This is a genomic window from Vibrio sp. HDW18, assembly GCF_011306175.1.
Taxonomy (GTDB): Bacteria; Pseudomonadota; Gammaproteobacteria; order Enterobacterales; family Vibrionaceae; genus Vibrio; species Vibrio chanodichtyis.
In genome coordinates this window covers 921,773-979,443 of the sequence record NZ_CP049913.1, presented here as the reverse complement: position 1 = coordinate 979,443, position 57,671 = coordinate 921,773, and the positions used below count along the sequence as shown (strand labels likewise).

The following is a 57,671-nucleotide window of genomic DNA, read 5'->3' as shown; positions in this document are numbered from 1 at the left end:
ATTTCTGACCGAAATGGGGACGTTCACCTATGACTCACTCATGCAGGCTATCAGTTGCTCCGATGCTTGATTGGACCGACCGCCACTGCCGTTATTTCCATCGTTTGCTCTCTGCGCAAACCTTGCTGTACACCGAAATGGTGACGACGGGGGCGATCATTCATGGCCGTGGCGATTTTTTGGTGTATAACCAAGAAGAACATCCGGTAGCGTTGCAGTTTGGTGGCTCGAATCCACAAGATTTGGCGCAGTGTGCCAAGCTTGCTCAACAGCGTGGTTATGATGAAATTAACCTTAATGTCGGTTGTCCGTCTGATCGAGTGCAAAATGGTCGCTTTGGTGCCTGTTTGATGGCTGATCCGGATTTAGTTGCGGAATGTGTCGCTGCGATGCGTGCGGTGGTGGATATTCCAGTCACCGTCAAAACTCGAATCGGCATTGATGAGCAAGACTCGTATGAGTTTTTAACCCAATTTATTGCGACGGTGGCTGAAAAAGGTGGCTGTGAGCAGTTTACCATTCACGCGCGCAAAGCGTGGTTAAGTGGTTTAAGCCCTAAAGAGAACCGCGAAATTCCACCATTGGATTATTCGAGAGCGTATCAAATCAAACGTGATTTCCCACATTTGACGATTGCGGTCAATGGTGGAGTAAAAACCTTAGCGGAAGCACAGCAGCATCTGCAGTATTTAGATGGCGTTATGATCGGCCGTGAGGCGTATCAAAATCCGTATATTTTAGCGGAAGTGGATCAGCAGATTTTTGGCCTGGATACGCCAGTCAAAAAACGCTCACAAGTGATCCATGAAATGATGCCTTATATTGAGCAACAATTATCCCAAGGTACTCATCTTGGCCATATGACGCGTCATATGTTAGGGCTGTTTCAAAATATGCCGGGTGCTCGTCAGTGGCGACGTCATATCAGTGAGAATGCTCATAAGCCCGGGGCTGGATTAGAGGTCGTTGAGCAAGCGTTGGCGAAAATCCCATACCAAGAATTGGGCGTATAAAACCGATTGATGGCAAACGATGTTGTTTTTTCGGCAGCTCTTTGGTTTGTGTTACCATCGCCAACCTTAACGATCTTTTAGCTTGATTATCTTTAACTGAAACATAACGGAGCATCGCTCATGAACCACACTGCATCGGTAGCGCTTGTCACTGGATTGATGATTGCGCCCATTTCGGCCTTTGCTGCTGAGTCCTTCTATAAGACTTCAGTAGGCGCAGAGATGTGGCTAACCAGTACAAAAATTGATGATATTCGCCGTGATGATGCGAACGCGCCAAGTCTGCAGATTGCGTTTGAGCATGGTTTTCCTTACTGGCCGAATGTCAGTTTACGTTATACCAACTTGGAGGCTGATTTCGTTGCTTTCGATAAGTTGGATTACACATTTTACTATCGAGTGTTAAATCGCGAGCAGATGAAGTTTGATGCGGGTATTGCGCTCAGCCAATATATCAACAGCGATTATCGCGCGCAGGATGATCATCGTTACGATTTCGATCAAGTAAGCTTTAATTGGTACGCTAATGCGCAAATCGCGATTCCGCGCACGCCACTCGCGGTGATTGGTCAATTTGATTTTGGTAATAATAGTGATCTTAAATCCGCTGATGTGATGGCTGGATTACAGTACCAAGTGCCGATTGCGGCTGGCGATTTAGCCTTCAAAGCCGGCTATCGTGTGGTTGACCTTGAGTTTGCTGAATTAGCCAAATCATCGGCCAATATGTCACAATCGTTGGTGTTTGTTGATGGTTGGTTCCTCGGTGCGCAATTCAGTTTCTAATCAACACTAGAATGATTTGCCCGCCAATCTATAGTAAATGAGCCTTTCAACGGCTCATTTTTGCTGTTTACTCTTCTTTATTTTCAACCCTTACTGCGATTTTTTAAGCCAAAAAGTTATAAAGCATTCATATCGATTCTTTCTTGTTATTAAAAACAGTGATTACTCTGTTGTCATATAATCAACAAGGAAGTGGTGACAATGACAATGTCGGTAGCTAATCTCTCTCCATACCTTAAAGGGCTCGCGAGTCCGTTAAATGATTCACAACTCAATCAACTCCAACAAAGCGTGACCCAACTGAACTCTCAGCAATTAGCGTGGGTAAGCGGTTATTTGTGGGGATTGAGCCAATCCAATCCGCTTGATACGCGACCAATTTCTGCTGCGCCGACGACTCCGGTTGCAGTAGCGGCTAAGCTGACGATCATCTTTGCTTCGCAGACGGGGAACGCAAAAGGCGTTGCTCAAGCGCTGTTGAAACAGGCGCAAGCTGCAGGTATCCAAGCTGAGTTATTTGACGCGGACGATTACAAAGGCAAAGACTTAGCCAAGGAAACCCATGTGATTGTTGTCGCCTCAACCAATGGGGAAGGCGAAGCGCCGGATAATGCACTAGCATTGCATGAGTTTCTCAAATCGAAAAAAGCGCCCAAGCTGGCTAATCTTAAATACGCTGTATTAGGACTGGGTGATTCGAGTTATCAGTTTTTTTGCCAAACCGGTAAAGATTTTGATCAGTTTTTAGCAAAACTGGGTGCACAACGTTTGGTTGCGCGCTTGGATGCGGATGTGGATTATCAGGCCGTGGCGACACAGTGGTGTACTCAAGTTCTTGCTGTTTTGCAGCAAGAAGGCGCTGCTGTGCCCGCCGAGCGATCTGGTGCTGCCACGAGCCAAGTAACCACGCATGATTACACCAAACAACATCCTTATCCGGCCAGTTTGTTGATCAGCCAAAAAATTACTGGCCGTGACTCAGGCAAAGATGTTCGCCACATCGAAATTGATTTGGCCGATTCTGGCATCACTTATCAACCGGGAGATGCGTTAGGCGTGTGGTATGAGAACCGCCCCCAACTGGTGCATGCACTGCTTGATAGCGTAGGGTTGTCTGGCCATGAACCCGTACAAGTGGACGGCGAAACGATGTCACTCCACTTAGCATTGACTCAGCATTATGAAATTACCGCTGCCAATCCGCAGTTGGTGGCGCAATATGCCGAGTTGGCGCAGAGTCCAAAGCTTCAATCTTTAACTCAAAATAAAGAGGCGCTGCGTGAATACGCGACTCGCACACAAGTGATTGATGTGTTGCGCGAAGAAAAAGTCACACTTTCTGCTACTCAGCTTCTCTCACTGCTGCGTCGTTTAACCCCACGGCTTTATTCGATTGCCTCTAGCCAAAGTGAAGTGGGTGAAGAAGTGCATCTCACCGTTGGGGTGGTTGAGTATGAGCATGGGGGAGAGCAACGCTTGGGTGGTGCATCCAGCTTCTTGGCTCATCAATTAGAAGAGGGCGCTCCGGTTAAAGTCTTTGTTGAGCACAATACCAACTTCAAATTGCCGAGTGATGATAATGCGCCGCTGATCATGGTTGGCCCAGGAACCGGAATTGCCCCTTTCCGTAGCTTCATCCAAGAGCGCGAAAACCGTGGCGCAGCAGGGAAAAACTGGTTGCTGTTTGGTGACCGCACCTTTACCCAAGATTTCCTCTACCAAGTCGAGTGGCAAAAGTACCTGAAGTCTGGCGTGTTAAATCGCTTAGATGTGGCTTTTAGTCGCGACCAGCACGAAAAGGTGTATGTGCAGCATCGCTTATTAGAACAAGCCGAGCTGGTATGGCAATGGTTACAAGAAGGCGCTTACTTCTACGTGTGTGGTGATGCATCACGCATGGCGAAAGATGTCCACCAAACGCTGATCATTATTGTTGAGCAACAAGGTGGCTTGAATCGTGAGCAAGCGGAAGAGTATGTGAGTGAACTGCGTAAAGCAAAACGTTATCAAAGGGATGTCTACTAATGAGCGCAAATCAAAACCCATCAGTACAAGAGGTGCTTGGCGAAGTGCTCGGCCCATGGTCGGATAATGAACGTCTAAAACGAGAAAGTCATTTCCTACGCGGGACGATCGAGCAAGATCTGCAAGATCGCATTACGGGCGGCTTTAGCGCGGACAACTTCCAGCTCATCCGCTTTCATGGCATGTATCAGCAAGATGATCGTGATATCCGTGCTGAGCGCAGCAAGCAAAAACTTGAGCCTTTGCACAATGTCATGCTCCGTGCGCGTATGCCGGGGGGATTATCACTCCTCACCAGTGGCTCGCGATCGATAAGTTTGCAACTGAACATACTCTGTACGGCAGTATTCGTTTAACCACACGACAAACGTTTCAGTTTCACGGTGTGCTTAAGCCGAATATCAAACTGATGCATCAAACCTTAAACCGCATTGGTATCGATTCGATTGCGACCGCAGGGGATGTCAATCGTAACGTGTTGTGTACCTCTAACCCCGTGGAATCTGAACTGCATCTGCAGGCCTACGAGTGGGCAAAAAAGATCAGTGAACACCTACTACCGAAAACACGCGCTTATGCCGAAATTTGGTTGGATGGCGAAAAAGTTGAAGGGCCGGATGAGGAGCCGATCTTAGGTGCAAATTATCTACCGCGTAAGTTTAAAACCACTGTTGTGATACCACCACACAATGATGTGGATGTGCACGCCAATGACCTGAATTTTGTGGCGATTGGTGAACAGGGTCAGTTGGTGGGCTTTAACGTGTTGGTGGGTGGTGGCCTTGCCATGACGCACGGCGATACTTCAACCTATCCTCGTCGTGCCGATGACTTTGGTTTTATTCCTCTGGAGAAAACTTTGGAGGTTGCGGCAGCGGTGGTGAGTACGCAACGCGATTGGGGTAACCGTTCTAACCGTAAGAATGCCAAAACTAAGTACACCTTAGATCGTGTTGGGGTTGAGGTATTTAAAGCCGAAGTTGAAAAACGCGCGGGAATTGCGTTTGCGCCAAGCCGGGCTTATGAGTTTACCAGCCGTGGCGATCGGATTGGTTGGGTTGAAGGCATCGATGGCAAACATCATTTAACCCTGTTTATTGAAAATGGTCGCTTATTGGATTTTCCGGGTAAGCCACTGAAAACGGGTGTCGCTGAAATTGCTAAGGTGCATCAAGGCGATTTCCGGATGACGGCTAACCAAAACCTGATTGTGGCTGGTGTGCCAGCGGATCAGAAAAAGCACATTGAGCAGCTAGCCCGATCTCATGGCTTGATTGATGATGGGGTAAGTGAGCAGCGCATCAACTCAATGGCGTGTGTGGCCTTCCCAACCTGCCCACTCGCGATGGCGGAAGCCGAGCGTTTTCTCCCTTCTTTTGTCACCGAAGTGGAAGGGATTTTGGCAAAACATGCGTTACCCAAAGAAGAGAACATCATTTTGCGTGTCACGGGCTGTTCGAATGGCTGTGGTCGTGCCATGTTGGCGGAAATTGGCCTAGTCGGTAAAGCGCCGGGTCGCTACAACCTGCATTTAGGCGGCAATCGAAATGGAACGCGCATTCCTAAGATGTATAAAGAGAACATTACCGACACGCAAATCCTTCAAGAAATTGATGAGTTGGTGGGACGCTGGGCTAGCGAGCGTCTGGAAGGAGAAGGATTTGGTGATTTCACCATCCGAGCAGGCATTATTGAAGAGGTAATCATCTCGAAGAGGGATTTCTATGCCTAACCATACCGTTCCAACACTAGAAGAGTTACTAACGTTAAATAAGGTGCAGCAAACGCTGCGCCTAACGCAAATCAATCAGCATCTCGAATCCCTCACTGCGCAACAGCGAGTCGTGTGGGCTCTAGAAAATCTGCAAGGCAATCATGCACTGTCATCGAGCTTTGGTATCCAAGCCGCAGTGATGCTTCATCTAGTGACTTCAGTGAAAAGTGACATTCCCGCTGTTTTAACCGATACCGGTTATCTGTTCCCCGAAACCTATCAGTTTATTGATGAGCTGACTGAGCGCCTCAATCTGAACCTAAAAGTTTACTCCGCGCCTGTATCAGCAGCTTGGCAAGAAGCTCGCTACGGAAAACTGTGGGAAAAAGGTGTTGAAGGAATCGAGCGCTACAACCAAATCAATAAAGTAGAGCCGATGCGTAGAGCGTTGGATGAACTGAACATCGGCACGTGGTTCTCAGGTTTACGCCGTGAGCAGTCACAATCACGAGCAAGCTTACCGATTTTATCGGTGCAAAATGGCGTGTTTAAATTCTTGCCGGTGATCGATTGGAGCAACAAAGAGGTGCACTATTATCTCAAGGATAACGATCTGCCTTACCATCCACTTTGGGAACAAGGCTATCTTTCGGTTGGCGATATACACACTACACAGAAATGGCAACCGGGGATGAGTGAAGAGCAAACTCGCTTCTTTGGTTTAAAGCGTGAATGTGGCTTACATGAAGACAGCCACGATTCAAACCTACAATAAGAGATCAGATTAAGGTCGCTAATCAATTCAGAAAGACAGCGGGGAGGTAAATCTACATTTTATCTCTCAGAAAAGCCCATGTTTGTGGATAACCTGTGTTTAATCTATGAGTAAAGTGGGATAAATAAGCCTTTGCGCGTAAGTTAAGCGCTTGAGCGTTATTTTTGTATTTTTTCTCAAAAAACACTTGCCAGTGTGAAGTTGATCTCTATAATGCGACCTCACTGACACGGCAGACGCCGCAAGGCTTTCGGGCCAGTCAGTTAGGCAAAACGCTTCGATGCAAAAAGATGAAAAAAGTGTTTGACACTGACCATTATCTCGCTAGAATGCACAGCCTCTTCGGTAAGAAAGCCGAAGCAAAACGCTCTTTAACAATATAAACCAATCAATCTGTGTGGGCACTCGTTGATGATAATCTCAAAAAGATTAATCAATGAACTGAGTGACCAAATCAAGTTGGTCAGCAGCCTTGAGCTGTTTTGTTTCACTTTTTTAAAAGTGAAAGCCAACAAGAGCACAGTCAATTCATTATCGTTCTGTTGGAACGATAATAGCTTTGAATTACTAAGGTAATTTAAAGTCAGTATTCATTGAGCCGAAGCGAAAGCTTCAAAAAACTTTTAATTGAAGAGTTTGATCATGGCTCAGATTGAACGCTGGCGGCAGGCCTAACACATGCAAGTCGAGCGGCAGCACAGAGGAACTTGTTCCTTGGGTGGCGAGCGGCGGACGGGTGAGTAATGCCTGGGAAATTGCCCTGATGTGGGGGATAACCATTGGAAACGATGGCTAATACCGCATGATGTTGTTTTCTATAAACGAAGATAACCAAAGAGGGGGACCGTAAGGCCTCTCGCGTCAGGATATGCCCAGGTGGGATTAGCTAGTTGGTGAGGTAATGGCTCACCAAGGCGACGATCCCTAGCTGGTCTGAGAGGATGATCAGCCACACTGGAACTGAGACACGGTCCAGACTCCTACGGGAGGCAGCAGTGGGGAATATTGCACAATGGGCGCAAGCCTGATGCAGCCATGCCGCGTGTATGAAGAAGGCCTTCGGGTTGTAAAGTACTTTCAGTCGTGAGGAAGGTTGTAGCGTTAATAGCGTTATGATTTGACGTTAGCGACAGAAGAAGCACCGGCTAACTCCGTGCCAGCAGCCGCGGTAATACGGAGGGTGCGAGCGTTAATCGGAATTACTGGGCGTAAAGCGCATGCAGGTGGTTTGTTAAGTCAGATGTGAAAGCCCTGGGCTCAACCTAGGAGTTGCATTTGAAACTGACAAGCTAGAGTACTGTAGAGGGGGGTAGAATTTCAGGTGTAGCGGTGAAATGCGTAGAGATCTGAAGGAATACCGGTGGCGAAGGCGGCCCCCTGGACAGATACTGACACTCAGATGCGAAAGCGTGGGGAGCAAACAGGATTAGATACCCTGGTAGTCCACGCCGTAAACGATGTCTACTTGGAGGTTGTGGCCTTGAGCCGTGGCTTTCGGAGCTAACGCGTTAAGTAGACCGCCTGGGGAGTACGGTCGCAAGATTAAAACTCAAATGAATTGACGGGGGCCCGCACAAGCGGTGGAGCATGTGGTTTAATTCGATGCAACGCGAAGAACCTTACCTACTCTTGACATCCAGAGAATCTAGCGGAGACGCTGGAGTGCCTTCGGGAACTCTGAGACAGGTGCTGCATGGCTGTCGTCAGCTCGTGTTGTGAAATGTTGGGTTAAGTCCCGCAACGAGCGCAACCCTTATCCTTGTTTGCCAGCACGTAATGGTGGGAACTCCAGGGAGACTGCCGGTGATAAACCGGAGGAAGGTGGGGACGACGTCAAGTCATCATGGCCCTTACGAGTAGGGCTACACACGTGCTACAATGGCGTATACAGAGGGCAGCGATACCGCGAGGTGGAGCGAATCTCAGAAAGTACGTCGTAGTCCGGATTGGAGTCTGCAACTCGACTCCATGAAGTCGGAATCGCTAGTAATCGCAAATCAGAATGTTGCGGTGAATACGTTCCCGGGCCTTGTACACACCGCCCGTCACACCATGGGAGTGGGCTGCAAAAGAAGCAGGTAGTTTAACCTTCGGGAGGACGCTTGCCACTTTGTGGTTCATGACTGGGGTGAAGTCGTAACAAGGTAGCGCTAGGGGAACCTGGCGCTGGATCACCTCCTTACACGATGATTATCGTGATGAGTGTCCACACAGATTGATATGGTTTAGATTTGAGCATTAAGTGGGGCTATAGCTCAGCTGGGAGAGCGCTTGCATGGCATGCAAGAGGTCTGCGGTTCGATCCCGCATAGCTCCACCATCTTTAAGCGTTTTCGCTGAGAATGTTTAAAAATGGTTCTTGATGAATCTTGCTCTTTAACAATTTGGAAAGCTGACAAAACAACAAATTCGTTTGTTGTTTGTAAAGTTCTCAATGTTTATCGAAAGATAAACACCAACAACACATTCAAGTGTGCTTGGTATCGAATAAGGCTAAGGTCTTGTTCAAAATTTGAGTCCGGCAAAATCTGTCTCGCACTCATGTAAATAAACGCGAGACAACTTAGGTTGTTTAAACAACAACCCGAAACTCCTTCGGGTTGTATGGTTAAGTGACTAAGCGTACACGGTGGATGCCTGGGCAGTCAGAGGCGATGAAGGACGTACTAACTTGCGATAAGCGCAGATGAGGCAGTAAGAGCCGTTTGAGTCTGCGATTTCCGAATGGGGAAACCCAGCTGCATAAGCAGTTATCACTAGATGAATTCATAGTTTAGTGAGGCAAACCGGGGGAACTGAAACATCTAAGTACCCCGAGGAGAAGAAATCAACCGAGATTCCGGTAGTAGCGGCGAGCGAACCTGGATTAGCCCTTAAGCACTCGTTGAAGTAGGTGAACAAGCTGGAAAGCTTGGCGAAACAGGGTGATAGCCCCGTAACCGACGCTTCATCGAGCGTGAAATCGAGTAGGGCGGGACACGTGATATCCTGTCTGAATATGGGGGGACCATCCTCCAAGGCTAAATACTCCTGACTGACCGATAGTGAACCAGTACCGTGAGGGAAAGGCGAAAAGAACCCCTGTGAGGGGAGTGAAATAGAACCTGAAACCGTGTACGTACAAGCAGTAGGAGCACCTTCGTGGTGTGACTGCGTACCTTTTGTATAATGGGTCAGCGACTTATATTCAGTGGCAAGGTTAACCGTATAGGGGAGCCGTAGCGAAAGCGAGTCTTAACTGGGCGTTCAGTCTCTGGATATAGACCCGAAACCGGGTGATCTAGCCATGGGCAGGTTGAAGGTTGAGTAACATCAACTGGAGGACCGAACCGACTAATGTTGAAAAATTAGCGGATGACTTGTGGCTAGGGGTGAAAGGCCAATCAAACTCGGAGATAGCTGGTTCTCCCCGAAAGCTATTTAGGTAGCGCCTCGGACGAATACTACTGGGGGTAGAGCACTGTTAAGGCTAGGGGGTCATCCCGACTTACCAACCCTTTGCAAACTCCGAATACCAGTAAGTACTATCCGGGAGACACACGGCGGGTGCTAACGTCCGTCGTGGAGAGGGAAACAACCCAGACCGCCAGCTAAGGTCCCAAAGTATTGCTAAGTGGGAAACGATGTGGGAAGGCTCAGACAGCTAGGATGTTGGCTTAGAAGCAGCCATCATTTAAAGAAAGCGTAATAGCTCACTAGTCGAGTCGGCCTGCGCGGAAGATGTAACGGGGCTAAGCAATACACCGAAGCTGCGGCAATATCTTTTAGATATTGGGTAGGGGAGCGTTCTGTAAGCCGTTGAAGGTGAACTGTAAGGTTTGCTGGAGGTATCAGAAGTGCGAATGCTGACATGAGTAACGACAAAGGGGGTGAAAAACCTCCTCGCCGGAAGACCAAGGGTTCCTGTCCAACGTTAATCGGGGCAGGGTGAGTCGACCCCTAAGGTGAGGCCGAAAGGCGTAATCGATGGGAAACGGGTTAATATTCCCGTACTTCTGACTATTGCGATGGGGGGACGGAGAAGGCTAGGTGGGCCAGGCGACGGTTGTCCTGGTTCAAGTGCGTAGGCTTAAGAGTTAGGCAAATCCGGCTCTTTGTAAGGCTGAGACACGACGTCGAGCTGCTACGGCAGTGAAGTCATTGATGCCCTGCTTCCAGGAAAAGCCTCTAAGCTTCAGATAGTCAGAAATCGTACCCCAAACCGACACAGGTGGTCGGGTAGAGAATACCAAGGCGCTTGAGAGAACTCGGGTGAAGGAACTAGGCAAAATGGTACCGTAACTTCGGGAGAAGGTACGCTCTTGATGGTGAAGTCCCTAGCGGATGGAGCTGACGAGAGTCGCAGATACCAGGTGGCTGCAACTGTTTATTAAAAACACAGCACTGTGCAAAATCGCAAGATGACGTATACGGTGTGACGCCTGCCCGGTGCCGGAAGGTTAATTGATGGGGTTAGCGCAAGCGAAGCTCTTGATCGAAGCCCCGGTAAACGGCGGCCGTAACTATAACGGTCCTAAGGTAGCGAAATTCCTTGTCGGGTAAGTTCCGACCTGCACGAATGGCGTAATGATGGCCACGCTGTCTCCACCCGAGACTCAGTGAAATTGAAATCGCTGTGAAGATGCAGTGTACCCGCGGCTAGACGGAAAGACCCCGTGAACCTTTACTACAGCTTGGCACTGAACATTGAACCTACATGTGTAGGATAGGTGGGAGGCTATGAATCGATGACGCTAGTTGTCGTGGAGCCGTCCTTGAAATACCACCCTTGTATGTTTGATGTTCTAACTTAGGCCCCTTATCGGGGTTGAGGACAGTGCCTGGTGGGTAGTTTGACTGGGGCGGTCTCCTCCCAAAGAGTAACGGAGGAGCACGAAGGTGGGCTAATCACGGTTGGACATCGTGAGGTTAGTGCAATGGCATAAGCCCGCTTAACTGCGAGAATGACGGTTCGAGCAGGTGCGAAAGCAGGTCATAGTGATCCGGTGGTTCTGAATGGAAGGGCCATCGCTCAACGGATAAAAGGTACTCCGGGGATAACAGGCTGATACCGCCCAAGAGTTCATATCGACGGCGGTGTTTGGCACCTCGATGTCGGCTCATCACATCCTGGGGCTGAAGTCGGTCCCAAGGGTATGGCTGTTCGCCATTTAAAGTGGTACGCGAGCTGGGTTTAGAACGTCGTGAGACAGTTCGGTCCCTATCTGCCGTGGGCGTTGGAAGATTGAAGGGGGCTGCTCCTAGTACGAGAGGACCGGAGTGGACGAACCTCTGGTGTTCGGGTTGTGTCGCCAGACGCATTGCCCGGTAGCTAAGTTCGGAATTGATAACCGCTGAAAGCATCTAAGCGGGAAGCGAGCCCTGAGATGAGTCTTCCCTGACAGTTTAACTGTCCTAAAGGGTTGTTCGAGACTAGAACGTTGATAGGCAGGGTGTGTAAGCGTTGTGAGGCGTTGAGCTAACCTGTACTAATTGCCCGTGAGGCTTAACCATACAACACCCAAGGGGTTTTGTAGTGGACTCAAAGCTAAGCGCATAAGAATGTGTTGAGAGAACGAAGACAGCTTTCCAGATTATTCTCTAGAAATAGAGAGAAAGAATTTGCTTGGCGACCATAGCGTTTTGGACCCACCTGACTCCATTCCGAACTCAGAAGTGAAACGAAACAGCGTCGATGGTAGTGTGGGGTTTCCCCATGTGAGAGTAGAACATCGCCAGGCTTTTAATTTAGCACCAAGCGCTAACCAGACAGCGGAGCGGTAGTTCAGTTGGTTAGAATACCGGCCTGTCACGCCGGGGGTCGCGGGTTCGAGTCCCGTCCGCTCCGCCACTTATTATGAAACCCAGTCTTCGGACTGGGTTTTTTGCTATTGGCTATTTGCTCTCTACGCTTGATACCAATCTGGAAAATTATACCAATCTGGAAAATTATACCAATCTGGAAAATTAACTGGTCAGCTCTATCCACCTTCTCGAACACATCTGTCTGACTCTGGCCGAGCATTTCAAAAAACTATTCCAAGCCCGACATACTTTGGAGACAATGTCTTCGTAATCCGTAAAAGACTGGTTGGCTAGATAGTGTTGTCTTAACCAACTCCATACTTGTTCTATTGGATTCAACTCAGGGGAATAGGGCGGGAGTTTGATGACACTGAGGTTCTGAAATTCATTGGCAATATCTTCTGTGTGCCAGCTTGCACCATCCATAATGACCACTGCGTGACGACCTTTTTCGGTCACCGCGGAGATCTGCCTAATACCAATCTGGAAAATTAACTGGTCAGCTCTATCCACCTTCTCGAACACATCTGTCTGACTCTGGCCGAGCATTTCAAAAAACTATTCCAAGCCCGACATACTTTGGAGACAATGTCTTCGTAATCCGTAAAAGACTGGTTGGCTAGATAGTGTTGTCTTAACCAACTCCATACTTGTTCTATTGGATTCAACTCAGGGGAATAGGGCGGGAGTTTGATGACACTGAGGTTCTGAAATTCATTGGCAATATCTTCTGTGTGCCAGCTTGCACCATCCATAATGACCACTGCGTGACGACCTTTTTCGGTCACCGCGGAGATCTGCCTAAGATGCTCAACCATAAGGTCCTTGTTAACCCAAGGAACGACCATCGCCTCGCCAATGCCTCTAGCGGGACAGACAGAACCAAACAGATACGCATATTCAAATTGTTGTTGCTTCACGGCTCTGGGACGTGTTCCTTTTTCTGCCCATAACCGTGTGGTGGTGTTTTGTTGCCCAAATCTGGCTTCATCCTGAAACCAGACATCAACCCGTTCTAAAGCGATATGTCCTGGGATCTTCAGGATCGTTTCAATTTTAAATTTTTTTAAAATCGTCTTGGATTTGCTGGGATTGACGAGGATGTTTGGAGCGAGAAGTTACCCAAGAGAACCCCATGTGCTCGAGCAGGTAATAGATAGAATCAGGGTGGTAGTGCTGGCCAAATTCTTTCACGATATAAGCGTGGATGTCGGCCCCAGTGAGTCGTCCGCCTAGTGTATCATTGGCTTTATCTTTGATGTATTGGCTCAATTGCTCTCTTTGCTTGGATGTTAAGAATGGTGGTCGTCCCGTTCTTGGTTTTTCCTTGAGGCCTTCTAATCCTTCCTCAAGAAAAGTGTGAACCCACCGATTAACACTGGTTCGGCTAACCTTAAGAAACTTGGCGATTTGGGTGCGAGAGTGCCCATCTTTGAAATGGTCGAGGGCCAGCAGTCTCATTTTCATCTGAATAGATTTCTGCTGGCTTGCGAGCTTTTTAAAGTCGATATTATCGAGGCTGTCCATAGTGAATAAGTTCTATCGTTGAATGCCCTCAATTAGATCATATTTTTTCTTTGATTGGTATAATACCAATCTGGAAAATTAACTGGTCAGCTCTGTCCACCTTCTCGAACACATCTGTCTGACTCTGGCCGAGCATTCCAAAAAACTATTCCAAGCCCGACATACTTTGGAGACAATGTCTTCGTAATCCGTAAAAGACTGGTTGGCTAGATAGTGTTGTCTTAACCAACTCCATACTTGTTCTATTGGATTCAACTCAGGGGAATAGGGCGGGAGTTTGATGACACTGAGGTTCTGAAATTCATTGGCAATATCTTCTGTGTGCCAGCTTGCACCATCCATAATGACCACTGCGTGACGACCTTTTTCGGTCACCGCGGAGATCTGCCTAAGATGCTCAACCATAAGGTCCTTGTTAACCCAAGGAACGACCATCGCCTCGCCAATGCCTCTAGCGGGACAGACAGAACCAAACAGATACGCATATTCAAATTGTTGTTGCTTCACGGCTCTGGGACGTGTTCCTTTTTCTGCCCATAACCGTGTGGTGGTGTTTTGTTGCCCAAATCTGGCTTCATCCTGAAACCAGACATCAACCCGTTCTAAAGCGATATGTCCTGGGATCTTCAGGATCGTTTCAATTTTAAATTTTTTTAAAATCGTCTTGGATTTGCTGGGATTGACGAGGATGTTTGGAGCGAGAAGTTACCCAAGAGAACCCCATGTGCTCGAGCAGGTAATAGATAGAATCAGGGTGGTAGTGCTGGCCAAATTCTTTCACGATATAAGCGTGGATGTCGGCCCCAGTGAGTCGTCCGCCTAGTGTATCATTGGCTTTATCTTTGATGTATTGGCTCAATTGCTCTCTTTGCTTGGATGTTAAGAATGGTGGTCGTCCCGTTCTTGGTTTTTCCTTGAGGCCTTCTAATCCTTCCTCAAGAAAAGTGTGAACCCACCGATTAACACTGGTTCGGCTGACCTTAAGAAACTTGGCGATTTGGGTGCGAGAGTGCCCATCTTTGAAATGGTCGAGGGCCAGCAGTCTCATTTTCATCTGAATAGATTTCTGCTGGCTTGCGAGCTTTTTAAAGTCGATATTATCGAGGCTGTCCATAGTGAATAAGTTCTATCGTTGAATGCCCTCAATTAGATCATATTTTTTCTTTGATTGGTATAAGATGCTCAACCATAAGGTCCTTGTTAACCCAAGGAACGACCATCGCCTCGCCAATGCCTCTAGCGGGACAGACAGAACCAAACAGATACGCATATTCAAATTGTTGTTGCTTCACGGCTCTGGGACGTGTTCCTTTTTCTGCCCATAACCGTGTGGTGGTGTTTTGTTGCCCAAATCTGGCTTCATCCTGAAACCAGACATCAACCCGTTCTAAAGCGATATGTCCTGGGATCTTCAGGATCGTTTCAATTTTAAATTTTTTTAAAATCGTCTTGGATTTGCTGGGATTGACGAGGATGTTTGGAGCGAGAAGTTACCCAAGAGAACCCCATGTGCTCGAGCAGGTAATAGATAGAATCAGGGTGGTAGTGCTGGCCAAATTCTTTCACGATATAAGCGTGGATGTCGGCCCCAGTGAGTCGTCCGCCTAGTGTATCATTGGCTTTATCTTTGATGTATTGGCTCAATTGCTCTCTTTGCTTGGATGTTAAGAATGGTGGTCGTCCCGTTCTTGGTTTTTCCTTGAGGCCTTCTAATCCTTCCTCAAGAAAAGTGTGAACCCACCGATTAACACTGGTTCGGCTGACCTTAAGAAACTTGGCGATTTGGGTGCGAGAGTGCCCATCTTTGAAATGGTCGAGGGCCAGCAGTCTCATTTTCATCTGAATAGATTTCTGCTGGCTTGCGAGCTTTTTAAAGTCGATATTATCGAGGCTGTCCATAGTGAATAAGTTCTATCGTTGAATGCCCTCAATTAGATCATATTTTTTCTTTGATTGGTATTACCCAAGAGAACCCCATGTGCTCGAGCAGGTAATAGATAGAATCAGGGTGGTAGTGCTGGCCAAATTCTTTCACGATATAAGCGTGGATGTCGGCCCCAGTGAGTCGTCCGCCTAGTGTATCATTGGCTTTATCTTTGATGTATTGGCTCAATTGCTCTCTTTGCTTGGATGTTAAGAATGGTGGTCGTCCCGTTCTTGGTTTTTCCTTGAGGCCTTCTAATCCTTCCTCAAGAAAAGTGTGAACCCACCGATTAACACTGGTTCGGCTGACCTTAAGAAACTTGGCGATTTGGGTGCGAGAGTGCCCATCTTTGAAATGGTCGAGGGCCAGCAGTCTCATTTTCATCTGAATAGATTTCTGCTGGCTTGCGAGCTTTTTAAAGTCGATATTATTGAGGCTGTCCATAGTGAATAAGTTCTATCGTTGAATGCCCTCAATTAGATCATATTTTTTCTTTGATTGGTATAATCCTGAGCTGGCTAGAGTATCTGTTCAAGGATTCGCTCAGCCATGATGTTCCTGCTGAACAGATATCCGGTCATCTTCGCGATTGATTTCAGTTTGCATCGCTCGCTCTGCTTGCTTGGCTTGCTCAATCATTGGGGTAATGGTTGAACCTTGGATCAAGATTGAAAATACAACCACTGAGTAGGTCATGACCATGATTAGCTCTTTTACCTCAATCAATTTTTCGGGAATGACCAAAATACCCGATGGTATTGAAAGAGCCATTGCTAAAGCCAGTCCACCACGTAGGCCACCCCAAGTTAGAATACGCACCGACCAAGGGTTGTAGTTGCGGTAGCGTTTAAAGCCGATATAAGGCACTAATACGCTGAGATAGCGTCCACACAGTACTAATGGAATGGCAAATACCATCAAAATTAAGTCTTCTCGGTGGAATTCAAACAGCAACATTGACATACCAATCAGTAGAAATAGCAGACCATTTAGAAATTCATCAACCAGCTCCCAAAAATGGTCGAGGTGATCGACGCTCTCTTTTGAAAAGCCAATAAAGCGTGTCCAGTTACCAATCATGATCCCGGAGACCACCATCGCCAGTGGTCCTGAGACATGGATGATATCGGCGAATACATAGCCAGCAGTAGGAATGCCAATTGTGAGCAGCAGTTCCATCGAATGATCATTGGTGGCTGAGATAAGATAGTGGAATACCAATCCTAATAATGCCCCGTAAATCATCCCACCAATCGCTTCTTGCATAAACAGCAAGCTAACACTGCCGATGGTTGGCGTTTGATCGCCAAAAGCGATGGTAAAAATAGTGACGAAGATAACCAAACCAAAACCATCATTGAATAGCGATTCTCCTTCGATTTGGGTGGCTATTCGTTTGGGGGCTTTTAGCTTCTTAACAATAGCCAGCACTGCGATGGGGTCGGTGGGTGAAATGAGTGCACCAAACAAAAGGCAGTACACCAGATCTAGTGGGATGCCGATTAATCGGCAGAAGCCATATAAAGCGAAGCCAATAAAGAAGGTGGAAAATAGCGTGGCGCCGAGTGCGAGTATGGTAATTTCCCATTTTTGATCTTTAAGGTTGGGTAATTTAATACCTAAACCGCCAGCAAACAGCAGAAAGCCTAAAATGCCTTTGAGCAGAAAGTTCTCAAAGTTAATTTTGGTTACGATGTCGGTCGCGATTTGATTGAGATGAAACCAGTCGTTTTGACCGGCAATCAACAGCAGCAATGACAAAATCATCGAGCCGGCTGTGATCGCAATGGTAGTCTGCATTTTGCTGATCTTGCTATTTAAAAATGCGATCAGCATGGCGGCTGCAGAAAGGAAGCACAGGGTGTAGTAAACGGACATTTTGCTCTCAGTGTATGTAACAACTTGTAAATTAAATTGTGTTTCTGGGTTGGATAAATAGCAAATATTTTTTAACACTTAAGTTTTATCCACCGTACACGCTATCTATTTTTTCTTAAGTTTTAGCCATCTAGATTTCTGAATTGTGTGTGATAGGATGTGATCACAGCATAAGGAATAGGGCGGTATTGTGGGACAGGAAGTAAGACAACAACTCGAGCAACAATTGAAGCAGCGTATCTTGATCATCGATGGTGGTATGGGGACGATGATTCAAAGCTATCAATTACAAGAGGCAGACTATCGTGGTGAACAATTTGCAAATTGGCACTGTGATTTAAAAGGGAATAATGACCTCTTAGTGCTGACCCAGCCACAGATCATTAAAGAAATCCACGCCGCGTATCTGGCTGCGGGAGCGGATATTCTGGAAACCAACACATTTAATGCCACTACGATTGCCATGGCGGACTATGACATGCAATCTATTAGCGAAGAGATTAACTTTGCTGCGGCGCAATTAGCACGACAAGTTGCCGATGAGTGGACCGCACGACAGCCCAATAAGCCGCGTTTTGTGGCTGGTGTTCTTGGGCCAACCAATCGCACTTGTTCGATCTCCCCCGATGTGAATGATTCCGGCTTTCGTAATGTGACATTTGATCTGCTGGTTGAGGCGTATGCGCAATCTACTCGAGCGTTGATCAAAGGTGGTTGCGATCTGATTTTGATTGAAACCATTTTTGATACGCTCAACGCCAAAGCGTGTGCATTTGCCGTCGATAGTGTGTTTGAAGAGCTCGGTATCACTTTACCGGTTATGATTTCCGGTACCATCACCGACGCCTCGGGAAGAACCCTTTCTGGGCAGACGACCGAAGCTTTCTATAATGCGTTACGCCATGTGCGACCTATTTCGTTTGGTTTGAACTGTGCGTTAGGTCCAGACGAGCTGCGCCAATATGTGGATGATTTGTCGCGCATTGCCGAGTGCTATGTTTCGGCACACCCGAATGCGGGTTTGCCTAACGCGTTTGGCGAATATGATCTATCGCCAGATGAGATGGCCGAGCATATTGTTGAATGGGCGCAAGCCGGCTTTTTGAACTTAGTCGGAGGTTGTTGTGGTACCACTCCGCAGCATATTGCCGCAATGGCTAAAGCTCTAGATGGTGTGAGACCAAGAGCTTTACCAGATCTGAAAGTGGAATGTCGCCTCTCGGGTTTAGAGCCGCTCAATATTGGCCCTGAAACCTTATTTGTGAATATTGGTGAGCGTACTAATGTCACTGGTTCGGCGCGTTTTAAACGTCTGATCAAGGAAGAACAATACGATCAAGCCTTGGATGTGGCCCGTGAACAAGTGGCAAACGGCGCGCAAATTATCGACATCAATATGGATGAAGGTATGTTGGATGCGCAAGCCTGTATGGTGCGCTTCCTAAATTTGTGCGCGGCTGAGCCGGAAATTTGCAAGGTGCCGGTGATGGTTGACTCCTCGAAGTGGGAGGTGATTGAAGCTGGGCTGAAATGTATTCAAGGCAAAGGGATTGTGAACTCGATTTCGCTCAAAGAGGGCGAAGAAAAGTTTATTGCGCAAGCTAAACTGGTGCGTCGTTACGGTGCTGCGGTCATCGTGATGGCATTTGATGAAGTGGGTCAGGCCGATACTCGCGAGCGCAAATTAGCCATCTGTCGCCGTGCATATCGGATCTTAGTCGATGATGTGGGCTTTCCTGCGGAAGATATCATCTTTGACCCCAATATCTTTGCTGTTGCCACTGGGATTGATGAACACAACAACTATGCGGTGGATTTTATTGAGGCAGTTGCCGATATCAAACGTGATCTACCCTATGCGATGATTTCAGGTGGCGTATCTAACGTCTCTTTCTCTTTCCGTGGTAACAACTATGTGCGTGAAGCGATCCATGCGGTGTTTCTCTATCACTGTTTTAAACGTGGTATGGATATGGGGATTGTCAACGCCGGCCAGTTGGAAATTTACGATAACGTGCCGAGTAAACTGCGTAATGCGGTGGAAGATGTGATCCTCAATCGGCGTAACGATGCGACCGAGCGACTGCTCGAAATTGCTGAAGCGTATCGTGACAACAGTGTTGGCAAAGAGGAGGATAGTGCCGCACTGGAGTGGCGTAATTGGCCAGTGGCTAAGCGTCTTGAGCATGCGCTGGTGAAAGGGATTACCGAATTTATTGTGCAAGATACGGAAGACGCCCGTCAGCAAGCAAGTAAGCCGATCGAGGTGATCGAAGGGCCGCTGATGGACGGCATGAACGTCGTGGGTGACTTGTTCGGCGAAGGAAAAATGTTCCTTCCTCAAGTGGTCAAATCAGCCCGAGTCATGAAACAAGCGGTAGCTTACCTTGAACCCTTTATTAATGCCCAAAAAAATAGCAGTAGCTCGAACGGTAAAATCTTACTCGCCACGGTCAAGGGCGATGTGCATGACATTGGCAAAAACATCGTTGGAGTGGTTTTGCAGTGTAATAATTTCGAGATTATTGACTTAGGTGTGATGGTCTCTTGTGAGCAGATCCTCAAAGTCGCGCGTGAGCAGCAGGTCGATATTATTGGCTTATCGGGTTTGATCACTCCCTCATTAGATGAAATGGTGCATGTCGCGAAAGAGATGGAGCGACAAGGTTTTACTATTCCATTGTTAATTGGTGGCGCAACCACGTCAAAAGCTCATACTGCGGTTAAGATTGAGCAGAATTATCATGCGCCAGTGGTGTATGTGAATAACGCATCACGTGCGGTTGGGGTGTGCACTTCGCTGCTTTCTGATGATCTGCGGGCTGGATTTGTTGAACGTTTGGATCTGGATTATCAGCGCACGCGTGAGCAACATGCACGCAAAATGCCCAAATCAGCGCCAGTGACCTTAGCACAAGCAAGGGGCAATAAGGCGCAGTTAGACTGGGCAAGCTACACGCCGCCAGCTCCCGCTAAACCTGGTGTGCATGTGTTTGAAAACATTGCGTTAGCAACGCTACGTCCTTATATCGACTGGACACCTTTCTTTATGACTTGGTCGCTGATGGGCAAATACCCTGCAATTTTGGAGCATGAAGACGTCGGTGAAGAAGCGAAACGTCTGTTTCATGATGCCAATGTTCTGCTTGATAAAGTAGAGCGAGAAGGGCAATTGAAAGCCAGTGGTATGTGTGCTCTGTTTCCTGCGGCGAGTATTGGTGATGATATTGAGGTATATCATGATGAATCGCGCACCCAAGTGGCTTATCGACTGCATCACTTGCGCCAGCAAACGGAAAAGCCCAAGGGTGCGAATTACTGCTTATCGGATTACATTGCGCCTAAAGAGAGTGGTAAGCGTGATTGGATTGGCGCGTTTGCGGTAACGGGCGGCATTGGTGAGCGTGCCTTGGCGGATGCCTATAAAGCACAAGGTGATGATTATAATGCGATCATGATCCAAGCGGTGGCCGATCGTTTGGCGGAAGCGTTCGCGGAATATCTGCATGAAAAAGTGCGTAGAGAGATTTGGGGGTACGCCAGCCATGAAGATCTCTCTAATGATGAGTTGATCCGTGAGCGTTATCAGGGCATTCGCCCAGCACCGGGTTATCCCGCTTGTCCTGAGCATACCGAAAAGGGCACCTTGTGGCAGATGTTGCATGTTGAACAAACCATTGGCATGTCACTGACTTCGAGCTATGCCATGTGGCCAGGTGCTTCAGTCTCGGGATGGTATTTTTCACATCCTGATGCGCGTTATTTTGCGGTGGCGCAGATCCAGCAAGATCAGCTACACAGTTATGCTGAACGCAAAGGTTGGAGTTTACAGCAAGCTGAACAATGGTTAGCGCCTAACTTAGAGGTGTAATTAGCGAGCGGTTGAATTGTGAGAGGCCAACCGATGTGGCCTCTCATTTTTTAATGTAATTATTTTTCAAATAGCTCAGTGTGTAGTTTTTGCACCGCTTGCTTGGCGATTGCTTCAGGTAATAAGAAACACAGATTGTGTGCGCTGGCCCCGTAGCAGATCATACGCAAGTTATAATCTTCCAACACGCTGAACACTTGTTTAGCGTAGCCGCGGCTCTCTTTCATCTTGTTGCCAATCAGCGCAATTAAACACAAATTGTATTCGACTTCGACGCTGCACAACGCTTCTAGCTCTGCTCGAACGGCTTCTGGTAGTTCAGGCGCACCACCAGAGGTATCGGTTTTATCTAGGGTGAGTGACACACTGATCTCAGAGGTGGTGATCAGGTCTACCGACAGTTTATGTTTAGCCAGAATTTCAAATACCTTAGCCAGAAAGCCGTAGGCATGGAACATCTGCGCACTACGCAGCGTCACCATGGTTTGGTTGCAGCGCAGTGCTAGGGCACGATACAAGGGGGCGCTGGCTACCTGTTGCCGGATCCAAGTGCCGCCTTTTTCTGGCTCTTTCGACGAGCCTACAAATACCGGAATTCCATGCCGAACCGCGGGTAACAAGGTCGATGGGTGGAGAATTTTTGCGCCAAAATTGGCCATCTCTGACGCTTCACTAAAACTGATCTCGGCAATCGGCGCGGCTTTAGATGCAATGCGTGGATCGGTACTGTAGATCCCTGGCACATCGGTCCAAATTTCCAAGCCGCAAGCTTGCACCGCTTCCGCAATCAACGCGGCAGAGTAGTCACTGCCCCCACGGCCTAAAGTAGTGGTATTCCCTTGTGCATCGGAGCCAATAAAACCTTGTGTGATCACCACATGTTGCTGACAAAGTGGGAGCAATTTTTGTTGAGCCAACGCAGCCATTTCCGTTAACTGTGGCTCCGCTTTGCCGTAGTGACTGTCGGTGCGTAGTACTTCACGAATATCAAACCGTACCGCATTGACACCTCGTTCGCACATCAATTGGGTCAAAATATAGGTGGAGATCAATTCACCACAGGCGACCAACTGATCGGTTAACTTTTTATTGGGATGTGATGCCGCCGCCTCGGCGGCACTGGCTACCGTATCTAATACTTCTTTGACTTGTTGTTCGACCCGAGTGGGATCTGCCAGTTGGTCGATGATCACATAATGGATATCGGTCAGTTGTTGTAAAATCGCTCGACGACGATCGGCTGATGCCACGCCATTAGCCAGCTCAACCAATAAATTGGTGACCCCAGAACAGGCACTACTGACCACTAAACGGGTTTGTGGATTATTTTCAATGATGGCCGAACAACGGCTCATCGCTTCAAAGTTGGCGACACTAGTACCACCAAATTTGGCGACGTTAAATGTGCTCACGGCAATTCTCCCAGACTTCCTGAAAAACGAGTTGTTGGTAAACCCAACGTCCAATGTTGTGAAGAGAGTGTTGTTATAGAGCAAAATAGAGGGGTGACAATAGAAAGGTGTCCCTTCGAAGCTCTTCATCAGATCCGAACTGATGACAGTTGAAGGGATTCAGCCCATTCAACCGATAAACCAAAGCCGCAACTTTGATTCACCTCGGCACTACTCCCCCTGAATGTTCTGTTTTGGAGTTGAGGCTCCACAAAACATCTGCCTGGGTAGTGCTCCTCTTCTGCTAGATAGCGCATTCATTGAACGGTGTTGGTCAAATATTGTCAACGATAAATTGTGCTTCGAGCGCAAATAAACATAACATCTCAGTGACAATGATTCACCGTTTCAAGATGCTGCCAAGGTTTGCGGTGAGGTTATCACCGCAAGTTGGGATGGAGTGAAACCACTTATGGTGTTGCTTGTGATGGTGCGGCAGTCACCGTGGGTGGCTGATATTGAATGTGGCTGAAATCTTGGTTGGGAAATAGAAACTGCGCTTCCGTACGGATTTGCTCGGCACGGCTGTGATCGCCTAATCCTTGGTAGGCTAAAATTAAATTATTATAGAAGGCTGGGCGCGGTTGATGTTGGATCACTTGATGTGACCACTGCACATAAGGCTCAATCAACTGTGGTTTTTGTTCATACAAGCCAATGTGCAGATAAGTACTGTAAATATCCCAGTCCAATCGGTCTTGCCAAACTATCGGATTGGTCACCAGCTTGAGCAGCTCTGGATCTCGCGGTTGCGATTGCTCAAATTGAGTAAGTATATAATTGGTTTGCAATGCGCTAATCATATACAAGCTGGTGATAATCGGTACCACCAAGCTCAGCATACGCAGCAGTGATTGACTGATCAGACTGAAATTGGCCAGTCGATAACGGGCGACCCGCTGATCAATCCAATAGATCAAGATAATGAAAGTGATCCAGTGAATGGCCGAGTGATAAAATGGATACTCCAATTGTGCATGTAAAGTGATCGGCACCAACAATGCCAGCATCGCTAAGCGCGTACCGCGTTTGGCGGAATAAATGCGCAGCATACACGCACAGGCTGCCAATAAAATCCCCAGTACTGGCAGCATTCCTCCTTCAACGCCCCAATACAACAGTTCATTATGTGGGTGATCCATGGCGGCAAGGCCAGCTGGGTAGTGGCTATTAAGTTGATGCTGGCGAGCGGTATACAGCAGATATTGTGCTTCAAATTTTCCATAACCATAACCAGTGAAGGGTTTTTCAATGATCATATCGATGGCTTGTGGAAAGGTGTAACGGCGTGGGCTTTCGAGATCGGTTTTATTGGCGACCCAATCAGCGTTGTTTTGGCTGTGCATTGCCGTAAAGCCAGCGCACAGTCCGAGTGCAATCGCAAGTAACCAGAGAGTAAAGCGTTGGCGAGAGGCGAAGCGATATAGGTAAGCGGCGATCAAAATAATACTGATTAAACTGACAATCCAGCCGGTACGCGAGGCCAGTACGAGTAATAACGGCACCGTGAGCAGCGGTGTGACATACAACATTCCCACTTTACTGAGATGAGCGTCGTACTTCTCCGGTTGCCTTGCAAGTAGATAGCCTGAAAGCGCTAGCCCGGTAGCTAAAAAGCTCGCCATGACGTTGGGTTGTTGAAAAATACCATAAGGACGATTGGCCACACTGTCATAGCCAAATGGATTGCCGGGCGCTAAGTAAAAATATTGCACTAAGCCAATCATGGCTTCAATGAGACTGGCGAGCAGAATAAACCACAGCAGTCGCTGCTTATGTTTATTGCTGAAGCGAAATTGTTGCAGTACCACAAATAACAGCAATCCAGTCCACAACCCGATCAGGCGGTTGAGACTGTGTAATCCATCGGCATCGCTATAGGTGATCGGTAACGTCAGCAGCACACAACTGATAGTCAGGCCAATCGTCAGTTTTGAATAACGCAGTGCTTGATTATTGGCGAGTTGATATAAACCAATCGCGAGCGTAATACTGAGTGCAATCCAAGTGGTATTGTTAAAAGCGAGCGCGAGTCCAACCCCTCCTGGATTGGGCATAAAGAAATGCATTGCGACTAGATAGACTAGCGCCAAACAAAAGAGAAAGGGTTTATTGAGCGGCAGGCTAGGCGTGTGAGGCTCAAGCCGAGTGCCGCTTAACAGCAAAATTGCCATGCAGTTTACCTTAATAACAAACCAGCCCTGGATGGGCTGGTTTGGTTACTTTAGCTTTTTTTTCTAATTCAACAAAGGCTTGAGGAAGCGTGCTGTGTGTGAATTCTCGACCAAACTCACCTCTTCAGGGGTGCCTTGCGCAATAATTAGCCCTCCGCCTTGGCCTCCTTCAGGGCCTAAATCAACGATCCAGTCGGCAGTTTTGATCACATCTAGGTTGTGTTCAATCACCACGACTGTATTGCCGTGATCGCGTAAGCGATGCAGAACATTGAGCAGTTGTTGAATATCGTGGAAATGAAGACCGGTCGTTGGTTCATCGAGAATATATAAGGTTTGGCCGGTATCGCGTTTGGAAAGCTCACGAGCGAGCTTCACCCGCTGTGCTTCACCACCAGAAAGTGTGGTGGCTGATTGACCTAGCCGAATATAAGAGAGTCCGACATCGATCAAGGTTTGCAGCTTACGGGCAATCACAGGAACCGGATCAAAAAATTCCCGTGCATCTTCTACCGTCATATCCAGCACATGATCAATGGTCTTGCCTTTGTAGTGCACTTCTAGCGTTTCACGGTTATAGCGTTTGCCTTTACACACATCACAAGGGACATACACATCCGGTAGGAAGTGCATTTCAACTTTGATCACCCCATCACCCTGACACGCTTCACAGCGACCACCCCGCACGTTGAAACTAAAGCGCCCCGGTTGGTAGCCGCGCGCACGGGATTCTTGAGTACCCGCAAACAGTTCACGGATCGGGGTAAAAATCCCAGTATAGGTTGCAGGGTTAGAGCGTGGCGTTCTGCCGATTGGGCTTTGATCAATTTCGATCACTTTATCAAAATGTTCCAGCCCTTGAATCGAAGCATAAGGTGCCGGCATGGCAGTGGTTGCGCCATTGAGTGCGGTATGGGCAATCTTAAAGAAAGTGTCGTTGATCAGCGTCGATTTACCTGAGCCAGAAACGCCAGTCACACAGGTAAATAAGCCCACCGGGATCGACAGATCGATATTTTTTAAGTTATTGCCAGCCGCACCTTTTAATTCAACGGTTTTGTTGGCATCACGTGGCGTTCGCTGTGCGGGTAGCGCAATTTTTTTTGCTCCACTGAGGTACTGGCCGGTGAGTGAATTGGGATTAGCAATGATCTCATCCACCGTGCCTTCGGCCACCACATTGCCGCCATGCACCCCCGCTCCAGGGCCAATATCAATCACATGATCTGCCATGCGGATCGCATCTTCATCATGCTCAACCACTAACACCGTATTACCTAGGTTGCGTAGATGAGTTAGGGTTTGCAGTAAGCGTTCGTTATCACGCTGGTGGAGGCCAATCGAAGGTTCATCAAGCACATACATTACCCCAACCAACCCAGCTCCGATTTGGCTTGCCAAACGGATACGCTGCGCTTCACCGCCAGATAAGGTTTCGGCACTGCGTGATAGGTTTAAGTAATTGAGGCCCACGTTAACCAAAAATTGCAGACGATCATTGATCTCTTTCATCACTTTTTCGGCGATTTGCGCGCTTTGGCCTTCCAAGGAGAGTTGCTGGAAAAAATTCAGCGCATCGGCAATGCTGAACTCAACAATTTGTGGCAGCGCGGTATCATTGATAAACACATTACGTGCTTCGATTTTTAGGCGCGTACCGCCACAGCTACTGCATGGCTTATTGGCAATATATTTGGCTAAGTCTTCGCGTACCGAGTTGGATTCGGTATCACGATAACGGCGTTCTAAATTGTGCAAAATGCCTTCAAAAGGATGTTTTTTCAGGCGGAGATCACCGCGATCATTAATGTACTTAAATTCAATTTCAGTACGACCAGAGCCATCAAGAATGATCGATTGAATTTTTTTGCTCAGTTTATTGAATGGGGTATGCAGATCGAAAGCGTAGTGTTCCGCGAGTGCGCTCAACATTTGAAAGTAATAGAAGTTCTTTTGATCCCATCCACGAATGGCGCCTTGTGCCAGACTTAAATTGGCATCTTGCAGTACACGATCGGGGTCAAAATATTGCTGCACACCTAGGCCATCACATGTCGGGCAAGCTCCGGCTGGGTTATTAAAAGAGAACAGGCGCGGCTCTAGTTCGCGCATACTGTAACCACAATGTGGACAGGCAAAATTGGCAGAAAAAATCTGCTCTTCACCCTCACCTTCCATTGGCGCGATGACAACAATGCCCCCAGACAGGGTCAGTGCAGTTTCAAATGATTCGGCTAAGCGCTGCTGTAGATCACTACGCACTTTAAAGCGATCGACAATCACTTCAATGGTGTGTTTTTTGTGTAATTCCAGCGCGGGGGGATCGGTAAGATCGCAGGTTTCGCCATCAATCCGCGCACGAATAAAGCCTTGTGCGGCGAGATTTTCTAAGGTTTTTACGTGCTCGCCTTTACGCTCTTTGACTATGGTAGCGAGCAGCATCATTTTGCTGCCTTCCGGTAACTCTAACACCTTATCGACCATTTGGCTGATGGTTTGGGCTTTAAGTGGTACTTGATGCTCAGGGCAGCGTGGTTCACCGACCCGTGCATAAAGTAGACGCAAGTAGTCATAAATTTCAGTGATCGTACCGACGGTGGAGCGTGGGTTGTGTGAGGTGGACTTTTGTTCTATCGAAATTGCGGGCGATAATCCTTCAATGTGGTCAACGTCCGGTTTTTCCATCAAGGAGAGAAATTGACGAGCGTACGCGGAAAGTGATTCGACATAGCGCCGTTGGCCTTCTGCATACAGCGTATCAAACGCGAGAGATGATTTGCCTGAGCCGGAAAGGCCAGTGATCACGATTAGCTTGTCGCGAGGAATGGTCAGATTGATGTTTTTGAGATTATGGGTACGAGCGCCGCGTACTTCGATTTTGTCCATCAGGTGTGCTCTTTGCTTAACACGAAGTGCAGCAAGTATTGCATAGCGTGAACAAAGTGCAAGTGAATACTGGATAAAAAAACAGTTATGTATGTCGTAAAAAAAGCCTACTCATATTGCGGTGAGTAGGCTGACAATATTCGCGGTGTACTTGCTACAATTACTGCGCTTTTTGGGTCAGTTTTTTGGCAAGTTCAATTTTTTGTGCGTTTTGCTTATACATGTTTTCGTAGCAGAAGTTGGTGGCCTCGATATAGCCTTCAACGCTGCCGCAGTCGAAACGTCGACCCTTAAATTTATAGGCTAACACACAGCCGGATTGCGCTTGTTTGAGTAGTGCGTCAGTGATTTGGATCTCGCCGCCTTTACCGGGTTCGGTTTGTTCGATCAGATCAAAAATATCTGGAGTCAGGATGTACCGGCCGATAATTGCTAGATTACTTGGTGCGGTACCCGGTTCTGGTTTTTCGACCATATTATCGACTCGGAACAGATCATCTTTGATCATTTCGCCAGCGATCACGCCATATTTGTGGGTTTCATTCTCGGGTACTTCTTGTACCGCAACAATAGAGCAGCGGAACTGCTTGTACAGTGCAACCATCTGCATCAGTACCCCTTGCTGTTCATTGACACACAAGTCATCAGCCAGTACCACCGCAAACGGTTCGTCACCCACCAGCTCTTTACCGGTTAAAATTGCATGCCCTAAGCCTTTCATTTCACGTTGGCGAATGAAGGTAAAATTAGCACTTTCAATGATGTGACGGATATCAATTAGCAGATCTTCTTTATTGGTGCCGCGGATCTGATGCTCTAACTCATAGTTCATGTCAAAGTGATCCATGATCGATTGTTTACCTCGACCTGTCACAATACACATTCCCGTGATCCCGGCTTGAATCGCCTCATCAACCCCATATTCAATCAGCGGCTTGTTGACGATTGGCATCATCTCTTTCGGCATTGACTTAGTTGCAGGTAGAAAGCGGGTCCCGTAACCTGCCGCCGGAAATAGACACTTTTTAATCATAATTTCGATCCATGGTGTGCTAGGAAAAATAATTTCGACTCTACCATTTCTTATTCACCACTGCATTACGTTGCTGCGATAGGCGCCAAAAATGTGTGTAAAGTCTTACTGTTGCCACATATTATGCGTAGACTAACTGGTACTAAATATCAAATTATCGACTCTATCAAACTGTCCACTGTGGTTAATCCGCACATATTTGGGTATCCCTTTCCTACTTGAAGCTGCAGCGGTGTTGGCTACGTTCGTTCACTCCAATCACATAGTTTGTCTATGCTCATGGGGACTCACTCACTTGCCGCCTACCTGCAACTCCAAGTGGTTTGGGTATAGTTCTCGGCAGAGCCTCACATCCCTGATTGAATGAGATAAGTATCACAATATATTTTGGTTCACCCAAGCAATTGCTTTGACGCGGTTTTTGACATTTAACTTCTTAAATATTTGATATAAATGTGATTTAACCGTGAACTCACTGATAAATAAACTTTCAGCAATTTGCATATTGGATGCACCAGTTTGTAAGCTGCGCAGAATTTGAATTTCACGAGCGGTGAGATCGACGGTCGCTTGTGTTTGATGAGTTTGGAATGCATAACGATAGTAGTGCAATAATTGACTACTCACATGGCGCGGTAACCAATTTTGACCATTGATAATTTCACCTAGCCCATGGGCGATAAAATCAGTTTCATCACTGGCATAAAACAGCCCCTTCAAGTTACCAAAAGTTAGTAGTTCGTCAGTTTTTAAGCGCTTAGCTACGTTAAATAAAATCGTTTCAAAGTAGGGGCTGGTGAGTTTCAGTGGTCCTAGTTGCTGGCGAATTTGGCCGCTCTGCCGATGGTCAAGCAGTAGAATTTTATGCTTATCAGATTGAAAGTCTTGCAATAAACGTGGTGGCTCAATCACGGGAACGGCTAAATCTAGTTTAGTAATGGCGGCTTGAATATCCGGGTGTACATCGTTTGCTTGAGGGGTGAGTAAGTAAATAGTGCGGGCGTAATTGGCTCGTTGCATGATGAATTACCTACCTATACTGATATGAAATAGTGCCCTTAATATGACCAAAAAAAGATGCTGATGCTATGTGAACAGAGTAATTTGCGGAGCACCTCTATTACACAAGTAATCGATAGGTTTGTCAGTGAGTTGTTTTGGTGAAATGGTCTTAAGAAGCGAAATTTGTGAAACGGAGATTAATGTTGTGCTCAGCATAATCCGGGAATTCGATTGGTTCAGTCGATAAAACGGTGGTATCCTTAGCGACTACTTAAAATCAATAGATATGACCAGATTACGGAGCAAAACATGGCAAGCCGTGGCGTGAACAAAGTAATTTTGATTGGTAACTTAGGCCAAGATCCTGAAGTGCGTTATATGCCAAGTGGTGGCGCGGTAGCGAATATTACCATTGCGACTTCTGAAAGCTGGCGTGATAAAACGACCGGTGAACAGAAAGAAAAAACTGAATGGCACCGTGTGACACTGTATGGAAAACTGGCAGAAGTTGCAGGTGAATATTTGCGTAAAGGCTCTCAAGTTTATATTGAAGGTCAATTGCAAACGCGTAAATGGCAAGATCAGAATGGTCAAGATCGTTACTCTACCGATATCGTGGTGCAAGGCTATAACGGGATCATGCAGATGCTTGGTGGCCGTACACAACAAGGCGGTATGCCAGCCCAAGGTGGTATGAATCCTCCTGCGCAGCAAGGTAACTGGGGGCAACCACAGCAGCCGGTTAAACAGTCTCAGCCGATCCAACAACCTGCGCCACAACAATATGCTCAGCCGCAATATAATGAGCCCCCGATCGATTTTGATGATGACATCCCATTCTAGGGGTGTGATTGACGAAAAAAGCCGCGAATTTCGCGGCTTTTTTATATAGTTATCTCAATTGGTTGTAATGTAAACAGCTTGGGACTGGACTCTCAGTTGCAGCGCACAAGGAACATAGTACGAAATGAGGTATACACCGACATTAAAATTGAGTACTCGGCTCGTCGCGTTTGTGACCATGACAGTGATCAGCGCCATGTTTATCCTTTTTATTGGCGGGATATTATCTTTTCAGCGTCTCGGTCAGGAATATCTCAATCACTATCTGCAGGGTATTGTTGAGGTCGTCGATAAAGAGCTGGATGATCCTGATGCGCTACACGCTATGCCATATTGGATGCCGAAAATGCTGCAAGCCAGTGGTATTATTGAAATGCAACTTAGTTCTCAAACCACGGTTGTGTATCGTTTTAACGATGCAGACGCCAGTATTGACAGCACTCGTGCATCTCTAGTTACGCTGCCACTCAAACGCCACCCCGCTTATGTAGCACATTTTAAAGCGATTCCCCCCTATCTCAGTTATGCCGACTCTCCACAAGCGATGTGGTCGACTTCACTTGCCATCTTGTTGATTATATTGTTCCTACAGCGAGGGGTTAAGTGGTTAAAAGAACAACTATTCGGATCCGAGCTTTTAGAAGAGCGTGGGCGAATGATTTTAGCTGGACGGGTTGAGCAGCATGCAAAAGGTGATCCTCGAGAATGGCCTTATACCGCTAGCGAAGCTATCGATCGCTTGATTGAAGAGTTGCAGGATGCTCGTCAAGAGCGTAGCCGCTTTGATACTTTCATCCGCAGTCAAACCTTTTTAGATCAATTAACCGGTACCGCGAATCGAGTGTTGTATGACAGCAAACTGGAATCCGCTTTGCTAGAGAGTGGTGCGCATGGTGGAGTGATGATGCTGCGGCTCGACGATCTAGAGTCGGCACGCGAAGATAGTTCGAAATTGTCAGTCGATGAGCTAATCGTAGAAGTCGGTCAGTGCTTGTCTAATATCGTACAACGCTACCCAGATGCGATTTTATCTCGTTATTACGATGATGTATTCGCGCTGTTTATTCCTCATCAAGGGAGTAAAGAGGTGGCGCAGGTTGCTTCTCAAGCCGTCAAATTGATCGAGCGTCTTGTGCCACCAGAGCCGCTCAGTGAAGACAATTGGTTCCATATTGGTGTGACCATGTACCATGAAGGAGAGCGGCGTGGGCGGATCATTGATGAGATGGAGACCTCGCTTAAAAGTGCGCAATTACAGGGGGTTAATGCGTGGAGTCGTTTTCAAAAACCGCAGCAGTTACCAGAAAGCCGCGGCAGTGTGCGGTGGCGTACTCTGTTTGAGCAAGCGCTGCGTCCAGACGCGATTTTATTATATCGTCAGGCCTGTTATCTCACCGCGGCCAATGGCGAGCGTGAGTTAGTACATTATGAATTATTTGCCCGAATTCAAGATCCACAACATGGCATTCTGAAGGCTTCTCGTTTTAGTTCGGCGTTAGAAACGGTCGGTTATGAGGCGATGTTGGATCGCGCAGTTTTATGCAGCGTAGTGCATTTTATTAAGCAAACTGAGAACTGTGATCCTCTATCCATTAATTTACACGTTGTTCCATTTAGCAATAGAAGATATGCTCGCTGGATAACTAATGAACTGATGCAAATGCCATTTTCTCTGCGTTCGCGGCTCTCATTTGAGTTTGCTGAGGCGCACTTGATCAAGCATTTAGACTACATGCGCCCGATTGTACGCGTGTTAACTGGATTAGGTTGTCAGGTAGTGGTTGGGCAAGCGGGTAGAACCATTGTCAGCACACATTACATCAAAGAGTTAAAAATTAATTATCTTAAACTGCATCGCAGTTTGATTAAAAAAATAGACCAACGTTACGAAAATCAGCTATTTATACGCAGTTTGGTTGGCGTGTGTAGTGGAACACAAACGGAAGTGATCGCGGTAGGGGTTGAAACGCTACAGGAGTGGCACTCCTTGCAGATGTTGGGAGTAAACGGTGTGCAAGGACGACTATTTGATGAAGAGCGACAGATGTTGCCGCCTTTATCTCCGGGATCAGTAACTCGCTCTTTGCCTACCTCTTTAGCTCCCATCAATAAGCGTAATCGATGGCGAATAAAATAAGAGTGGCGGGACAATGAACAAGCTCAGTTGGATAACCAAATCAAGCTGGAGACAACACCTAAGCGGGATCGAAAAATGGCTTACTCCTAGCGCAGCGAGTAAGCAGTTGTATGTGGTGGTACAGCCAGAAAGTTTGTATTTCACCGCAGAAGATTTGCCTGCGATTGCGCCCCAACCTCTTAATCAGCAAAATTGGCAATCGGTGCTTGTGCAAACCTTGCAAAAGCATGCGATCCATGACGTACAAATTCACCTTGTGCTGCATTCCCAGCTTTATCAAGCTTATCAAATCGAGCAACCGAATCTACCCCGTGATGAGTGGTCTGCCGCTTTGCCATTCTTACTGAAAGAGATGCTGAGTGAAAAAGTCACCGAGGTGGTTGCGGATGCGCATCCCCTTCCCGGTAGCAGCAAAGTTCAGGCGTATGTGATCACTAAGCGGGTGATCCTTGAACTGCAAGAAATGGCACTGGCGGCCGGATTAAAACTTGGGCGGATCATTCCAGAACAAGCGATTTGGGGAGCAACAGGTGGCGAGCTGAGCCATTTCTTATTATTGCACCGTAGCTTCGGTGGTAGTTTTAAGTTAGATGCTTTTATTGAGCACCAATGCACTTTTCAGCGCACCTTACGTGGCATTAATCCCCCAGTGACGGCTGATGCGGTGAGCGCACTGCAGTTAGATAATTTAGCTCTGGAATTACAACGCTCAATTGATTACCTCTCGGCACAGTTTAAAGGCGGATCATTACAACAGCTCAAAGTGTGCTGTGATGGTGAGGATAACCAAGCACTGCTTGAGGGGCTGAATCAGCGCTTAAGCGTACGGGCCTCAGCCTTAGAGGGCGAGCATGCGTTATGCGCCGAGCAATTGGCTCGTCATGCCCCAAATGTGGCCGCGGATGCCATTAATTTTTATCAAGATCAGCTTAAACCTAAACGTGAAAAATTTCGTTTAACTTCTCTGTTATTGGTTTGGGTGGGGCTAAGTGCGGTGTTATTGCTTGGTTATGCCGGCCTTGAATATCAGAATCAATTAGCCAAACGAGAATGGCTGGCTTTGCAGAAGCAGCAGCAAACCTTCAGTCAACAAGCGGCGAGTTTACAGCAGCAAGTGGCCGCACATCGCCCTGCACCCCACAAACTGGCCGCCGTTGAGCGCTTGAAAAAGCAGATCAACGCTAAACAACAGGCACAGCAAGCGATGGATCGATTGGATGTCGCGCAGCAAATCGGCTATTCCGGTGCGCTCAATTCATTGGCGCAATTGGCACGCAACGATCTATCGCTGAACTGGATCATGTTGGATGCGGTGCAATTGAATGTGCAGGGTATCGCCCGTGATCCGGCGGCGATCCCCAATTGGATTAATCAGTTTAAACAAGAACTGCATTTGATGGGGCGCAGTTTTGAGCAATTAAAAATTGGCCGTAATGAGCAGGATATCATCACTTTTGAACTCAATTCTCGGCGAGGAGAACGTCAATGAGCTCGCGTTGGTCAACCATCGAAAATCAATTTTCAGTGCTCTCGCAGCGCGAAAAAATCTTAATTGCTTTGTGTGGCACGGTTGTACTGGTCATGCTGTTGTTGATTGGGTTGATTGAGCCAAGCTTAAAGCTTGGCCAAGATCACCAGGCTAATATCCAAAGTGTGACAGCCCATAACCAGCAACTGCAAAGCGAAATCGCCCTGCTGCAAGCCAAGTTAGCGATTGACCCTGACCGTCAAGTGGATCTGGAGTTGGCTCGATTAACCCAGCAAAGCCAAGCAATTTCATTGCGCTTAGCTGAGCAAATGGCGGCGATGGTGGCCGCATCAGACATGCCCGCTTTACTGGAAAAAGTGCTTCGCCAAAGTCAACAGCTCAAATTGGTCACATTGGAATCTTTGCCGGCGGAGCCTATCGTGCGAGCCGCCGATCCGAGTGAGAAGTCAGAATATTATCTGCATCCAGTGCGGATGGAATTGACCGGCACCTACTTTGCTATCCGTGATTATTTACAAGCGTTGGAGGCACTGCCGGTTAAATATTATTGGCGCCGCTTTCAATATCAAGTGGAACGCTATCCTCAAGCGAGAGTGATCCTTGAGGTCTATACCTTGGGGAGTCGAGAGGAGTTTATCGGTGGTTAGATTGGTGATGTTATTGGGGTTGAGTGTGATGGCAGTATGCAGCTACGCCAACCAAGATCCTACCGCGCCTTTAGATTGGCATGCGCCAAGTAAAAGCTCGGTGACGGCACCGCGTCAGCGAGTGCCGAGTTTACAAAGCATTGTGTGTGCAGAGGGGCGCAGCTGCTATGCCATTATCGAGCAAAAAATCGTCGCACAAGGTGATGTAGTCAATGGCTATCGGGTGGCAGCGATCCAATCTCAGCAAGTACAGCTCACCCGAGCAGGGAAAGCTTGGCAATTAGAGCTGTTCGCTCTTGATATAAAATAATAGGGTAAAAGTCTTATGCGCAAAATCGTACTTGCCTCTGTGATGCTGTCTTTACTGGGATGCTCAATGGGGCACCGAGATCCTGTCGAAGCGAAGCAGGCACTTAACCAAGCGATTAATGAAACCAGCAGCCGTCAGATCGAACAATTACCCGCATCAGTAGAAGCGGACTTGATGCCCAATCTTGACTCAGGCAGCGTGGCGATGCCCAATCGAGTATCTCGGTTTCGGATCCAAGCCAATGGGGTTGAAGCCAAAGCCTTTTTTACCAGCTTAGTCAAGGGCACCCAATACAGCGTGGCGATCCATCCCGAAGTCACAGGACGCATCACTCTGAACTTGAGTGAAGTGACCTTAGAAGAAGCCTTAGCGGTGGTACGTGATCTGTATGGCTTTGAGGTGGTGATGCAAGGCAAGGTGATCCAGGTGTATCCTGCAGGGCTTCGTACCGTGACCCTGCCGGTTGATTATCTGCAATTTAAACGTACTGGCCGCTCACTCACTGCGATCACGACTGGAACGATCACTAATACCGACACCAATAGTTCAGATTCCAACTCTTCGAACAGCCGTTACTCCGATAGCTATTCAAGAAACTCAAATTCAAGCCGAACCGATGCGCGTGGCGGCACTGAAATTGAAACGACTAATGAAAGTGATTTTTGGCCTCAGCTAGAGCAAGCGGTTGGTCAGTTATTGGGGCGTCAAGCCGGACAAACGGTGATCGCTAATCCACAGGCTGGGGTGATCACTTTGCGCGCTTATCCGGATGAAATTCGTCAAGTTACCGAGTTTTTAGGTATCGCTCAGCAGCGTATGCAGCGCCAAGTGATTCTAGAAGCGAAAATTTTGGAAGTCACACTTAGTGATGGTTATGAGCAGGGGATCAACTGGAGTAAAGCATTCTCTTCGAATGGCACCAATTACCAAATTGGCAGCGGTACGATTACGCAAGACAGTAATGGTAACCCGATCACTTCGGTGCTGCCCAGTTTAGATACTATTGGCACTTTACTGGGCGGGCAGTCCAATGTGGTGGTCTCTAGTGGTAGTTTTGATGCGGTGATCAGCTTTATGGGTACCCAAGGTGATTTGAATGTACTTTCTAGCCCACGAGTGACCGCGGCAAATAACCAAAAAGCGGTGATCAAAGTCGGTACTGACGAATATTACGTGACCGACTTATCTAGCGTGGTGGGCAGTGGTGATAATTCGCAAGCCTCACCGGATATTACCCTCACACCCTTTTTCTCTGGCATTTCACTCGATGTTACCCCGCAAATTGATGATAGCGGCAATGTGTTGCTGCATGTCCATCCGGCGGTGATTGAAGTAGAACAGCAGACCAAACGTATTACCTATAACAGCCAGCAAATTGAATTGCCGTTAGCCAAAAGTTCGATCCGTGAATCGGACTCGGTGATCCGTGCGAAAGATGGTGATGTGGTAGTGATCGGTGGCTTGATGAAGTCACACACTCTAGATCGTGTTTCAAAAGTACCATTTTTCGGTGATGTGCCTGGCTTGGGTCATCTGTTTCGCAATACTGCCAAGCAGACACAAAAAACCGAATTAGTGATCTTGCTCAAACCGACTGTGGTTGGGGTCAATACTTGGCAAAAAGAGTTGGAACGTTCACGTAACTTGTTACAGGAATGGTTCCCAGAAAATCAGTAAGTTATGTATTTAGATCACTTTAAGCTGGATCGGTTTCCTTTTCATCTGTCGCCCGATACTCAATTGTTTCTGGGCTTAGCTCCGCACTTTGAAGCGATTGCCACGCTGTGTGCGGCGATCAACATGGGCGAAGGGGTAACCAAGCTGATTGGCGAAGTGGGCACAGGTAAAACGATGGTGTGTCGCATGCTGCTCACTCACTTGGGTGATGAGGTCGCGTTGATTTATCTGCCTAATCCCATGCTCGAGGGTGTCGCGCTACAACAAGCGATCGCCGCAGAATTACAGCTCGAAGTGTCTGAACCTGCGCGGATTATTGAACAAATTCAAACCCGTTTAATTGAGCTGCATCAGCAAGGCAAACGGATTGTCGCGCTGATTGATGAGGCGCAAGCCCTGTCTGATGAGGCGCTAGAAACCTTACGCTTGATGGGAAATTTGGAAACCGAACAGAACAAATTGCTACAGATAGTGTTAATTGGACAACCCGAACTGGATGTCCGCTTAGCTCAGCAGCATTTGCGTCAATTTCGCCAGCGGATCACGTTTAATGCCGAGTTACGACCGTTAACCGAAGCCGAGACTGAGGTTTACATCGATAGTCGGTTGCGCAAAGCGCAAGCACCGAGTGGCCTGTTTAGTGCTGGGCAGAAAAAAGCACTGTGGCGAGCCTCACAAGGGATCCCACGCTTGATCAATCAAATTTGCCACAAAGCGTTATTAATCGCTTGGTATGAACTTAGCCCTCAAGTCAACCAGCATCATTTATTTGCCGCTATTCATGATACCTATGACAGCTGCAAACCTAGATTTAAAACCCCAGTATTATGGGGATGGAGTCAAGCATGAGTGTGGTCAATCGAGCCTTGGCACAAGGTATCCAGCATCGTGATTTAGGGCTATCGAATCTTGAACGGGTCGAGGTGAGCCCGCGTAAAGCTCGTCCTGCTTGGCTATGGGCCATGTTCGGTTTTGGGGTTAGCCTCGCGTTGGGCGGTTGGTCGATTAGCTTACCGCCGGTGCCGACTTTGCCAGACGTTAGTGAAGCTCGCCGCATGCCCATCGCGCCATCACCGACCCAAAAAACCAGCGATCAAGCGCTGCCGCTGTACTTGGCGCCGAGTCAGCCGATTTTGCTCGCGGCGGCGCCCGCACTGCTTCCCTCTGCACCATTGGACAGTCTGAGTTTGCCTGTACCTAACCCTGTATCTAACCCTGTACCTAACACTGCGGCCGTGGCATCTGCTCGGCAAGCGGCGCCATTACGCGAGCCAGTGGCTGAGCCTGTCATGCTGGTCGAGCAAGTAGAGCTGACTTCCGAGCAATTGGCGGCGAAAGCGCGGCAAAGCGCACAAAAAGCGTTGGATAATAACGATTTTCAAGCCGCCGTGAACGGTTATACGCAGGCGCTGCGTTATACCCCAAACGATGAAACGATCAGACAAAAATTGGCTGCCCTTTATTATGGACAAGGTGATGGCCGCAAAGCCTTTGATTTGATGCAAGCGGGGATCGAGCTTAACCCTGAGGGCGAAGTACTACGTTTAGCCTTGGCTAAATTATTGGCCAAAGAGCAGCAAGAGAGTGCCGCCTTAGCTCCTTTGATCTACTTGCCCGCAGAGCCATCAAGTGAGTATTTAGCCCTGCGTGCCGGACTTGCGCACAAAACCAAGCAAGATCCGATTGCGCGCCAAAGTTATCAGCAACTGACCCTCCAAGAGCCCAATAATGCACGCTGGTGGCTTGGTTTAGCCATTCAGCAAGAGCGAGCTCTAGAGTGGTCAGCAGCGCAATATGCTTATCAGCAAGCGCTGCATAAGGTTGGGCTATCGAGTCAGTCCCATGCCTTTATTGAGCAACGATTAACCGTGCTCCGCAGTTTAGAGGAGATTTCCCGTGGCAATTAACCAACTGCGCAAACGGCTTGGTGATTTATTAGTTGAAGAAGCCATCATCACTGAGGCGCAGCTTGAGCAAGCACTGCGCGCGCAAAAAAGCACAGGGCGACGCTTAGGCGATAACTTGATTTCGCTTGGTTTTTTAAGCGAAAGCCAACTGCTGAACTTTTTGGCGCAACAACTTAACTTACCGGTGATTGATTTAAGTCGCGCGCATGTCGATAGCGAGGCCGTCGCACTATTGCCGGAAGTTCATGCGCGCCGTCTGCGTGCACTGGTGATTGGGCGCAGTGGCGACACGCTGCGGATCGCGATGAGCGATCCGGCTGATCTGTTGGCTCAAGAAGCTTTGCTTAACCAGTTGCCTGAATACGGCTTTGAGTTTGTGATCGCCCCAGAAAAGCAGCTGGTGGATGGCTTTGATCGTTATTATCGCCGTACCAAAGAGATCGTCTCATTTGCCGAACAGCTGCACGCTGAGCACCAAATCAAAGATAGCTTTGACGTTGATCTCAGTAATTCCGATAGCGATGAAGTCACCGTTGTAAAGCTGATCCATTCACTGTTTGAAGATGCGATCCAAGTGGGTGCCTCGGATATTCACATCGAGCCCGATGCTAATGTGCTGCGTTTACGCCAGCGGATTGATGGAATTTTGCATGAAACGGTGCTGCATGAAGTCAATATTGCCTCGGCGCTGGTGCTGCGGTTAAAACTGATGGCAAATCTCGATATTTCTGAAAAACGTCTGCCGCAAGATGGCCGTTTTCATATCCGGGTCAAAGGCCAAACGGTGGACATTCGGATGTCAACCATGCCGATCCAACATGGTGAATCAGTGGTGATGCGGCTACTCAACCAGTCGGCTGGCGTGCGTAAGTTAGAACACTCTGGCCTGCCTCCAGCGCTGTTGGCGCGTCTGCGCCAGCAACTTAAGCGACCACATGGCATGATTTTAGTCACCGGCCCCACCGGCTCTGGTAAAACCACCACCTTATATGGGGCGTTAACCGAGCTTAACACTGCCGGTAAGAAAATCATCACCGCCGAAGATCCGGTCGAATATCGGATTGAGCGGGTTAACCAAGTGCAAGTGAATCCGAAAATTAACCTTCAATTTTCCACGTTGCTGCGCACCTTTTTGCGTCAAGATCCCGACATCATTTTGGTCGGTGAGATGCGCGATCAAGAAACGGTGGAAATCGGGTTACGTGCTGCGCTGACCGGTCACTTAGTACTCAGTACCTTGCACACCAATGATGCGATCGACAGTGCATTGCGGCTACTCGATATGGGCGCACCCGGTTATCTGGTGGCGAGTGCGGTGCGCGCGGTGGTGGCGCAGCGTTTGGTGCGTAAAGTCTGCCCAGATTGTAGTGGCCACGATCCGCTTGATGAAGCGCGTCAGCAATGGTTGGCCACCCGTTTCCCCAATCAAGTGGCGACGGATTTTGTCCGCGGGCGTGGCTGTCAAAATTGCAACTTGACCGGTTATCGGGGTCGGATTGGGGTGTTTGAAATGCTTGAGCTTGATTTGCCGATGATGGACTGTTTGCGCGCCAATGATGCGGTGGCCTTTACCCGGGCTGCGCGCCGTCATGCTGAATATAAACCGCTACTGGTGTCGGCGATGGAGCTCGCGTTACAAGGGGTAGTCAGCCTTGATGAGGTGATGGCTCTCGGTGATGGTGATTCTGGCGGCGTTGTTGAGCCGGTATATCTCTAGGAGTAGGCATGGCGACTTTTCATTATCAGGGACGACATGCCAATGGCAGTAAAGCCTCTGGCTCGTTAGATGCCGCCAGCGAAGAGCTGGCGGCCGATATGCTGCTCAATAAAGGGATTGTGCCCACGTCAATCACCCAGCGCCGTAGTGGCAAAAGTGAGTTAGCCTTCAATTGGCAAGCTTGGTTTACTCCCAAGGTGCCGCTAGAAGTGTTGGTGATGTTTTGTCGGCAAATGTACAGCTTAACCAAAGCTGGGGTTCCGCTACTGCGTGCGATGCGTGGCCTAACCCAAAACTGCCATAATCCACAGCTCAAGCAAGCGCTGGAAGCGGTGGGTAATGAGCTGACTAACGGGCGCAATCTTTCGGCGTCGATGCAGTTGCACCCGAGCATCTTCAGTCCACTGTTTGTGTCGATGATCCAAGTGGGTGAAAACACCGGCCGGCTTGATCAGGCTTTATTGCAACTGGCCAACTATTACGATCAAGAGGTCGAAACTCGCAAGCGGATCAAAACTGCAATGCGTTATCCGGTGTTTGTGATTAGTTTTGTGGTGATCGCGATGTTTATTCTCAACACCCAAGTGATCCCACAATTTACCAGCATGTTTAGCCGCTTTGGCGTTGATCTGCCACTGGCCACGCGCATTTTGATTGCCACCTCGAATTTTTTTGTTCACTACTGGGGCTGGCTGCTCGGCTTGATGGCGGGGCTGTTTTTTGCATTTCGCGCTTGGCTCGCGACCCAGCAAGGGCGAATTAAGTGGGATTCGCTACGCCTGCGTATGCCGGTTGTCGGCGGTTTGATTAATCGTGCTCAGCTTTCGCGCTTTGCCCGTACTTTCTCGCTGATGCTCTCGGCTGGGGTGCCACTGAACCAATCCTTAGCTTTGTCGGCAGAAGCAATTGATAACAAGTTTCTTGAACTGCGCATTTTGCAGATGAAAGCCGAGATTGAATCGGGCGTTGCGGTGTCATTGAGTGCGATTAACGCACAGATTTTCACACCGCTGGTGATCCAGATGATCACCGTCGGTGAAGAGACGGGGCGAATTGATCAGCTACTGCTCGAAGTGGCGGATTTTTATGATCGCGAAGTCGATTACGATTTAAAAACCCTCACTGCGCGGATTGAGCCAATTTTGTTGGTGGTGGTCGCGGCGATGGTCCTCGTGCTCGCACTTGGGATCTTCTTGCCAATGTGGGGCATGATGGATGCCATTAAAGGTCGTTAATGCGCAGTGGAGCAAGGCGTGCGTGCTTAACGATATGGTGGTTATTAGTGTTGGTGCTGCTCAGTGCGCTGATCACCGCTTGGCGTGCACTCTCGAACGATGCTGAGCATACCGCGCTTGAGCTGGCGGGGCTGCGCATCACTGAACAGGCCAATCGCTATAAGCAGCAGTGGATTTTGCAAGATAGGCCACCGCAGCTTTACCTTGGCCAAGACTGGATTGCCGTGCAGCACGGCTGGCTGTTTCCGACTCAAGATCAGCGAGTCGATTGTCATGCGCTGTTGGCGCTGCTGAATCCACAAAGGCAGATATTAGCCCAGATGCCGAGTGTCACCAGTGTGGATTTTGCGCAGGGCTATCGCTGCACTTATCAGTATGGCGTCAGTGCTCAACTGAGTGTCGAACTCAGGGCGGGGCACTTTGCGGTTTATCTTAAACTTTAGTTGTAGGTTTTTTCCTACACAGCGGACGCTGAATATGTTAAAAAATGCCTATAAAGCCCACATAGGTTGGCTAAGTGAGTTAAATATATGAAAAAAACACAACAAGGCTTTTCGTTGGTCGAGCTGGTGATCGTGATTGTGGTGGTCGGGTTACTGGCCGTCGCGGCTTTGCCTCGTTTTCTCGATGTCACCGATGAAGCCAAAAAAGCCAGCATTGAAGGAGTCGCGGGCGGCTTTGCCACCGGCGTGCTCTCGGCACGTGCCCAGTGGGAAGCCAAAGCGCGGCCATTGGTTAACCAATGGCCCGCGATTAATTATGACGGGGTCGAGTTTTGGTTAACCAGTTCTGCAACCGATGGCTATCGTGATGGTTATCCGCTTGGGCTCAATACCGACAATGCGAGCTATTCAGCCCAAATTACCGATCAAGCCTGCATTGATTTGATGGAAAATTTGCTGCAAAACCCGCCGCAAGTTGGCACAGCAGCGCAAGTGGCGAGCAGCAGCAATTACAAATATGCGGCGAGAGCCGATACCAGTGCGGTGACTTGCACTTATCAGCAAAATGAGCGCGGCAGCCAACATCAATTTGTGTATGAAATAAAAACCGGTCGAGTGACCGTTACTTTGCAGTAAGGCGGCAGATCCGTCTGTAGATATTTAGCTTTAAGTTTTTACCTTCCATTATTTATGTATTTAAGTATTCACTTTTAAAAAGAGAGAGCGTAACAATGAAAAAACACACTGGTTTCACCTTAATTGAGTTGGTGGTGGTAATTGTCATTTTAGGTATTTTGGCCGTGACTGCCGCCCCCCGTTTCCTTAACTTGCAAAAAGATGCACGTATTGCCTCACTGCAAGGCTTAAAAGGCGCAATCGATGGCGCTGCCGGGATTGTCTATGGCAAAGCCGCGATTAATGGCGTAGAAACAGTAGATAATAGTGAAGTGGATACTATTAAAACTGCATTTGGCTACCCAACGGCAGCCGAGGATGGTATTGGTGCTGCGGTAGTGGGACTCGATTCTGACTGGACCAGTGTGCCAGACACAACAAATGAAACTCTATATGTGGTATTTAAAGTTGAGACGCCACCACAAGTAAGCGATATCCAAACTGGGAAATGTTATGTCCTGTACAGCCCAGCAACTGGAACTGCCGTCAGTGCTGCAGCTAAAGCAGCAGTTGAATCTAGCGGCTGTTAATTCAAGCCGTAAAAATAAAGTCAGCTTCGCTGACTTTATTTTTAAACGAATTGCGGTATGTCTTGCCCTATGACGCGCCATAAAGCCTTTACCTTAATTGAACTGCTGGTGGTGATTATCCTACTCGGGGTACTGTCTGCCTATGCCGCCAGCCGCTTTGTTGGGGTTGGCAGCTTTGCGGCGTTTACCGCCCAAGAGCAGGCGATCTCGATCATTCGCCAAATTCAAGTCAGCCGCATGCAATCCAATTTGGCCGATGATGCGCAGCTCGCCAATGGCCACTCTGTGTTGGCGATCCGCAGTGATTGTTTAGGCTCGGTTGCGGGCTGCAATAGCGCAAGTCACGAACCGCGCAGTGATGTGCTGCGGGCTAAGCTGCTGACCTTTACCACCCAACCTGCATTAACCGATTCCGTTTTACCGTTTGATTTGCTGGGTAATCCGCCATCTTCCGCTATACCGCTGATCATCACCATTCACGCGCCAGACAGCACGGCTACGCTGTGTATCAATCAACAAGGTTATGTGGCCAAAGGGCTGTGCCAATGAAAGCGAATAACGGCTTTACCTTAATTGAAAGCATTGTCGCAATTGTGATCATGGGCTTTGCCATGCTGGTGCTGGTGAGCTTTTTATACCCGCAGATTGAGCGCTCTGCCACGCCGCATTATCAAATGCGTGCGGCCAATTTAGGCCAAAGCGTGATGAGCCAAATTTTGGCACGCGGCTTTGATCAAAAGAGTGATTTTGATGGCGGCGCATGGCGCTGCGGCGAGCCTAAGCCCGATGCCGCGATTTTAGAGTGTTCAACCCACCTCGGTCGTGAAGGGGAAAGCTCGCCGGCGGATTTTAATGATGTCGATGATTATATCGGCTGCTGGTACGCCGATGATGCGAGCCAATGCGGCTCGCAAAACGCGTATTCACTGAGCAATATTTTGGGTGACGATATTACGGCCAATTATCGTCATTTTACCGTGTTGATCGAGGTCTCGTATGTCAACCCAGCCTTTGCACCGGTCAGCTCGGTAACCGATCTGAAACGGATTGAGCTAGAAGTCGATACTGGCCGCTATGGCCGCTATCGCTTTGTGGCTTATCGGGGGAATTACTGATGCGCATGCGCGGTTTTACTCTGATTGAGATGATCTTAACCATCATCATCGGCTCGATTTTAGTGCTCGGTATCGCCGGTTTTGTTGAGCTCGGCAGCCGAGGTTATGCCGATACGGTCGCTCGCCAGCGCATCCAAACTCAAGCCAAATTTGTGCTCGAAAAAATAGCGCGCGAAGTGCGCCATGCGGTGCCCAATAGCTTTGCCATTACCGAAAGCGGCAGCCAGCAGTGTTTGCGTTTTTATCCAATTGTCTATTCGGGTTTTTATCATTTAGAGGCTAAGGATAGTCAGCAACTGTCGTTTGTGGTGGGTAACCACACAGGCGATAGTGCAGGGCTCGATTTTACTGGGTTAAAGATGATAATTAACCCCACCCACTATAGTGAGTTTGACTCTGAGACGACGCTCACTTTGAGCGGTAGTGCAACCCACATCAATTTAGTCAAGCCACTTGCCAGTCAATCGGTCGGTCGGCGTTTTTATCTGTACCGTGATGCCGTTGAATATTGCCTTAACTTCGCAGGGGATAGGCCAGCAGCGCATACGATGACCCGCAATGGCATACAGGTCGCCGATAGTGTGGTCGCTGGCCAATTTAGCTACGCCGATCCCAGCTTGCAGCGCGGTGGGGTGGTGCATTTATCGCTTAGCCTTGCGCAAAATGGCGAGCGCAGTGATTTTGAACAAGATGTACAGGTGCTCAATGTCCCGTAATATCAAAAAACAGGCTGGTAATTTGTACCTAGTGGCAATTTTTGTGATTGTGGTGATGGGCTTTCTCGCTGCCGCCTTAAGCCGCATCGAATGGTCAAATCAGGATGCCTTATCGCGCGATGTGCTAGGCACACAGGCATGGTTTGCCGCCCATTCGTTAAATGAGCTGGCATTAACCCAATTTTACCCGCTCAATGCCTCGTCAGCCGTTCGTTCGGTGTGTGCCGATAACGCAGCCCTGCAAATGACTATTGATGGCTTGATTGCCAAGTATCCGGGGTGCTCGGCAGCAGTGAGCTGCCGATCGTTAGGCCAATTAGATGACCAAAGCCTATTTCAACTTGAAAACCGTGTCCGCTGCGGCTCAGGAGTGCATCAAGTCGAGCGGGCACAACAAGTGGTGGTGAAGGAGTGAGGATGAACGTGAGGTTATTATGGCCACTAACGGTTAGTCTATTTATCTTACCTTTATCTGTTGGTGCAGCTAATATGTGCCAATATTTCCCTGAGCCGGCTCAGAGTTGGATTTCAACTCAAGCTAGCAAGCTTGAGTTAACCAATACAACTTCTCAAATTACCGGTTGGTCAGACGGTTACCTTAGTGATCCGGCAAATATTTTCACCTATTCTCAAGGCCAGTATGGAAATGAATGGGACAACCTGAGGGTTGGGTTTGATAGTGTAAGTGATACATGGATGGCGTACCAAAACCCTAACACGATAGCTTGTGGTGAAATATCGAGCAATAAAATAAGAGGCTGCTACCCAGGTAATCGTAGTGCCAAAGTTCTGGCTCCGATCCCTTTGCCAAATAGTTCGATTTTATTTACCTCGAAAATAAATCTTAATTTACAAAATGGTTCGATAAATGATACCAATCCAAATAATTTATTAAAAGTTTGTCCTGAAGATAACTCATCACCATATTGTGTTAGTAGGGTTTTATCCGATGAGAGTAGAGAAGTCACTATAAAGTCTGATGTAAAGGAACTCATCATTATTAATAACCATGCAAGCAAAATTATTGTTAAGTTCGCTTTATCATCAGCACTATATGGGCTTAAAATTGAAAAATATGAAGTGACGAGTGGTAGCGTGCAAACACTTTTTGATAAAGATGGAGAGTTCACGTTTGGTTCTTTTAATATTGCGCCGCAGAGTTCAGAGTTAAATATTGCAGAAAAAGTAAAAATAAATATAAAAGAAAAATTTGAAATACATAATTCTGCCAGATTGGTTACCACCTATTATCCTGATGATTTTTACCTCTACGGACCAGAAGCTGAAATTATATTTAATACGGCGCAAGTAAATTTTTATGGTTTATTTGTGGCCAAGTCCATCGCTTTTAATAACCCTGTCAATATGTATGGCGCGGTAACAACCAATCACCTTACCTTGAAAAATAACGCCAAAATCATTGGCAAAAGCTCCTGCATTGGTGGAAAGGATAATTACCAATTACAGCTCACCCCAACACATGATTACAGTCTTATTTGCCAAACCCAGCGGCTTAAATTTCAAGTACAAGACAGCAAAGGTCAGTCAACCGGCAGCTTTAGCGGTACGATTAACATCACCAAGCCGGCTAACGCCAATTTAACCCTAGTGGATGGCAAAGGCACTGGCGGAAGTGGCAGTTACAAACCCAACGCCAACGGTGAGCTGTGGTTTAGTTTAAGCCTTCCTAAAGGGAGTGGCAGTCAAATTGTGCCAATCGAGGGCGTGCTTAACCCGCAAGGGAGTAGCAGTAACGTCACCGGTACTTATCACTTTGTGCCGTATAAATTTGCGGCCAAAGACCAATATGTGATTGCCAATAAACCACAAGCGGTCGAGGTGAAAGTGCTCGCCTGTAATGATGGCGGCAATGTGGTGGATGTTAACTACAATGGCACGCCGCAGGTCCGCTCGGCTTGGGTTGCGCCAAGCTCGGCCGAGGCGCAGGGAGATCTGACTTTCACTCCCCTGTTTACTCAAGGGGTTGCCAATAGTGAACTGACGATGGAAGACTCAGGCCACCAAACCGTGGCATTGGAAGATGCCAGTTTTGATTGCTCAGCGTTGGGAGATGATTGCCCCATCGACGGCAAAGCAAGCCTAAAAGGCAGTTTTTCGGTCTACTCTCGTCCGTGGACCTTTACAATCTGCTCTACTGAAAATACCGATCTTGATCGCGCGACGGGGACATCTTCTGAAGGACCAGGATTTTTAGCCGCAGGGCAGGCGTTTGATGCACAGGTCATACCGATTAAATATCAGGAGGATGGGCTTACCACAGGAGAAATACTATCGACTGGCAAGTTATGCAAGGAAGCAAAGTTCACCAGCAACTTTTTTATTAAAGACGATAGCAATGAGCAAACGAATAAGTTGGTGCAATTGTCGAGTGTGGTTGCTTCTCCCACTGAACCGCGATCGAGTGATTTGCTGATGTCCTCCGACGAAGAGGGATTAAGCAAAGATCGAGTAAATAGCAATCAAAAATATCTCTTTTCCCATCTATATTGGAGCGATGTGGGCAGCTTAAAAGTGATGGCTGCTATGGCTGGGTATGATGCTGAATGTGAAGCGCCGAGTGGCTTAGCTGCATGGTATAACTGTACCCAACTGGGTTATCGCCAGATTGGCCGTTTTTATCCGGCTTGGCTGAAAATTATCAGCAACGATTGGGATTATGCTACTGACCACAATAATTTCGTGTATATGGATCAACTCATTCCTTACCGCTTTGTTGTGGAAGCTCAGAATACAGGTGGAGAACCTACACGTAATTACAGTCAATTTGCTGATGAATTGATCGCAGATGTGAAGTTGCTGGCGGTGGATAGTGATGGAAACGAATGGGATACTCGAGTCGAGGGCTATGCCTCGCAGCTGTGGGATGGTTCTGAGACTGACGCGAGCAAGTGGTCAGAAGCGCAATTATTTGTCACCAGCCATTTTAAGTTTTTAAAATATAAAGTGGCAGATGTGCCTTATACCACCGTCGCTGATGGCCCTTACCAAAGCGGATTTGGTTTACGTGTTTCGGATAAAGTGGATGGGGTCGATTTTATCGAGCCAGATTTGGATCTCAAATCATCAGGCACGCTGATTGATACGGGCAAAAGCTTTGCAACTCAGCCCGATATTCGCTATGGACGCATGGTGATGGAGGATGTCGGCGGCACCTCAGTCAGTCAAATTGCTGTCCCGCTGCGGGTTGAATATTGGCAAGGTAGCCGATTTATCACCAATCGCGATGATTCTGGATCGGTTTACGCCACGCCTAAATACTATATTTGTCAACAAACGCTGTGGCCGTCACCCAGTAACTCTTCGAACGCCGAACTGAGCGGCTCCGATACGCCGCCATGGACTAACGTCGCGCAAGGGCAGAGTAAACAGCTCGTGGCTGAGCCTCATGCCATCCAAGATGCTCAAGGCTTACGCGAACAAATCCGTTTTTGGCTGCGTTTGGATAATGAGCAAACGAACCTCGATGATAACAAGCGTTCTCCACAGGTGGGTGACGAGGGGGTTCGCTGCGGCACGCAATACACTTCTCAACCTTGGCTACAGTACAACTGGTTTGCGCGTGGCGATGAGGATCCATCGGCAGTGGTGACCTTTGGGATCCATCGCGGCAATGATAAGATCATTTTCCGTGGTGAAACCCGGCTGAGTGGTCAGTAAGCGCGGGTTTTGGTCGCCTTAAGTATCGACTTGGTGAGAAATTGTGGGTTTCGCTCCATGTTTATACTGCAATGCCTTGCTGTGATGGCAAGGCGTTGGTACATTTAGTGCAATTTTTATCTTCTCATTTCTTGCAGGACGAACGAAGAATATGTTCAAAAAACTTCGTGGCATGTTTTCTAACGACCTATCGATCGATTTAGGCACCGCCAATACACTTATTTATGTTAAAGGACAGGGGATTGTTCTTGATGAACCTTCTGTTGTTGCTATCCGTCAAGACAAAGGCCGTGGCGGTAAAACCGTTGCTGCTGTGGGGCACGCTGCCAAGCAAATGCTTGGTCGAACCCCTGGCAATATTTCAGCCATTCGACCAATGAAAGATGGTGTGATTGCTGATTTCTATGTCACTGAAAAAATGCTGCAGCATTTTATTCGTCAGGTACATGACAACAGCGTGTTGAAACCCAGCCCACGAGTTTTAGTGTGTGTGCCTTGTGGTTCAACTCAAGTTGAGCGTCGTGCGATCCGTGAATCAGCACTCGGTGCTGGTGCGCGTGAAGTGTACTTAATTGACGAGCCAATGGCCGCAGCGATTGGTGCTGGTCTGCGTGTTTCTGAGCCAACGGGTTCAATGGTGATTGATATTGGTGGTGGTACCACTGAAGTCGCGGTGATCTCGCTCAATGGCGTGGTGTACTCATCATCAGTGCGTATCGGTGGTGATCGCTTTGATGAAGCGATCATTAATTATGTGCGCCGTAATTACGGTAGCTTAATTGGTGAAGCGACCGCTGAGAAGATCAAACACGAAATTGGCTCAGCTTACCCGGGTGATGACGTGCAAGAAATTGAAGTACGTGGCCGCAACCTCGCGGAAGGTGTACCACGTAGCTTTACCCTCAACTCCAATGAGATCCTCGAAGCCTTGCAAGAACCACTGACCGGTATCGTTTCGGCAGTCATGGTTGCCCTTGAACAGTGTCCCCCTGAGTTGGCTTCCGATATTTCTGAAAATGGCATGGTGCTGACCGGTGGTGGTGCGCTACTCAAAGATCTCGATCGTCTGCTGATGGAAGAAACTGGCATTCCCGTAGTGATTGCCGATGATCCACTGACTTGTGTGGCGCGTGGTGGTGGTAAAGCTTTAGAAATGATCGACATGCACGGTGGCGATCTGTTTAGCGAAGAATAAACCATAGTGTCGTGCCCACTGCATGGCACTTTGCTCAGCGCTAGGACGGTTATTGCATGAAGCCTATCTTTGGTCGAGGACCCTCTCTGCAGCTGCGGCTATTTTTTGCGGTTATGCTATCAGCCAGCCTTATGCTGGCTGATAGTCGTTTAGGTGCATTCTCTCATGTGCGCTTTCTGCTCAATAGTCTAGTTGCACCGATCCAGTATGCTGCGGATTTACCGCGGGTACTGTTTGATGATTTTTATGATAGTGTCAGCTCGCATCAGTTGTTACGGGAAAATAGCCAACGTTTGAAACGAGAAGTGTTGACCCTAAAAAGTGATTTGTTGCTGCTTGAGCAGTACAAAGAGGAAAACCAACGGTTACGCAAGTTGCTTGGCTCATCATTTGCGCGCGATGAAAAAAAAGTGGTGGCGGAAGTGATGGCGGTCGATACCACGCCTTATCGTTATCAAGTGGTGATTGATAAAGGTCGCGCCGATGGGGTGTATGAAGGTCAGCCGATCATCAACGAAAAAGGCATTGTCGGTCAGGTCACGTTTGTGGCCGCGCATAATAGCCGAGTCTTGTTGCTGATTGATCCGAATACCGCGATCCCTGTGCAGAATATTCGCAATGATATTCGAGTGATCGCTTCGGGTAACGGACAAATCGATCAGATCCAACTGGAGCATATTGCGACCAGTACCGATATTGAAGTTGGCGATATGCTGGTTACCTCCGGTTTGGGTGGGGTGTATCCAGAAGGGTATCCGGTAGCGATTGTCTCGCAAGTCGATAAAGATACTCGCCGCGAATTTGCTTCGATCAAAGCTAAGCCAGTGGTGGATTTTGATCGCTTACGTTATTTGCTACTCATCTGGCCAAACGAAGATCGTTTGCAGAAAGTTATGCAGGCTGATCCGCAGTTATTAGAGGAAGAGAGCCATGATCAGCAGTAATATTTTAAGCAGTAGTATTAAAGGCCGCATGGTCATCGTTATCTCATTTTTATTAGCGCTGATTTTACAAACCATACCATGGCCGGGAATGTTAGACCTATTTCGTCCGCCTTGGTTGCTACTGGTGTGCTGTTACTGGGTGCTGGCACTACCGTACCGAGTTAATGTGGGTAGTGCTTTGGTGATTGGATTACTGTGGGATCTGCTGCTCGGTTCAACATTAGGGATCCGCGGCATGATGATGGCGATCATCATCTATCTGGTGGCGATGAACTTTTTAGTGCTGCGCAATATGGCACTTTGGCAACAAGCGATCGTGATTGGCTTGCTATCGGCCGGCTTGGAAATGCTGATTTTTTGTGGCGAATATATGATCCAAGACGTGACATTCAACCCCTTGTCACTGTGGAGTGGTGTTGTCGCCTGTATACTTTGGCCGTGGATGTTTTTATTACTGCGCCGGGTTCGACGCCATTGGCATGTTAAATGATAAGTTCAAAATTAGTTCTAGCCTCGGCTTCGCCAAGGCGGCGTGAATTGTTAGCCCAGATCGGCTATCAGTTTGAGATAGTGCAGCCTGATGTCGAAGAAATACGTAGCGCAGCAGAGTCGCCAGCCCAATATGTTGAGCGGCTATCACGCGATAAGGCATTAGCCGGTGCGGCGTTGGTGGAAGCGGGAGCATTGGTGATCGGTGCTGATACGATAGTGGTTAAAGATCACCAAGTGCTGGAAAAACCACGTGATTTCTCCGATGCGCAACGTATGTTACGGTTGCTCTCGGGCAGTCAACACCAGGTATTGACCGCGGTGAGCGTAGCGCAAAATGGTGTCACCCATTCGGTGGTGGTCATCACTAATGTGTGGTTTAAAACTTTGTCAGAACCAGAAATACAAGCTTATTGGCAAAGTGGTGAGCCCTGCGATAAAGCTGGCAGTTACGGTATCCAGGGATTGGGTGGACGATTTGTTACTAGGATTGAAGGCAATTACCACGCGGTAGTGGGATTGCCACTCTACGAAACTGACCAGCTTCTGCACAAATTCTAATCATATTAATCATTGAGGTGCGCTCATGAGTGCAGAGTTGCTGTTAAACATCACCCCGAGTGAAACGCGCGTGGCGATGATTGAAGGAGGACTCCTTCAGGAAATTCATATTGAACGTGAAGCGAAACGCGGCCTGGTCGGTAATATTTACAAAGGCAAAGTCAGCCGGGTACTACCGGGTATGCAAGCGGCATTTGTTGATATTGGTCTGGATAAAGCGGCATTTTTACACGCCTCAGATATCGTTCCGCACACCGAATGTGTCGCGGAAAGTGAGAAGCAACAGTTTCAAGTACGTGATATTTCTGAGTTAGTGCGCCAAGGTCAAGATATCGTAGTCCAAGTGGTGAAAGACCCGCTCGGCACTAAAGGCGCACGTTTAACCACCGATATTACCCTACCTTCTCGTTACCTAGTGTTTATGCCGGGAGCCAGTCACGTTGGTGTTTCGCAGCGCATTGAAAGCGAAGTTGAGCGTGAACGGTTAAAGAAAATTGTTTCCCACTATTGTGATGAGCATGGTGGATTCATTATTCGTACTGCCGCTGAAGGTGCGAACGAAAAAGAGCTGACTCAGGATGCGGTGTTTCTTAAGCGTTTGTGGTCAAAAGTCATTGAACGACGTGGTAAATACAAAAACCGTTCAATGTTGTATGGCGAACTAGGCTTGGCACAACGTATTTTGCGTGATTTTGTTGGTACCGAAATCACCAAAATTTTGGTGGATTCGCGGCAAGAGTTCGAAAATCTCAAAGAGTTTACTTCGGAATACGTGCCAGAGCTGACCGCTAAGCTCGATCTTTATCATGGCGATAAGCCGATTTTTGATATGTACGATACCGAAAATGAGATCCAACGTTCCCTCGAACGTAAAGTCGAACTCAAATCTGGCGGTTATCTGATCATTGATCAAACTGAGGCGATGACCACGATTGATATTAACACCGGAGCGTTTGTTGGTCGGCGCAATTTAGAAGAGACGATTTTTAACACCAATGTCGAAGCGACTCAGGCGATTGCTCGGCAACTGCGTTTGCGCAATCTAGGTGGCATTATCATTATCGACTTTATTGATATGGCGTCGGATGAGCACCGTAAGCGAGTGCTAACTTCTTTAGAAGCCGCGCTGATCAAAGATCGGGTGAAAACCAACATCAATGGCTTTACTCAGCTTGGGTTGGTGGAGATGACTCGCAAGAGAACCCGAGAAAGTATTGAGCATGTGCTTTGTTCTGGCTGTCCAACCTGTGAAGGGCGTGGCAGTGTTAAAACAGTGGAAACGGTGTGCTTTGAGGTTCTGCGTGAAATTACCCGCGTCAACCGTGCCTACGATGCGGATCAATTTGTGGTTTATGCATCGCCGGCGGTGGCGGAAACCTTGCAAGGTGAAGAGTCACACGCATTGGCCGAATTGGAAGTGTTCATTGGTAAGGCGGTGCGGATCCAAGCCGAGCCGCTCTACAGTCAAGAACAGTTTGATGTAGTGATGATGTAGGGCATCGGGTGATTTCGACAGTAACCCGCTTTGGGCGGATTTTTATGTGGCTGCTGGTCAGCCTGCTGATTGTGCTCGCTTTGGCGGTCACTGCGCTGCGTATTTGCTTGCCGCAGATGAATCGTTTTCAAGCCGAGATTCAAGATTGGTTGAACCAAAACTCGTCAGTACAACTGGCAATTGCTGATGTACAGGGTTACTGGCGTAACACCCATCCTTCGCTATCTTTGCAAACCCTACAAGTACACTGGCCGGATAGTAATGATATTCAGCTCAATGCGAGCAGTATTGAGCTTGAATTCGATTTGTGGCAATCGCTGTGGCAGCGTCAGCCGGTGATTGCTGAACTCACTATCAATGGTATGGTGCTTGATCTGCGGGCGATTGATTGGCTTGCGTTACAGCAAAATGCCAACCCTGAACAGTCAGCACAAGGGCGTGGAATTCAGCAGTTGGATGATTTATTACTGCGCCGATTGGATGATTTCACTCTCAAAAATTCAGCGATTCTCTATCGTACCTTCGCTGGCGATTTGCGTCAGTTGGATATTGAAAAATTGCGTTGGCAAAATAGTGGCCAGCGTCATTTTGCCGAAGGTGAAGTCAGCATTGCTGGCACCAACATTAATTCTTTGTTAGTGAATGCTAATTTTATCGATCATGGTTCGCTGCGTGATATTTCCGGCGACTTTTATGCCAGTGCCGATAAAGTGCGCCTATTGCCTTGGCTAACTCGCTATCTGAAAGATCAAACTGGGATTCAAAAAGGTCAGCTTAGCTTTCATGCGTGGGCAAGTTTAGATCGCAGTCGTCCTGTCGATGGCTATCTGGAACTGAAACCTTCCGAATTAGTATGGCAAAGCGGTGAGCAGCAACATGAACTGCTGCTTGAATCAGGCATTGTGCAATTAACCCCGAGTGAATCGGGTTGGCAAGTGAATGCCCACTCACTACGCTTGCGCAGTGATGATCAACCGTGGCCAGTGATGGATATGGCGCTCGATTGGCAGCCACAGCAGTGGCGGCTCAATCTCTCGCAGCTTAATATTGAGAGCTTATTACCACTGACCAAACTGATCCCTGAATCGGCCACACTCAACCATTGGTTAGCGACGTTACAACCCAAAGGCGTGTTGGAAGATGTGCGGATTGCTAAACGCCAAACTCTAGAGTCGTTACGCTATTCCGCGACGCTTAGTGATGGTGGAATGGCACAGTGGGATTTACTGCCGCAAGTGAATTTCCTGCAAGCGCAGATCCAAGGCTCGCTGAGTGAAGCGCGGGTACAGGCCACTTTGGTCGATGATGTGTTGGCGTATGGCGAAGTTTTTCAAGCGCCACTCAATATTCGCCAAGGTGAGGTGGATATTGTCTGGCAGCAAGGTGAGCACGGTTGGTCGCTGTGGGCCGATAAAGTCACCGTGGCTACCCCAGATTTGCAGGCGATTGGCGAGTTTCGCCTCGATTTTCCAAACCAGGCAAGCCCATTTCTCTCTTTCTACCTTGAAGCGGATCTGTTCAATGCTGGTGAAACTTGGCGTTATCTGCCGACCTTGGCACTTGGTCAATCACTGACCGATTATCTCTCAAGTGCGATTCAAGCAGGACGCGTCAACACCGCTAAACTGGTGTGGTATGGCGCGCTCGATCAATTTCCTTATCAGAACAATAACGGTATTTTTCAGGCGTGGGTTGGTTTAAAACAGGCCAAATTTGCCTTTGATACCGCTTGGCCTGCGATCACCGATTTGCAGCTGGATTTGCTGTTTGAAAATGCGGCGATGCATTTGGACTCGCGCGCGGCGACCTTGATGGAGGTGAGCGCTGAGCGGGTCACCGGTCGGATCCCTGAGTTGGCAGAATTCGGGCACATCGAAATTGAAGCGATTGCCAGTGCCAAACAAGGTAATGCGATCCGCGATTATATGATGGCGACTCCTTTAGTGGATTCGGTGGGGGCAGCATTGACCACGATTCAGGTCAAAGGTCCGGTGCGATCGCAATTTCAGCTTAATATTCCGTTTCATAGCGGAGCTGAGCCGCGAGCTTGGGGCTTTGCTGAGTTAGCCGATAATGCGGTGGATATTGAGACTCCACCCATGAGCTTAGAAGCGGTCTCTGGAAAAATTGAATTTGATAATGACCGAGTCAGTGCTGCGGGTCTGCAAGCGCGCTTACTCAATCAGCCAGTATCGATTGATTTTAAAGGGGAAGAGGCCAAGCGCGGCTATGCGGTCAATATTGATCTGCTTGGTGATTGGGAAGTTAAACCGCTGCGCCCGTTGGTTGGCGAACAGTGGTTGAGCCGAATTAAGGGCCATGCGCCTTGGCAGGCTAGTGTCGATATTCAGCTTAATGATGTGGGCTTTACCTATCAACTGGATGGCAAAGCGGATCTGAGAGCGGTGGAAAGTCGCTACCCATTTCCACTTAACAAAGCGCTCAAGGCTAAGGGGCAAGCGTTATTGCAAGCCTCTGGTAACCAAGAAATGGTATCGGCACGGCTGCAATTACCCCAAGCAAAATATCAGGCAGAAATTGACTTGACCTCAGCTGTTCCAGAGTTAAAAGCGACCAATTTAGTGCTGGGCCAAGGGAGTTTTAAAATCAGCCCAGTGGTGGGACACCATGTTCAACTGCGCAGTCAAAGTTTTAATCTTGATAAGTGGTTAGCCATTCTCAGCGAACAATCTGTAGTGAACAAGGCACCATCTAAGCTGGCCAGCTTAAATACCCCAACCATACCGATGCCAGAACGAATTGAAGCATCGGTCAGCGATCTGACCCTTGCGGGTTTAGAGTGGCATGATGTTGATTTCAATGCGCGGCGTAAAGATCTTGGCTGGCTGCTTGAGCTCGATAGCCAAGAGATCAAAGGTCAAGCCAACTATCTTGAACCCTACGATTTAACGATTGCACTGGATCGCTTACACCTGTTTTTACCTCAATTGGAGTTCGATAAAGAGCAGCTGCTGGTGGATGCTGAACGGCAGAAGTTACCGCTGATCTCAGATTTTGATCGCCAGTTCCACCAATCGATGCCGAACTTGACCCTGACCATCAAGGATTTTTGGTTACAAGGTTATAAAATTGGCCAAGCCAGTGTCGATTTTCAACGCCAAGAGGATACGCTGCTTTGGAAGAGTATTGACTTCACCAGTGGGGCTAACCAATTGCACGTGAATGGTACTTGGACACTGACCGAAAAAACCAGTCATACGCAAATGAATTTGGATATGCAAGGGGATAACAACAGCGATCTGATGGCGCGGTTTGGCATTAACTCCGGTATCCAACGTGCTCCGTTTGAGATCAAGGCCAATACCCAATGGGATGGTGCACCGTGGTCAATGCAGATCCATACCCTACAGGGCAAAGTAGAGACTAAGCTTGGTAAAGGGGTTATTTCCGATGTCGGTGGCGCGGCAAGATTGTTGGGGTTATTTAGCCTAGATTCGATTTTACGCAAAATGCAGCTCGATTTTAGCGATGTATTTGATAAAGGGATGGCGTTTAATTCGATAACCGGCAGTGGTGACATTGCACAGGGGGTATTTGTCACCAATAACATTAAAATGGATGCCACGGCGGGAGAGATGAAGATCAAAGGCTTGGCCGATCTTAACTCTCGTACGGTAGACGCTGAAGTTAACTTCGTGCCAGATATTACCTCCGGGATCCCAGTGCTGACCGCATTTGCGGTAACACCACAAACTGCGCTGTATGTGCTGGCCATTACTACGGTGATTTCACCAGTGGTGGAAGTGTTTACTCAGGTCAATTATCAAGTACAAGGGCCGCTCGATTCACCGACCGTGAAAGAGCTTTCGCGTAGTAAAGGTGAATTTAAGTTGCCAGAAACGCTACGTAACTTGGCGAAATAGGGAAATTTATGCAACGGGTTGGTCTGGTTCAAATGACCTCAGGATCAGAGGTCAGTGATAATCTGGGTTATCTGCACCAGCAGGTTGAACGGCTGGCCAAACAAGGTGCACAGTGGATAGTGACCCCGGAAAATGCACTGC

42 protein-coding genes, 2 tRNA genes, 3 rRNA genes, 2 pseudogenes and 1 riboswitch (1 of these 50 cut by a window edge) are annotated in these 57,671 nt (G+C 48.0%); of the genes and pseudogenes, 36 read left to right on the top strand and 13 right to left on the bottom strand.

Annotated features, from left to right (window positions below; genetic code table 11):
- Positions 1–29: 29 nt before the first annotated feature.
- From dusA to G7083_RS04575, 10 genes and pseudogenes are all read left to right on the top strand, one after another.
- Positions 30–1,013: a tRNA dihydrouridine(20/20a) synthase DusA gene (gene dusA, locus G7083_RS04625; RefSeq protein WP_166013779.1), complete on the top strand. Its 984-nt coding sequence runs from the start codon at positions 30–32 to the stop codon at positions 1,011–1,013.
- A 120-nt stretch (positions 1,014–1,133) separates the two neighbouring features.
- Positions 1,134–1,799, top strand: coding sequence for a TIGR04219 family outer membrane beta-barrel protein (locus G7083_RS04620; RefSeq protein WP_166013778.1), 666 nt, complete (start codon positions 1,134–1,136; stop codon positions 1,797–1,799).
- A 207-nt stretch (positions 1,800–2,006) separates the two neighbouring features.
- Positions 2,007–3,824, top strand: a complete 1,818-nt coding sequence (locus G7083_RS04615; RefSeq protein ID WP_166014987.1) for an assimilatory sulfite reductase (NADPH) flavoprotein subunit — start codon at positions 2,007–2,009, stop codon at positions 3,822–3,824.
- Positions 3,824–5,556, top strand: a pseudogene (cysI, locus tag G7083_RS04610) (assimilatory sulfite reductase (NADPH) hemoprotein subunit). The gene G7083_RS04615 and the pseudogene cysI overlap by 1 nt, the downstream one beginning before the upstream one ends.
- Entirely contained in the window at positions 5,549–6,313 is a 765-nt protein-coding gene (locus G7083_RS04605) for a phosphoadenylyl-sulfate reductase (protein WP_166013777.1), read from the top strand. Before cysI ends, G7083_RS04605 begins: the two are co-directional and overlap by 8 nt.
- Positions 6,314–6,937: 624 nt before the next feature.
- Positions 6,938–8,495, top strand: a 16S ribosomal RNA gene (locus G7083_RS04595).
- 62 nt (positions 8,496–8,557) lie between these two features.
- A tRNA-Ala gene (locus G7083_RS04590) sits at positions 8,558–8,633 on the top strand.
- Positions 8,634–8,919: 286 nt separating this feature from the next.
- Positions 8,920–11,806 (top strand): 23S ribosomal RNA (locus G7083_RS04585).
- A 111-nt stretch (positions 11,807–11,917) separates the two neighbouring features.
- Positions 11,918–12,033, top strand: a 5S ribosomal RNA gene (gene rrf, locus G7083_RS04580).
- Together the 16S, 23S and 5S rRNA genes with 2 tRNA genes alongside form the textbook arrangement of a ribosomal RNA operon.
- A 33-nt stretch (positions 12,034–12,066) precedes the next feature.
- Positions 12,067–12,143 (top strand) — tRNA-Asp (locus tag G7083_RS04575).
- A gap of 116 nt (positions 12,144–12,259) precedes the next feature.
- Here G7083_RS04575 and G7083_RS04570 read toward each other — a convergent pair.
- The 7 genes and pseudogenes from G7083_RS04570 to G7083_RS04520 all read right to left on the bottom strand — a co-directional run.
- Positions 12,260–12,574: pseudogene (locus tag G7083_RS04570) on the bottom strand (transposase); the annotation flags it as partial.
- Between the two features lie 14 nt (positions 12,575–12,588).
- Positions 12,589–13,624, bottom strand: a protein-coding gene (locus G7083_RS15075) for an IS630 family transposase (protein WP_240911889.1) whose coding sequence is annotated in 2 segments (ribosomal slippage) — positions 12,589–13,164 and positions 13,166–13,624 — 1,035 coding nt in all. Because the reading frame shifts where the segments join, the coding sequence is not laid out codon by codon here.
- A gap of 78 nt (positions 13,625–13,702) precedes the next feature.
- Positions 13,703–14,738, bottom strand: a protein-coding gene (locus G7083_RS15070) for an IS630 family transposase (RefSeq protein WP_240911888.1) whose coding sequence is annotated in 2 segments (ribosomal slippage) — positions 13,703–14,278 and positions 14,280–14,738 — 1,035 coding nt in all. Because the reading frame shifts where the segments join, the coding sequence is not laid out codon by codon here.
- A gap of 37 nt (positions 14,739–14,775) precedes the next feature.
- Positions 14,776–14,916 (bottom strand): hypothetical protein, encoded by a 141-nt coding sequence (locus G7083_RS04535; RefSeq protein ID WP_166013776.1) that lies wholly within the window; start codon positions 14,914–14,916, stop codon positions 14,776–14,778.
- 136 nt (positions 14,917–15,052) lie between these two features.
- Positions 15,053–15,523 carry an IS630 family transposase gene (locus G7083_RS04530; RefSeq protein ID WP_166013741.1) on the bottom strand — a complete coding sequence of 157 codons (471 nt, stop codon included), beginning with the start codon at positions 15,521–15,523 and terminating at the stop codon, positions 15,053–15,055.
- Positions 15,524–15,560: 37 nt separating this feature from the next.
- Entirely contained in the window at positions 15,561–15,992 is a 432-nt protein-coding gene (locus G7083_RS04525) for a helix-turn-helix domain-containing protein (RefSeq protein ID WP_166013742.1), read from the bottom strand.
- Positions 15,993–16,091: 99 nt separating this feature from the next.
- On the bottom strand, positions 16,092–17,426 hold the full coding sequence (locus G7083_RS04520) for a sodium:proton antiporter (RefSeq protein WP_166013775.1): 1,335 nt from the start codon (positions 17,424–17,426) through the stop codon (positions 16,092–16,094).
- A 190-nt stretch (positions 17,427–17,616) separates the two neighbouring features.
- Between G7083_RS04520 and metH the strand changes: the two genes are divergently transcribed.
- Entirely contained in the window at positions 17,617–21,297 is a 3,681-nt protein-coding gene (metH, locus tag G7083_RS04515; RefSeq protein ID WP_166013774.1) for a methionine synthase, read from the top strand.
- A 59-nt stretch (positions 21,298–21,356) separates the two neighbouring features.
- On the opposite strand, the gene lysC is transcribed toward metH, so the two are convergent.
- From lysC to G7083_RS04490, 5 genes are all read right to left on the bottom strand, one after another.
- Complete coding sequence (lysC, locus tag G7083_RS04510; RefSeq protein WP_166013773.1) at positions 21,357–22,709, bottom strand: lysine-sensitive aspartokinase 3; 1,353 nt, start codon at positions 22,707–22,709, stop codon at positions 21,357–21,359.
- Positions 22,710–22,819: 110 nt separating this feature from the next.
- Positions 22,820–22,997, bottom strand: a riboswitch (Lysine riboswitch).
- Between the two features lie 161 nt (positions 22,998–23,158).
- Positions 23,159–24,922, bottom strand: coding sequence for a PglL family O-oligosaccharyltransferase (locus tag G7083_RS04505; protein WP_166013772.1), 1,764 nt, complete (start codon positions 24,920–24,922; stop codon positions 23,159–23,161).
- A 63-nt stretch (positions 24,923–24,985) separates the two neighbouring features.
- Positions 24,986–27,808, bottom strand: coding sequence for an excinuclease ABC subunit UvrA (gene uvrA, locus G7083_RS04500; protein WP_166013771.1), 2,823 nt, complete (start codon positions 27,806–27,808; stop codon positions 24,986–24,988).
- 160 nt (positions 27,809–27,968) lie between these two features.
- Positions 27,969–28,841: a UTP--glucose-1-phosphate uridylyltransferase GalU gene (gene galU, locus G7083_RS04495; protein ID WP_166013770.1), complete on the bottom strand. Its 873-nt coding sequence runs from the start codon at positions 28,839–28,841 to the stop codon at positions 27,969–27,971.
- Between the two features lie 375 nt (positions 28,842–29,216).
- Positions 29,217–29,861, bottom strand: coding sequence for a LuxR C-terminal-related transcriptional regulator (locus G7083_RS04490; protein WP_166013769.1), 645 nt, complete (start codon positions 29,859–29,861; stop codon positions 29,217–29,219).
- Positions 29,862–30,152: 291 nt separating this feature from the next.
- Here G7083_RS04490 and G7083_RS04485 point away from each other — a divergent pair, with 291 nt between their 5' ends.
- The 17 genes from G7083_RS04485 to G7083_RS04405 all read left to right on the top strand — a co-directional run bounded on the left by G7083_RS04485 (position 30,153) and on the right by G7083_RS04405 (position 45,699).
- Positions 30,153–30,686 (top strand): single-stranded DNA-binding protein, encoded by a 534-nt coding sequence (locus tag G7083_RS04485; protein ID WP_166013768.1) that lies wholly within the window; start codon positions 30,153–30,155, stop codon positions 30,684–30,686.
- A 124-nt stretch (positions 30,687–30,810) separates the two neighbouring features.
- The gene (gene csrD, locus G7083_RS04480; RefSeq protein WP_166013767.1) at positions 30,811–32,823 is read left to right on the top strand and encodes an RNase E specificity factor CsrD; all 2,013 of its coding nucleotides are present in this window, start codon (positions 30,811–30,813) and stop codon (positions 32,821–32,823) included.
- A 13-nt stretch (positions 32,824–32,836) separates the two neighbouring features.
- On the top strand, positions 32,837–34,312 hold the full coding sequence (locus G7083_RS04475; RefSeq protein ID WP_166013766.1) for an MSHA biogenesis protein MshI: 1,476 nt from the start codon (positions 32,837–32,839) through the stop codon (positions 34,310–34,312).
- Positions 34,309–34,959 (top strand): type II secretion system protein GspM, encoded by a 651-nt coding sequence (gene gspM / locus G7083_RS04470; protein WP_166013765.1) that lies wholly within the window; start codon positions 34,309–34,311, stop codon positions 34,957–34,959. The genes G7083_RS04475 and gspM overlap by 4 nt, the downstream gene beginning before the upstream one ends.
- A 7-nt stretch (positions 34,960–34,966) precedes the next feature.
- Positions 34,967–35,269, top strand: a complete 303-nt coding sequence (locus G7083_RS04465) for an MSHA biogenesis protein MshK (RefSeq protein WP_166014985.1) — start codon at positions 34,967–34,969, stop codon at positions 35,267–35,269.
- Positions 35,270–35,284: 15 nt separating this feature from the next.
- Entirely contained in the window at positions 35,285–36,946 is a 1,662-nt protein-coding gene (gene mshL, locus G7083_RS04460; protein WP_166013764.1) for a pilus (MSHA type) biogenesis protein MshL, read from the top strand.
- Between the two features lie 3 nt (positions 36,947–36,949).
- Complete coding sequence (locus tag G7083_RS04455; RefSeq protein WP_166013763.1) at positions 36,950–37,795, top strand: ExeA family protein; 846 nt, start codon at positions 36,950–36,952, stop codon at positions 37,793–37,795.
- A complete protein-coding gene (locus G7083_RS04450; protein WP_166013762.1) occupies positions 37,792–38,853 on the top strand; it encodes a tetratricopeptide repeat protein in 1,062 nt (353 codons plus the stop codon). Before G7083_RS04455 ends, G7083_RS04450 begins: the two co-directional genes overlap by 4 nt.
- A complete protein-coding gene (locus G7083_RS04445) occupies positions 38,843–40,570 on the top strand; it encodes a GspE/PulE family protein (RefSeq protein ID WP_166013761.1) in 1,728 nt (575 codons plus the stop codon). The genes G7083_RS04450 and G7083_RS04445 overlap by 11 nt, the downstream gene beginning before the upstream one ends.
- A gap of 8 nt (positions 40,571–40,578) precedes the next feature.
- A complete protein-coding gene (locus G7083_RS04440; RefSeq protein WP_166013760.1) occupies positions 40,579–41,805 on the top strand; it encodes a type II secretion system F family protein in 1,227 nt (408 codons plus the stop codon).
- A 47-nt stretch (positions 41,806–41,852) separates the two neighbouring features.
- Positions 41,853–42,248 carry an MSHA biogenesis protein MshF gene (locus G7083_RS04435; RefSeq protein WP_240911915.1) on the top strand — a complete coding sequence of 132 codons (396 nt, stop codon included), beginning with the start codon at positions 41,853–41,855 and terminating at the stop codon, positions 42,246–42,248.
- An 87-nt stretch (positions 42,249–42,335) separates the two neighbouring features.
- Positions 42,336–42,884 carry a prepilin-type N-terminal cleavage/methylation domain-containing protein gene (locus tag G7083_RS04430; protein ID WP_166013759.1) on the top strand — a complete coding sequence of 183 codons (549 nt, stop codon included), beginning with the start codon at positions 42,336–42,338 and terminating at the stop codon, positions 42,882–42,884.
- A 95-nt stretch (positions 42,885–42,979) separates the two neighbouring features.
- Positions 42,980–43,453, top strand: coding sequence for a type II secretion system protein (locus G7083_RS04425; protein WP_166013758.1), 474 nt, complete (start codon positions 42,980–42,982; stop codon positions 43,451–43,453).
- A 57-nt stretch (positions 43,454–43,510) separates the two neighbouring features.
- Positions 43,511–44,002, top strand: coding sequence for a type II secretion system protein (locus G7083_RS04420; protein ID WP_166013757.1), 492 nt, complete (start codon positions 43,511–43,513; stop codon positions 44,000–44,002).
- Positions 43,999–44,568, top strand: coding sequence for a type II secretion system protein (locus G7083_RS04415; protein WP_166013756.1), 570 nt, complete (start codon positions 43,999–44,001; stop codon positions 44,566–44,568). Before G7083_RS04420 ends, G7083_RS04415 begins: the two co-directional genes overlap by 4 nt.
- Entirely contained in the window at positions 44,568–45,284 is a 717-nt protein-coding gene (locus G7083_RS04410; RefSeq protein ID WP_166013755.1) for a prepilin-type N-terminal cleavage/methylation domain-containing protein, read from the top strand. The genes G7083_RS04415 and G7083_RS04410 overlap by 1 nt, the downstream gene beginning before the upstream one ends.
- A complete protein-coding gene (locus G7083_RS04405; RefSeq protein WP_166013754.1) occupies positions 45,274–45,699 on the top strand; it encodes an MSHA biogenesis protein MshP in 426 nt (141 codons plus the stop codon). Before G7083_RS04410 ends, G7083_RS04405 begins: the two co-directional genes overlap by 11 nt.
- Positions 45,700–46,045: 346 nt before the next feature.
- On the opposite strand, the gene G7083_RS15065 is transcribed toward G7083_RS04405, so the two are convergent.
- Positions 46,046–46,528 carry a hypothetical protein gene (locus tag G7083_RS15065; protein WP_240911914.1) on the bottom strand — a complete coding sequence of 161 codons (483 nt, stop codon included), beginning with the start codon at positions 46,526–46,528 and terminating at the stop codon, positions 46,046–46,048.
- Between the two features lie 85 nt (positions 46,529–46,613).
- On the opposite strand from G7083_RS15065, the gene G7083_RS04400 reads away from it, so the two are divergent.
- The 8 genes from G7083_RS04400 to G7083_RS04365 form a co-directional block, all read left to right on the top strand.
- Positions 46,614–48,962 carry a DUF6701 domain-containing protein gene (locus tag G7083_RS04400; protein WP_240911913.1) on the top strand — a complete coding sequence of 783 codons (2,349 nt, stop codon included), beginning with the start codon at positions 46,614–46,616 and terminating at the stop codon, positions 48,960–48,962.
- Between the two features lie 151 nt (positions 48,963–49,113).
- Positions 49,114–50,157, top strand: coding sequence for a rod shape-determining protein (locus G7083_RS04395; protein ID WP_000473772.1), 1,044 nt, complete (start codon positions 49,114–49,116; stop codon positions 50,155–50,157).
- Positions 50,158–50,213: 56 nt separating this feature from the next.
- On the top strand, positions 50,214–51,101 hold the full coding sequence (gene mreC / locus G7083_RS04390; RefSeq protein WP_166013753.1) for a rod shape-determining protein MreC: 888 nt from the start codon (positions 50,214–50,216) through the stop codon (positions 51,099–51,101).
- A 1-nt stretch (position 51,102) separates the two neighbouring features.
- A complete protein-coding gene (gene mreD, locus G7083_RS04385; protein WP_166014982.1) occupies positions 51,103–51,591 on the top strand; it encodes a rod shape-determining protein MreD in 489 nt (162 codons plus the stop codon).
- 59 nt (positions 51,592–51,650) lie between these two features.
- Positions 51,651–52,151, top strand: coding sequence for a Maf family protein (locus G7083_RS04380; RefSeq protein ID WP_240911927.1), 501 nt, complete (start codon positions 51,651–51,653; stop codon positions 52,149–52,151).
- 25 nt (positions 52,152–52,176) lie between these two features.
- Complete coding sequence (gene rng, locus G7083_RS04375; protein ID WP_166013751.1) at positions 52,177–53,646, top strand: ribonuclease G; 1,470 nt, start codon at positions 52,177–52,179, stop codon at positions 53,644–53,646.
- 8 nt (positions 53,647–53,654) lie between these two features.
- Positions 53,655–57,530 (top strand): YhdP family protein, encoded by a 3,876-nt coding sequence (locus G7083_RS04370; RefSeq protein ID WP_166013750.1) that lies wholly within the window; start codon positions 53,655–53,657, stop codon positions 57,528–57,530.
- 8 nt (positions 57,531–57,538) lie between these two features.
- On the top strand, positions 57,539–57,671 hold the 5' end (the start) of the coding sequence (locus G7083_RS04365) for a carbon-nitrogen hydrolase family protein (protein WP_166013749.1). 710 nt of this gene lie beyond the right edge of the window; only the first 133 of its 843 coding nucleotides appear in the window; it begins with the start codon at positions 57,539–57,541; its stop codon lies beyond the right edge, outside the window.

Excerpts from the sequence above, each read along its gene's own strand:
- dusA (WP_166013779.1), top strand. The coding sequence starts at position 30 with ATGACTCACTCATGCAGGCTATCAGTTGCTCCGATGCTTGATTGGACC.
- G7083_RS04620 (WP_166013778.1), top strand. The coding sequence starts at position 1,134 with ATGAACCACACTGCATCGGTAGCGCTTGTCACTGGATTGATGATTGCG.
- G7083_RS04615 (WP_166014987.1), top strand. The coding sequence starts at position 2,007 with ATGTCGGTAGCTAATCTCTCTCCATACCTTAAAGGGCTCGCGAGTCCG.
- G7083_RS04605 (WP_166013777.1), top strand. The coding sequence starts at position 5,549 with ATGCCTAACCATACCGTTCCAACACTAGAAGAGTTACTAACGTTAAAT.
- G7083_RS04530 (WP_166013741.1), bottom strand. The coding sequence starts at position 15,523 with ATGGACAGCCTCGATAATATCGACTTTAAAAAGCTCGCAAGCCAGCAG.
- G7083_RS04525 (WP_166013742.1), bottom strand. The coding sequence starts at position 15,992 with ATGGACAGCCTCAATAATATCGACTTTAAAAAGCTCGCAAGCCAGCAG.
- G7083_RS04520 (WP_166013775.1), bottom strand. The coding sequence starts at position 17,426 with ATGTCCGTTTACTACACCCTGTGCTTCCTTTCTGCAGCCGCCATGCTG.
- G7083_RS04505 (WP_166013772.1), bottom strand. The coding sequence starts at position 24,922 with ATGGCAATTTTGCTGTTAAGCGGCACTCGGCTTGAGCCTCACACGCCT.
- uvrA (WP_166013771.1), bottom strand. The coding sequence starts at position 27,808 with ATGGACAAAATCGAAGTACGCGGCGCTCGTACCCATAATCTCAAAAAC.
- galU (WP_166013770.1), bottom strand. The coding sequence starts at position 28,841 with ATGATTAAAAAGTGTCTATTTCCGGCGGCAGGTTACGGGACCCGCTTT.
- G7083_RS04490 (WP_166013769.1), bottom strand. The coding sequence starts at position 29,861 with ATGCAACGAGCCAATTACGCCCGCACTATTTACTTACTCACCCCTCAA.
- G7083_RS04485 (WP_166013768.1), top strand. The coding sequence starts at position 30,153 with ATGGCAAGCCGTGGCGTGAACAAAGTAATTTTGATTGGTAACTTAGGC.
- csrD (WP_166013767.1), top strand. The coding sequence starts at position 30,811 with ATGAGGTATACACCGACATTAAAATTGAGTACTCGGCTCGTCGCGTTT.
- G7083_RS04475 (WP_166013766.1), top strand. The coding sequence starts at position 32,837 with ATGAACAAGCTCAGTTGGATAACCAAATCAAGCTGGAGACAACACCTA.
- gspM (WP_166013765.1), top strand. The coding sequence starts at position 34,309 with ATGAGCTCGCGTTGGTCAACCATCGAAAATCAATTTTCAGTGCTCTCG.
- G7083_RS04465 (WP_166014985.1), top strand. The coding sequence starts at position 34,967 with ATGTTATTGGGGTTGAGTGTGATGGCAGTATGCAGCTACGCCAACCAA.
- mshL (WP_166013764.1), top strand. The coding sequence starts at position 35,285 with ATGCGCAAAATCGTACTTGCCTCTGTGATGCTGTCTTTACTGGGATGC.
- G7083_RS04455 (WP_166013763.1), top strand. The coding sequence starts at position 36,950 with ATGTATTTAGATCACTTTAAGCTGGATCGGTTTCCTTTTCATCTGTCG.
- G7083_RS04450 (WP_166013762.1), top strand. The coding sequence starts at position 37,792 with ATGAGTGTGGTCAATCGAGCCTTGGCACAAGGTATCCAGCATCGTGAT.
- G7083_RS04440 (WP_166013760.1), top strand. The coding sequence starts at position 40,579 with ATGGCGACTTTTCATTATCAGGGACGACATGCCAATGGCAGTAAAGCC.
- G7083_RS04430 (WP_166013759.1), top strand. The coding sequence starts at position 42,336 with ATGAAAAAAACACAACAAGGCTTTTCGTTGGTCGAGCTGGTGATCGTG.
- G7083_RS04425 (WP_166013758.1), top strand. The coding sequence starts at position 42,980 with ATGAAAAAACACACTGGTTTCACCTTAATTGAGTTGGTGGTGGTAATT.
- G7083_RS04420 (WP_166013757.1), top strand. The coding sequence starts at position 43,511 with ATGTCTTGCCCTATGACGCGCCATAAAGCCTTTACCTTAATTGAACTG.
- G7083_RS04415 (WP_166013756.1), top strand. The coding sequence starts at position 43,999 with ATGAAAGCGAATAACGGCTTTACCTTAATTGAAAGCATTGTCGCAATT.
- G7083_RS04410 (WP_166013755.1), top strand. The coding sequence starts at position 44,568 with ATGCGCATGCGCGGTTTTACTCTGATTGAGATGATCTTAACCATCATC.
- G7083_RS04405 (WP_166013754.1), top strand. The coding sequence starts at position 45,274 with ATGTCCCGTAATATCAAAAAACAGGCTGGTAATTTGTACCTAGTGGCA.
- G7083_RS04395 (WP_000473772.1), top strand. The coding sequence starts at position 49,114 with ATGTTCAAAAAACTTCGTGGCATGTTTTCTAACGACCTATCGATCGAT.
- mreC (WP_166013753.1), top strand. The coding sequence starts at position 50,214 with ATGAAGCCTATCTTTGGTCGAGGACCCTCTCTGCAGCTGCGGCTATTT.
- rng (WP_166013751.1), top strand. The coding sequence starts at position 52,177 with ATGAGTGCAGAGTTGCTGTTAAACATCACCCCGAGTGAAACGCGCGTG.